Here is a 56,199-nt window from a genome sequence, read left to right on the forward strand (position 1 = left end):
TCGGCAGGACATGGCGTACGACGGTGAGCCCCGCGGTCTCCGGGAGCAGTTCCCTGAAGCGCGCGACGGTCAGCTCGTGCGCCAGCCACCGCCAGGCCGCGTCGTCGCGCACCCATACGCCGACGTTGGCGTCACCGCCCTTGTCGCCGCTGCGGGCACCGGCGACGCGGCCGAGCGGGGCGTCGCGGACGGGCCCGGCGGGCAGCGGCTCGGGGAGCGGGGGTTCCGCGACGGCCTCCAGTTCCCGGTACCGGCCGGCCGGCGGTACGTGCTCGCGCCGCCCGTCCGGCAGGACGGCCACGTGTACGGCCTCCTCCGCCGGGAGGTGCCCGGTCTCGAACACCCCGTACGGGGCGCCCTTCCCCGGGGGCGCGGTCATGTGGAAGCCCGGGTAGCTGCCCAGCGCGAGCTCGACCGCCGCCCCGGACACCGCGCGCCCGACCGCCTCGGGATCCTTGTCCCGCACGACGAGCCGGAGCAGGGCGCCGGCCGTCTCCTCCGTGGCGGCGTCGGGCCGGTCGGTGCGGGCCAGCTCCCACCGCACCTCGGCGGGGATCGTACCGGCACGGTCGAGGGCGTCGGCGAACTGCGCCCGCACGAGGGCGGCCTTGGCCTCGATGTCGAGTCCCGTCAGGACGAGGACGACCTCGTTGCGCCAGCCGCCGAGGCGGCACCGCCCGACCTTCAGCGTGGGGGGCGGGGCCTCGCCCCGCGCTCCGTTGATCCGCACCCGGTCCGGCCCGTCGGGCGTCAGCGTGACGGTGTCGAGCCGGGCGGTGACGTCGGGTCCGGCGTACCGGGCCCCTGCGGTCTCGTAGAGGAGCTGCGCGGTGACGGTGCCGATGTCGACGACGCCGCCCGTCCCGTCGTGCTTGGTGATGACGCTGCTGCCGTCCTCGTGGATCTCCGCGAGCGGGAATCCCGGGCGGCGGACGTCGTGGCCGGTGAAGAACGCGTAGTTGCCGCCGGTGGCCTGCGTCCCGCACTCCAGGACGTGCCCGGCGACGACGGCCCCGGCCAGGGCGTCGAGGTCGTCCGGTCCCCAGCCGAAACGGGCGGCGGCCGGGCCGGTGACGAGGGCCGCGTCGGTGACCCGGCCGGTGACCACGATGTCGGCCCCATCGCGCAGGCAGGCGGCGATCCCCCCGCCGCCGAGGTAGGCGTTGGCGGTGAGGTGGCCCTCGGGTACGGGCAGACCGTCGCCCTCGACGTGCGCGACGCGCACGGGGACACCCACGGTGGCGGCCAGGTCCCGTACGGCGTCGGCGAGCCCGGCGGGGTTGAGCCCGCCGGCGTTGGCGACGATCTTCACGCCCCGCTCGTGGGCGAGTCCGAGGTTGTCTTCCAGCTGCCGCAGGAACGTCGTGGCGTAGCCGCGTCTCGGATCCTTCAGGCGGCTCCTGCCGAGGATCAGCAGGGTGAGTTCGGCGAGGTAGTCGCCGGTGAGGACGTCGAGGGGGCCGCCGGTGAGCATCTCGTGCACGGCGTCGAAGCGGTCGCCGTAGAACCCGGAGGCGTTGCCGATGCGCAGCGGCCCGGTCACCGGTCCCCCTTGCGGGGCCGGCCGGTCCCCGCGGGTCCGGCGAACGCCTGCGCGATGTCCAGCCACCGGTCGGCGTCGGGGCCGGCCGCCTCGACGGCGAGGTCGTCCCGGTGCGCGCGCTGGGTGACGAGCAGGCAGAAGTCGAGGAGCGGACCGGTGATCCGCTGGGCGGCGTCCTCGGGGCCGTACACCGTCAACTCGCCCTGATCCGAGCGCAGTTCCACGCGGAACTCCTCGGCGGGAGGCTGGAGGCCCCGCACGGCGTACGCGTAGTCCCGGGCCCGTAGACCGATCCTGGCGATGTGCCGCAGCCTCGCGGTCGGCTTCCGGGCCACACCGAGCGCGTCGGCGACGTCCTGGCCGTGCGCCCAGGTCTCCATGAGCCGGGCGGTGGCCATGGAGGCCGCGCTCATGGGTGGCCCGTACCAGGGCATCCGGGATCCGGCCGGCATCCGGCGCAGGGCCTCCTGGAGCCGGGCACGTCCCTCCCGCCACTCCACGAGCAGCGCCTCGGGCGTCAGGGCGGCCACGGCCTCCCCGGCCGCCTCGTCGACGAAGGTCCCGGGGGCGGACAACGCCTTCTCCACCTCGGCGGCGAACGCGCCGGGCTCGGTGGCGGCGACCAGGGCCACCTCGTCGGTCCACGTGAGGTGGGCGATCTGGTGGGCGACGCTCCACCCCTCGGCGGGGGTCGGCGCGGCCCACTCGTGCGCGCTCAGCCCCGCTACCAGGAGGTCGAGTTCGGCGCTCTCCTGGGCCAGGTCGTCGAGCACGGCGGCGGTCACGGCCGAAGCATCGGACACGGGGCGCTCCCTCGGGGCGTGGCGGTGTGCCCTGGAGCATGGCAGTGGGACGAAAAACAAGCAAGCATGCTTGCATGATTTGCTCCCGGCCATGACAAAGACGACGGTGTACCTTCCGGAGGATCTGGAAGTGCGGCTCGACGCCGAGTCGTCGGCCACCGGGATAAGCAAGGCCGAGCTCATCAGGCGCGGCATCGCGATGCTGCTCGACGAGGCGGAGCGCCCCAAGCGGAGCCAGGAGCTTCCGGTCTTCGACAGCGGGCGCGCCCTCAGCCCTGAAGCGATGGACGACTCCGTCTACGAACACATCAAAGTGCGAGCGGCGCGCCGTTGATCATCGTCGCCGACACATCCGCCCTGTACGCCGCCTTCGACGCGGCACAGCCGGAGCACGCCGGGGCGGCGGAGATCCTCCGGCACGAACGGCTCGCCCTCTCCCCCCTGGTCATCACCGAACTCGATCACCTGGTCCACCGGGGTCTCGGTTTCCCGGCGGCGATGCAGGTGATGGAGGCGCTCAACTCCCGCATGTCGGACGGTCAGTACCGGCTGGCCGAGCTGAAGCCCGTGGACCTCGGTGCGGCTCATCAGGTGCGTCGGACCTACGAGGGACTGCGGCTCGACCTCGCGGACGCCGTGGGCGTGATCCTCGCGGATCGGTACAAGACCGACCGCATTTTCACGCTCGACCAGCGGAACTTCCGTGCCATCAGACCCCTGACACCCGGTCTCACGGCGTTCCGCATCCTGCCGGTCGACGGCTGAGCCGCATCGCCCCTAATCCGTGCGGTCCCCCTCGGCCTGCGAGGGTTCGGTACGGGGGACGTCGGGGTGTGTCTCGGGCGCCCTGCCGCGCGCGGCGGGCTCGTCGCGTTCGCCCTCGGCCTGCGAGGGGGTGTGCGCGTACAGGCCGTCGTCGTAGGCATCGGTTCCCTTGGTGGAGCCCATGGGCAGGCCTCCTTCCTCCGCTCCCTTCCATCGTGCCCCCCGCACCCGGGCCCGGCGCGGGGACGGCGTGCGGGCCGTCCGGCTGCGTACGGCACCGATGCTCGCGCCGATGACCAGGGCGATGGCCAGGGCGTCGGTCCTGGAGAGCGCCTGGTCGAGGAGGAGGAAGCCCGCCGTGGCCGCGATGGCGGGTTCGAGGCTCATCAGGACGGCGAAGGTGGGCGCGGGCAGCCGGCGCAGGGCCATGAGCTCCAGGGTGTACGGGAGGACGGAGCTCAGCAGCGCCACGGCGAACCCCAGGCCCAGCGTGGAGGGGACGACGAGGGCCGCGCCCGACTCCATGACGCCGAGCGGCAGCGACAGGGCCGCGGCCACGGCCATCGCCAGGGCCAGCCCGTCGGCCTGCGGAAAGCGCCGGCCGGTCCGTGCGCTGAAGACGATGTACGCCGCCCACATGGCACCCGCGCCCAGGGCGTACGCGGCCCCGACCGGGTCCAGGCGGTCGAAGCCTCCGCCGCTGAGCAGGACGACCCCGCAGAGCGCGAGGCCGGCCCAGACGAGGTTGACCAGCCGGCGCGAGGCGACCACGGACAGGACCAGCGGACCGAGGACCTCCAGGGTGACGGCGGCGCCCAACGGGATGCGGTCGACGGCCTGGTAGAAGAGGGTGTTCATGGCGCCCATCGCGACGCCGAACGTGACCACGGTGCCCCAGTCGGCCCGCGAGTGCCCGCGCAGTCTCGGGCGGCAGACGACCAGCAGGACGAGCGCGGCGGCGGCGAGACGCAGGGTGACGACGCCGAGCGCGCCCGCCTTCGGCATCAGCAGGACCGCGACCGCCGCGCCGAACTGGACGGAGAGCCCGCCCGCGACGACCAGGGCGACCGGGCCGAGGGCCGTCCCACGGCCGGTGGGCCGCCCCGGCCCCGCTCCGTCGAGCGCGGCGACCGCCTCGGGAACGGAGACCGCCTCGGATGCGGCGACGACTGCGGCCGGCTGGGCGGCGCTGCGCGGGTCGTTCACCGGAGACCTCTCGAAAAGTTCATCACACTGCACCGACCGTCCACCGTACGACACCGGGCGGCTGCCCGCCGCTCCCTCACCGTAGAGACCTGCGCGCGTCCCGTGAAATGCCGATTGCGCTCCCGTTATGCTCCGCAGGCATGAGCGCTGGAGAGGGTGGGGAACACGGCACGGAACCCGGTGGTGGACGCGGTGTCGAGGTCCGCCACCTCCGGGCCTTCCTGGCGATCGCGGACGAGGGGAGCATCACCCGGGCCGCCGCCCGTCTGCACCTCACCCAGCCCGTGGTCTCCCGTACGCTCGCCGCCCTGGAGCGGCATCTGGGGGCCCGGCTCGTCGACCGGTCCACCCACCACCTCGCCCTCACCGCCGACGGGGTCGCCTTCCGCGACAAGGCGGCGGTGGCGGTCGGCGCGTTCGACGAGGCTCTCGACCCGGGACGGCTGCGCCGCCGGCCGCTGCGGCTCGGGCACGCCTGGTCGGCGTTCGGTCCGTACACCACACCGCTGCTGCGCACGTGGCAGCGGCGGTATCCGCTGACGCCGCTGGACATGCTCCGCATCGACGACCGTACGGCCGGCCTCACCCGCGGCGAGGTCGACGCGGCGGTGCTGCGCGGGCCGGTGGACGCACCGGGGCTCGTCACCGAGGTCCTGTTCACCGAGGAGCGGGTCGCCGCCGTCACCGCGGACGGGCCGCTGGCCGCCCGCTCCTCCCTCGCCCTGGCCGATCTGACGCGGGAGGCCGTGGTCCTGAACACCGTCTCGGGGGCCACCACCCTCGACCTGTGGCCGCCGGACGCCCGGCCCGTCGCCATCCTCACCGTCGCCAACACCGACGACTGGCTCACCGCCATCGCGGCCGGACGCGGCAGCGGGGTCTCGGGCGCCTCCACCGCCGCCGTGCACCCGCACGCCGGGGTCACCTACCTGCCGCTCCGGGACGCGCCGCCGCTCCCCGTACTGCTGGCCCGCCGGGACGGACCCGGCCACCCCGCACTGCCCCACCTGGCCGCGCTCGCCCGGGAGATCGTCGCCGGCGGCGAGCACGCGCCGCCGGCGTGAGGGAGCCCGCACCACCGACGGGCCGGGACGCCGGCAGCGGGGGCGGTGAGCCCGCGTTCCGGGCCCCGGCCCCTCGCAGCGAGCCGGTGGGGCTACTTGGCGCAGACCGCCTTGTCCGCCTCCACGCGCTGGATCCGGTCCGGCGCCTTGCGCGGAGCGGAGAGCGGGGTGCCCGCCTCCTGGAAGTCGGGGCCCAGCGTCAGCACCATCGGGTCCATGGCGCCGGCGTCCGTCGTCGTCGGCTTCAGGGCCGAGGCCGACAGGCCCATCATTCCGGCGAGCGCGCGGGCCTGGTCCGCCTGGTTGGGGGCGTAGACGAGCTGGGTCTTCTTCACGTCCGCCGGCGCGTTGGCCTTGTTGGTGGACTTGAGCACGCCCTTGTCGTTCTGCAGCCAGTCCAGGGCGTCCTGTGCGGAACCGGCCGGTGCGCCGCCGTTGTAGACGTCCACCCGCACGTCCGCCGGGGCGGCGGTGCTGCCCTCGAGCTTCGCGGCGTCCCTGGCCTTGGCCTCGGCCTTCTCCTGCTTCTCCACCGCGGTGAAGGAGATGTCCTCGCGCATCATCGAGAACACCTGCGGGGCCTTGGACTGGTCGAGGACGACGGTGGCCTTGACCTTCTCGGCCGGGTTGTCGACCACCGGCACGGTGGTGAACGTGATGTTCTTCGGCTCGACCGAGGCCAGCTCCATGCCCAGCTTGCGGAGCTGGTTTATGTCGCTGATCTTGTCGTCGACCGTGAGCGCCTCGGTGGCGGCCTCCGCGAGGCTCCACATCCGGGTGGGGCTCGTCAGCGTGTCGTTCGACTTCAGCTTCCTCATCAGGGAGCCCAGGAACTGCTGCTGGATCTCGATCCGGCTCAGGTCGCCGCCGAAACCGACGGAGTGCCTCGTACGCAGGAAGGCCAGGGCCTGCTCACCGTCGAGGGTGTGCTCGCCCTCGGAGAGCTTCAGGTGCGAGTCCGGGTCGTCGATGTCCTTGGCGAGGCAGACGTCCACGCCGTCGACCGCGGCGGTCAGGGTCTTGACGGCGTTGAAGTCGGCCACCATGAAGTGGTCGACCTTCATGCCGGTGAGCTCCGTGACGGTGCGCATGGTGCAGCTGGGGGTGCGGTCGTACTGCCCGAGACTCTCGTTGAAGCGCCTGGCCGGGGTGGCCGGGATGTCCTTCGTCGAGCCGTCGTCCTGGGTGGTGGGGCAGTCCGGGATGTCGGTTATCAGGTCGCGCGGGATGCTCAGGGCGGTCGCGTTCGTACGGTCCTTGGAGACGTGGAAGAGGATCGTGGTGTCGGCGTGGCCGACGCTTCCCTTGTCCCCGTAGCCCTCGTTGCCCTCGCCGGTCCGCTTGTCCGTCCCGATCACCAGGACGTTGATCGGCCGGTCCTTGCTGAAGCCGCCCGTGCCCGCGCCGTCGCTGGAGACGGAGGTGATGTTGCCGTTGAAGTGCTCGTAGACGAGGTACCCGGCCGTACCGACGCCCAGCAGGACGAAGGCGAGCACCCCGCCGGTCCAGACCAGCGCCTTCTTCTTGGCGGACTTCCGGGGCGGCGGCCTGCGCCGGCCCGCGGGCGGGGCGTCCGCCGCAGCCCGGGCGCCCGCCCGGCCGGCCGCCCGGCCGCCCGGCTGACGCGCGCCGTCCCGGCCTCCGCGGCCACCCGTGCCCCTGCGTCCGCCGCGCTGGCCCGGTACGGAGGCCCGGCCGCCGGACGGCTCGCCCGTGGGGGCGGGGTCGCGGCGCCGGCCCGCAGCGGACGCTCTGGAGCCCGACGTGCCGGACGGTGCGGCCGGTCGCCCTGCGGAGGGCGTCAGTCGCAGTTCGTAATCGCCGGTGTCCGGGTTGAGTACCCACTGGTCTGCGGGGTCGATGTTCTCGTCCCGCCCACGGCCTTGCGCGTCCACGGTTGCCTGCGTCCTCCGTCGGGGCCCACGCGGCACCTCCCCCTCAAGGTGCGCGGTGTGTCTTACGGCAGTGCCGCGACCTGGGGGGTCGGCTGCACCCGAGCGCTCACACTAGCCGCCCGCCCGCCCGGGGGCGACGATCACGGTAATTCAGGCCCTCCGCAGGGGACATAGCGGCATATTCCCTGCCGACTTCCCCTCCGTACCGTCCACCAGGACCCCTCGACTCCCCCTCGCAGAACACTCAGAAGTCGCCAGGGGGCGCTTTTCAGCCAGGTTTCAAACAGAAGTGGCCACAAGGAAACCCCAAACAAGTCATCAATTCTCCTATAGTTGCCCTGGCTTGATCAGGAAGAACCAGCTCCCCTGGTGGCTCTTTCCTCGCCGAGGCACCGAAACATCCGGAACGTCCCTTCCCCGCACCGTCCGCCCCGAGGACTCCGATTGCGCCCTTCACTCCGGCCGACCGCACTCGCCCTGCTGATCTCGGCAGCCGTCACCGGTTCCCTGTGCCTGTGGGCGGTCGCCGCCGCTCCCGATGCGGTGCGGACCCCGCTGGCCTGGGGGGCGGGCGCCGCTTCCCTGGCACTGTGCACCGCGGTGGCCGTCACCGTCCACACACTCGGCTCGGCACGTCGTCTGCGGGCCCTGCGGGCCGCCGACGCCGAACGCTTCACCGCCGAGACCTCGCGTCTCGTCTCGGCCTCCGCCGCCGAGGCGCAGCGCTTCACCGCCGAGACGGCCCGCATCCGGTCGGCCGCCGCGGCCGAGACCGGCCGGGTCACGGCCGCGGCCGAGGACCGGGTCGCCCAGGTGACCGCAGAGGCGGCCGAGCAGCACACCCGGCTCACCGCCGAGGTCGCGCGGCTCACCGCCCGGGTCCGGCGCAGCGAGACCGAACGCTCCGCCGCCGTCGCCGCCTGCGCCAACGCCGCCGGCCGCATGCAGGCCCTGGCCACGAGCATGCTGGCCGACCTGCGCGAGATGGAACACCGGCACACCGCCGAGGACGTCCTGGGTGACCTGCTGCACCTGGACCACCGCACCGCCCAGGCGGGCCGCCTCGCCGACTCCATCGCCGTGCTGACGGGCGCCCGCTCCGGTCGGCGCTGGGCGAAGCCGATCGTGATGGAGTCGATCCTGCGCGGCGCGATGGGCCGGATCGGCGGCTACCAGCGCATCCGTCTGCACTCCACCAGTGACGTGGCGATCGCCGGTCACGCCGCCGAGGGCGTCATGCACGCCCTCGCGGAACTCCTCGACAACGCGGCCAACTTCTCGCCGCCCACCGCCGAGGTCCACGTGTACGTGGAGGAGGTCCCGGCGGGCATCGTCGTCACCGTGGAGGACAGCGGCCTCGTGATGAGCGAGGTGCAGCTGCGTCGCGCGGAGCGGGCCGTGTCCACCGAGAACCAGGACCTCACGGGTCTGTCCGGCACCCGGCTCGGTCTCGCCGTCGTCGGCCGGCTGGCCCGTAAGCACGGGCTCACCGTCTCCTTCCGGCCGTCGGCACGCGGCGGTACGGGCGCGCTGATGATGCTGCCGCAGGAGCTCATCTCCCGCGTCCCCGCCTCCGCACCCGTCCCGGCGCAGGCCGCCGTCCGTGCGCCCGCGCCCGCACCGGCCGCCGCCCCCGAGCCGGAGCCGGACCACGCGACGGCCGCGCCCCCGGCGGGCTCCCCCCGCCCCGCGGCGGAGTCCCCGTCCGAATCGACCGGTGCCGTCCCGCAGTTCGGCGAGAGCGGCCTGCCCAAGCGCCGCCGCGGCCGCACCCTGGCCGCCGCCGAGTCCCGTACCGGCAACGCCGTCCACGGCGGAGCCGACGCCCCCCGGCCCCGTACGACCGACCCGAAGGTCCAGGCCGCACGCTTCAGCACCTTCAGCCAGGCCGTACGAGCCAACTCCCCGCACCCGGAAGGCAACACCCGATGACCGCGACCACCGACGAGAAGCTCAACTGGCTGCTGGAGGGCCTGCTGGAGCGCACGCCCGGCACCCGGCACGCCCTGGTCCTGTCCCGGGACGGCCTGAAGCTGTGCCGTACCCCCGAGCTCTCCGTCGACCAGGCCGATCAGCTGGCCGCCATCTCCGCCGGCATCCAGAGCCTTTCGCACGGCGCGTCCGTCGAGTTCGGGGACGGCACCGGTGGCGTACGGTCCGCGATGGCCGAGTTCTACGGCGGTGTGCTGTTCATCGTCGAGGCGGGTGCGGGCGCGCATCTCGCCGTCGTGGCCGCCGAGGACTCCGACGTCGGCCTGGTCGGCCACAACATGAGCGAACTCGTCGAGCAGCTCGGCGAGTACCTCGTCGCCCCGCCGCGCTCCTCGGCGCCCGGGGCCCCGGCGGCGGAAACCGCGGACGTATGACGTCCGTGCCGCGCCCCCGCCCCGGACGCGACGACGATCCGGACCGGCTGTACACCCTCACCGGTGGCCGCAGCCGGTCCGACTCGGCCGCGTTCGACCTGGTGACGCTCGTCGTCGCCGAGTGCGATCCGAACCCCGGGATGCAGTCGGAGCACACCGCGATCCTGCGGATGTGCCAACGCCCCACCGCGGTCGTCGAGATCTCGGCCACCCTGAATCTGCCCGTCAGCATCGTCCGCATCATGCTCTGCGACCTGCTCGACACCGGCCGGATCAGCGCCCGCCACCCCCGTACTGCACGTGTCGCGGACCGGCTCCCCGACACCGACACCCTGGAACAGGTGCTCGTTGGACTCCGCAACCTCTGACCGTGCCGCCCTGCAGGCGACAGCCGACAACGGACTGAAGATCGTCGTCGTCGGCGGCTTCGGGGTCGGCAAGACCACCATGGTCCGTTCCGTGAGCGAGATCCGCCCGCTCAACACGGAAGAGACCATGACCAGCGCGGGCGAGGCCGTCGACGACCTCGCGGGTGTGCAGTCGAAGACGTCCACCACGGTCGCCTTCGACTTCGGCCGGATCACCCTGGACGCGCGCTCGGTGCTCTACCTCTTCGGCGCGCCCGGGCAGGAACGCTTCTGGTTCCTGTGGGACCGCCTGTTCTCCGGGACCCTGGGTGCCGTCGTCCTCGTCGACACCCGGCGGCTCGCCGACTCCTGGTACGCGATCGACCGGCTCGAGCACCACGGCACGCCGTTCATCGTCGCGTGCAACGACTTCGGCGGCCCGCTCCACACCGAGCAGCAGATCCGCGAGGCGCTGGACCTCTCCCCCGACGTGCCGCTCGTCGAGTGCGACGCGCGGGACCGGTCCTCCAGCAAGTACGTCCTGATCACCCTCGTCGAACACCTCTACGCGCTCTCCGCCGCCCGCGCGGCGACCGCGGACCCCGCCCTGGCCGGGAGCACCGCCACCGCGCCGGCCGCACAGACCCCGGAGCCCACACCGTGAGCGGATGCCCCGTGTCCCACGGGTCCGTACCCCTGTCCGGACCACAGTTCCAGGCCGACCCCGCGCGGCTCTACCGGGACATGCGACGCGACCACGGCGCCGTCGCCCCGGTGACGCTCGACGGGAACGTCCCCGCCTGGCTGATCCTCGGCTACCGCGAGCTCCACCAGGTCACCAACGACCCGGTGCTCTTCAGCCGCGACTCGGAGCTGTGGAACCAGTGGGACTCGATCCCGGGCGACTGGCCGCTGATGCCCATGATCGGCCGCAAGCAACCGTCGATCCTCTACACGGTCGGCGAGCGGCACACCGTACGCGCGGCCATGATCAGCAACGCCCTCGAGGCCGTCGACCCGTTCGCGCTCAAGCAGTACGCGGAGGAGTTCGCCGACGCACTCATCGACCGGTTCTGCTCCGTGGGCCGCACCGACATCATCGCCGAGTACGCGATGCTGCTCCCCGCCCTCGTCCTCGCGCGGCTCTACGGCTTCTCCAACGAGGTCGGCGCCCCCCTCGTCGGCGCGCTGAACGACATGATCGACGGCCGCGAGCGGGCCCTGGCCGGGCAGCAGCACCTCGGCTCGTCCATGGCGCAGCTCCTCGCGGACAAGCACGCCGAGCCGGGGGACGACGTCGCCACCCGGATGCTGGAGGACCCGGGCGGCTTCACCGACGAGGAGGTCGCCCAGGACCTCATGGTCATGATGGCCGCGGGCCACCAGCCGACCGCCGACTGGATGGGCAACTCCCTGCGCCTGATGCTGACCGACGACCGTTTCGCCGCCTCGCTCTCCGGCGGCCGGCACAGCGTCGCCGAGGCCATGAACGAGGTGCTCTGGGAGGACACCCCCACCCAGAACGTGGCGGGCCGCTGGGCCTCCCGTGACACCCACCTCGGCGGGCGCCACATCCGCGCCGGCGACCTGCTCCTCCTCGGCATCGCCGCCGCGAACGGCGACCCCCAGGTGCGCACCGACGGGTCCACGCTGACCGGCGGCAACAACGCCTTCCTCTCCTTCGGCCACGGCGAGCACCGCTGCCCCTTCCCGGCCCAGGAGACCGCCGAGGTCATCGCCCGTACGGGGATCGAGGTGCTCCTGGACCGCCTTCCGGACGTCGACCTCGCCGTCCCGGAGGAACAGCTGACCCGGCGCCCGTCCCCCTGGCTGTCCGGTCTGACGGACCTGCCGGTGCACTTCACTCCCACCCCCGCCCTTGGAGGCCCGTCATGACCCGGATCGTCCTCGATCCATTCGTCGCCGACCTGGACGGCGAGAGCGCCGCCCTGCGCGCCGCCGGACCGCTGGCCGAGGTCGAGCTTCCCGGCGGGGTGCACTGCTACGCCGTCACCCGTCACGCCGAGGCGCGCCAACTGCTCACCGACAGCCGGGTGGTCAAGGACATCGACGTCTGGTCCGCGTGGCAGCGGGGCGAGATACCGATGGACTGGCCGCTGATCGGCCTCGCCAACCCGGGCCGCTCGATGCTGACGGTGGACGGTGCCGAGCACCGCAGGCTGCGCACCCTGGTCGCGCAGGCGCTGACCGTGAAGCGGGTCGAGCGGCTGCGGGCCGGTATCGAGGCGCTGACGAACGCGAGCCTGGACCGGCTCGCGGCGCTGCCGACGGGGGAGACGGTCGACCTGAAGGCCGAGTTCGCCTACCCGCTGCCGATGAACGTCATCAGCGAGCTCATGGGGGTGGACGCCTCCGACCACCCCCGGCTCAAGGAGCTGTTCGAGAAGTTCTTCTCGACGCAGACCCCGCCGGCCGAGGTCCCGCAGATGATGGCGGATCTCGGCGCCCTCTTCACGAAGATCGTGGACGGCAAGCGCGCGAACCCGGGCGACGACCTGACCAGCGCGCTGATCGCCGCCTCCGAGGACGGCGACCACCTCACGGACGAGGAGATCGTCAACACCCTCCAGCTGATCATCGCGGCCGGCCACGAGACCACGATCAGCCTGATCGTCAACGCCGTCGAGGCCCTCCAGACCCACCCCGAGCAGCGCGAGCGCGTGCTGAACGGGGAGGTGCCGTGGGAGAACGTGATCGAGGAGACGCTGCGCTGGAACACCCCGACCTCGCACGTCCTGTTCCGCTTCGCGACCGAGGACATCGAGGTCGGCGACAGGGTGCTGCCCAAGGGCGAGGCGCTGATCGTCTCCTTCGGCGCGCTCGGCCGGGACGAGAAGCAGTACGGGCCGACCGCCGGTGACTTCGACGTCACCCGCTCGCCGAACCGCCACATCGCCTTCGGTCACGGCCCGCACGTCTGTCCGGGTGCCGCCCTGTCCCGGCTGGAGGCGGGCGTGGCGCTGCCCGCGCTGTACGAGCGCTTCCCGGACCTCGACCTCGCGGTACCGGCGTCCGAACTGCGCAACAAGCCCATCGTCACCCAGAACGACCTGTACGAACTCCCGGTCGAGCTGGGCTGATCTTCGTACCGCACGGGCCGTCCACCGGCCGGAGCGCGCGTCTCATCCGACGGACACGGTTCCCCCTCCGTGTCCGGGAGGGACTACGCTCCGGCTCGTGGCCGATATCCAGATTCCCGCTGACATCAAGCCCGCCGACGGACGTTTCGGCGCCGGCCCCTCCAAGGTGCGGACGGAGGCGCTCGACGCGCTGGCCGCCACCGGCACCTCTCTTCTCGGCACGTCCCACCGCCAGGCCCCGGTCAAGAACCTGGTCGGCGAGGTACGGGACGGTGTGCGGAGCCTCTTCTCCCTCCCCGAGGGTTACGAGGTCGTCCTGGGCAACGGTGGCTCCACCGCGTTCTGGGACGTCGCGACGCACGGCCTGATCGAGAACAGGTCCCAGCACCTGAACTTCGGCGAGTTCTCGTCGAAGTTCGCGAAAGCCGCCAAACTCGCCCCGTGGCTCGCCGACCCGACCGTCATCTCCTCCGACCCGGGGACCCACCCGGACCCGAAGGCCGAGGCGGGCGTCGACGTCTACGCGCTGACGCACAACGAGACCTCCACCGGTGTCGCGGCCCCCGTCGAACGGGTCGCGGGCGCCGACGAGGGGGCCCTCGTCCTGGTGGACGCCACGTCCGGAGCGGGCGGTCTCCCGGTCGACATCACCGAGACCGACGTCTACTACTTCGCCCCGCAGAAGTCCTTCGCCTCCGACGGCGGGCTGTGGATCGGCGTGTTCTCCCCGGCGGCCCTGGACCGCGCCGCGCGGATCCACGCATCCGGCCGGCACGTCCCGGAGTTCTTCTCGCTGCCCACGGCGATCGACAACTCGCTGAAGAACCAGACGTACAACACCCCGGCGCTGGCCACCCTCTTCCTGCTGAACGAGCAGCTGAAGTGGATGAACACCCAGGGCGGCCTGGACTTCACGACCGGCCGCACGGCCGCGTCCTCGCAGGCCCTGTACGGCTGGGCGGAGAAATCCGCGTACGCCACCCCGTTCGTCACCGACCCGGCGAAGCGCTCGCAGGTCATCGGCACGATCGACTTCGAGGACGGCGTCGACGCGGCGGCGGTCGCGAAGGCGCTCCGCGCCAACGGCATCGTGGACACCGAGCCGTACCGCAAGCTGGGCCGCAACCAGCTGCGCGTGGCGATGTTCCCGGCGATCGACCCGGCGGACGTCGAGGCGTTGACGGCGTGCATCGACTACGTGATCGAGAACCTGTAGCGGTCACCCGCCCGCGAACGGCCCTGCACACGTCGTGAAACGCGTGCAGGGCCGTTTCTGCTTCACTCGGCCGGGTGACGGATTCCGTCCGTGCCCCGTCCGGGCGCGCCGTCCTTCCATGATGGTCTCGACACCAGCCATTCCAGGAGGCCCGCAATGTCTGCAGCAGCAGTCGAGCACCCCTGTGACGATGAGCCGGAACCGATGCTCGTGACGGCGAACCACCTCATGGAGCAGCTTCCGGGTTATCGCGTCGAGATCATCGGAGGCGTCATCACCGTGGCCCCACGCCCGGACGGCCCGCACGCCAACGCGCTGACCACACTCATGATCCCTTTTCTGGCCGCAGGGCTTCACGGCGACGAGGCCAGGGTCCTCCAGGCGATCGGCCTGTGGCTGCCCGGCGGCCCCGAGGACTACGCCATCCCTGATCTGGCCCTCGTGGACGCCGATTTCGACGAGCACCTGGTCGAGAACAACTGCTACGACCCGGCCGTGTTCCGCCTGGTGCTGGAGGTGACCTCCAGCAACTACCGGAACGACCTGCGCAACAAGGTCGCCACGTACGCCGAGGCCAAGATCCCCGTCTACGTGATCGTCGACCGCAGGCACGGCCGCGTCCACGTCCTGACGGTCCCCACCGGCGGGACGTACGACAACCACGAGGTGTACTCACCGGGCCAGACGGTGACGCTCCCCGATTCCATCGGCGCCGAGGTGACCCTCGACGTGGAGGACCTGGTGAAGGCCGGGCGCCCCCGCGCGTAAGGCCCGCACGGCGCCGTTGTCGGTGCCGGTTGCTACGTTCCCCGGATGACGACCACGCCGAAGACCGTGCCGTACACCGGTGGCGAGAAGGAATCCCTGCACGCGAGTCTCGACCGGCACCGTGACGTGGTGCTGTGGAAGCTTCAGGGGCTGGACGACGAACAACTGCGCCGCCCCATGACCCCGAGCGGCACCCATCTCCTGGGCCTGGTCAAGCACCTGGCCACCGTCGAATACGGCTGGTTCTGCAGCACGTTCGGCCGGCGGACGGAGGAGTTCTGGTTCGACCCGGCCCGTGACGACATGACGGTCGCCCCGGACGAGTCGACCGCTGACATCCTCGCCTTCTACGCCCGGGCGCGCGCCGCCGCCGACCGGTCGATCGAGGAGACGGACCTGGACACCACGGGCACCTCCTGGAACGGCACCACGGTGTCCATGCGCTGGGTGCTGGTCCACATGCTGGAGGACGTCCTGCGGCACGCCGGGCACATGGACATCGTCCGGGAGCTGCTCGACGGGGCGACGGGCTCTCACCCGGTCTCCTGATCTCCCCCCGTGCGGCGCCAGCGGACCTCACCCTCCTCGCGCTCGTCCGTGGGCACCAGGCCCGCCGCCTCGGCGACGGCGGCGGAGGCTTTGTGGCCGGGGTGGACATGGGCGACGACGGTACGGACGCCCGCGGTGCCCATGAGGTGCGCGACCAGGCCCCGCGCGGCCTCCTTCGCGTATCCCCGGCCCTGCCGACCGGCCCCCACCACCCAGGCGACTTCGGCGTGTTCTCCACGCACGGTGGCCTGGACGTACCCGGCCAGGCCACCGTCGGCGCGTACCCGGAGCACCCAGTTCCACCACAGCTCGCCCGGTACCGGTGAGCCGGCGGTCCAGCGTTCGTAGCGGGCGCGCAGGGTGTCCGTGTCCTCCGGGGCGCCTCCCGTGTACGTGTACAGGGCGGGGTCGGAGAGGACCCGCGCCATCTCGTCGGCGTGCACGGGGTCGACGGGGACCGCGTCGAGTCGGGCGGTGGAGAAGGGTTCCGGCTGCACGGGCCGATCGTACGGGGCAGGGATCGGCGGCTGCGACGCCGGAGCCCGCGGACGGGCGGCGGGGTGGTGGCACCGGCCGTGGAGCGGGACGGGCAGGAAGGAACGCACCGGGGAGCCGGGCCGCCGGGGGCGCCGGCAGCCGGGGAGGCGACGCCGAGCAAGGTTCCATACGTCACAAAAGACCTGTATCGCCCGATTCGGGCACCATGGAACGTATGGAGACGATCAGCGAACTGGAACCCTTCGTGAAGCAGTACACCGTCCTGCTGAGCAGCCGCCGGCCGAACGGAACACTCGCCCACACCCCGGTCAGCATCGCCGTCGAGGGCGATCACGCCTTCATCCGCACGTTCTCGTCGGCGTGGAAGGTGGACCGCATGCGCAACCATCCCGTCGTGGACATCTCCCCGTGCACCGTGCGCGGCGCGCCCACGGGCCCGCCCATGAAGGCCTGGGCACGGCTCCTGCAGCCGGGCACCAAGGAGGACGTCCACGCGGCCCGGACCCTCTCCCGCAAGTACCCGGCCCTGCACGGTGTGGTGGTCCCCCTCCTGCACCGGCTGAAGCGCGACCGGACCCTGCACTACGAGCTGCGCCCCCATTCCGAGGAGCGCTGAACGGCCTCCGGGCCGCTCCCGCGCCGCGCGCTAACCGCGCCGCCGCCGGAGACCGATCCAGGCCACGGCGACGACCGCGAGGAGTACGGCGCCCCCGGTCACGGTGCCCTTCTGCGAGTCGTCCCCGCCGCTCCCGCCCGCAGCGGAGGAGGCCGCACCGCTCCCGCCGGAGGACGGCGCCCCGCCGCCGGCCTGTCCCTCGACCTCCACGCGCACCACGCGGCTCCGCTCCCCCTCGGAGCCGAACATCATGGCCGAGCCGTCGGCCGTGTACGTGACCGACTCGGCCTGCCCCATGAGCGGCACGGTCACCCGGTAGTCCGCCCCGAGCCGCCCGTCGGCGAAGGCGTAACCGCGGGTGCTGAAGTAGGAGCGGAGCACCAGGTTCTTCCCGTCCGGCGAGAACGCCCCGTCCGTCACCCACGGCACCTCGCCCACGCGGCGGAACACGTTGGTCCCGCCTGTGGAGAGTTCCTCGGGGCCCTCGTAGAGCCCGCCGCCGTCCTCGTTCTTGGAGGCGATGTACACCCGCCCGGTCTTCGGGTGGACCATCATCGCCTCGGCGTTGCGCGGCCCGTCGGCGTACTTCACGTCGTACTGCGTCGCCCGCACCGTGGCGTCGCCGAGCTTCGCGGGCTCGGGGAAGCGGTAGATCCACACGTGGTCCCAGGAGCCGTCGAGGTTGTCGCCGATGTCGCCGACGTACAGGTCGCCGTCCGGTCCGAGGGAGATCGCCTCCACGTCCCGGGGCTCCCCCACACCCCGCATGGTGATCGTCGCGACGGTCTTCCCGGTGCGGGAGTCGACGGCGTAGACGTACGGGCCGTCATCGCTGTCGTTGTGGGTCCAGTAGACGCCCGGGTGGATGCGGCTGGCCGCGAGACCACTGGACTCGGTGATCCTCGGGTCCTCGATCGTGAAGGTGCGGTCGGCCCCGTCCCCGCCGTCCGCCACGGCGGGTGTGACCGCCGGGAGGAGCAGGAGGGCGCCGGCGGTCGCGGTGAGCAGCGGTCTCATGGGACAAGTGTCCACCGTCACGTAGGGGGCGGTAGCAGGGATCGGCCATGATGTCGCCATGCGTTTTCTCCTGGTCGGCGACTCCATGACCATCGGGCGCTCCGGCGACTTCACCTGGCGCTACCGCCTGTGGCAGCACCTGGAGGCGACCCTCGGCGCCGGCGGGTACACGCTCACGGGACCGCGTACCGGGCTGTACGACTCCGAGGCGGACGCCCCGCTCTCCCAGGCGTACGGCGACCCCGCCTTCCCCGCGCCGGCGCGCCGGCACCTGGCCGGCTGGGGCGAGGGCTGGCTGCACATGGCTCCCGTCATCGCGGACGTGGTCGCCGGCACCCGCGCCGACGTGCTGCTCGTCTCGCTCGGTCTGATAGACCTCGGCTTCTACACCGACAGCGGGCAGACGGCCGCGAACGCCCGGGCCTTCGTCGCGGCGGCCCGCACCGCGAACCCGGACGTCAGGATGGTGCTCCTGCCCGTCATCCCGAACATACGGGCCGAGTCCGACGCCCCCTTCGCCGCCGAGTGCGAGCGCTTCAACCTGCTCCTGGCCGAGGCGGTGGCCGACCTGGACACCCCCCGCTCCCCTCTCGTACTGGCCCCGCGTCCGGCGGGTTACGACATCCACACGGACACCTACGACGGCACCCACCCGAATCCGAGCGGCGAACACCGGCTGGCGGGAGCCTTCGCGGACGCGATGTACCGGGCGTGGTCCGTGGGCGGCCCGTACGCGGGAGCCCTGGCGGCCGCCTGAGGGCACGGCCCGGAACCGGGCGGGTGGCCAGGAGCGTCGTCGTGACGGACGGCGCCGTTCCGCACGGACACGGCACGAGGAGCGACCGAGCGGACCTGGCAGGCGATGACGAAACCGGGGAAAGGCCCTGCGCGGCGCGGCTGGAGACAGGGGCGCGTCCTGGCGCTGCTCGCCGTCCTGGTCGCCTGCCTCCTCGTCTTCCACGGCGCCGTGCCCCAGACGCCCGGCCGGATGGGCAGCCTGCTGGAAACGTTTCTTCCCTGGCTCGGACTGGCCGTCCCGGTCCTGCTGGTCCTCGCGCTGGTGCGCCGCTCGTATCTCGCGACGGCCGCCCTCGCGTTGCCCGTCGCGGCGTGGACCGCTCTCTTCGGCGGTCTCGTGTTCTCCCACGAGGGCATCCCCCGCGACGGCTCCTCCCCCGGCGACGGGCCGGCGCCCCGACTCACGGTGGTGCAGCACAACGTCAGCGACGTGAACCCCGATCCGGCGGCCACCGCACGGGCGCTGGCGGCGGTGGGGGCCGACCTCGTCGCGCTGGAGGAGCTGACACCCTCCGCCCTGCCGGCGTTCGAGGCGGCTCTGGCCGCGGACCATCCGCACCACGCGACCCGGGGCACGGTCGGGCTCTGGTCGGCGTACCCCCTGACGGACGTACGCCTCGTGGACATCCGGCCGCGGGGGGTCGGCGAGGGCTGGAACCGCGGGCTGCGGGCCACCGCCCGGACACCGTGGGGAGAGGTCGCCGTCCACGTGGCCCACCTGCCCTCGGTCCGGCTCGGGCCGGCCGACGGCTTCAGCTCCGCTCTGCGGGACGAGAGCGCCGTCCTCCTCGGCGAGGCCGTCGCGGCGGAGCGCCTGGACCGGGTGGTCCTGCTCGGCGACCTCAACAGCACGGTGGACGACCGGGGGCTGGCCCCGGTCGTCTCCCGGATGAGCGTCCCGGCCTCGGGGTTCGCGTTCAGCTGGCCGGCCTCCCTGCCCGTCGCCCGTATCGATCAGGTCCTGACCCGTTCCGCGACGGTCACCGGCATCCGGTCGCTGCCCGCGACGGGAAGCGACCACCTGCCCGTCACCGCGCGCATCAGGTGGTGAGACAGGTGGCCCGGGCGACCGCCGCGACGGGGTCGTGAGGCGGCCGCGTGCCGGGGCGGGGCCGCAAGGTCCGGTGGACGGCCGCACGCCTACCCGGACCCGCAGGCCGCCTGCGGGAGGAGGATGAAGCGTGGGCCGGGGCCCCTCACTCCACCGTCTCGGTACCCAGCATGGCGAGCCCGAGCTGGGTCAGTTCGGCCGACACCTCGTCAGGGCGGGCCCTCCGGGGGCGGCGGGCGTGATGCGCCATGAGCTCGTGGACGGTCCCGACCATCACCATCACCACGACCCGGTGGTCCCGCTCCTCCGCCTCGCCGCGCACCGCGGCCCGTTCGGCCTCACCGGTCAGGAAGTCGGCCCACAGGTCCCGCCAGCGCTTGCAGTGCTCGTCGACCGCCGGGCTCACTCCCAGCACCTCGACGAACGTGACCCGGGCCTCACGCAGGTCCCGGGTCACGGCGGACACGTACGCGTCGAACAGGCGCCGGAAGCGCTCGGCCACCGGACAGTCGTCCATCCCCTCGGAGAGCAGGGCCCGTTCGGCGGCCCGCAGCCCGTTCGTCGTGACCTGGTTGTGCAGGGCGGTCAGCACTCCCTCCCGGGAGCCGAACTCCTCCCGCAGCACCTCCTCCGGCACTCCGGCCGTCGCGCACAGCGCCCACTCCGACGTCTGCGCGTAGCCGTAGACACCGAACAGTTCCAGCCCCGCGTCGAGGAGCTGCTCGCGGGCCCCCGCGCGCGTCCTGTCGACCGTGCCGGTCACCTGATCCACCGAGACATCCACCACGGGTCCTCCTTCGTCTGCCGCGTCCCCCACCGTTCGCGGCAGCGGCTGACCGGGGCCGCGAGCGCGGAAGAGGGCTTCGTCACCTCTGCGTGGCGCGTGCGCCATTGTCCCGGGCCCGCCTCCGTGCCCCTTCTCCGCCGCGCCGCCCGGCGGGGGGTGAACCCCAGTTCGGGATCGGCCCGGCGCGCCCCGGGCGCACGCCGGGCGGCGCACGCCCGAGGCAGGGAGACCCGGGTCACGGCAGGCCGTGTCACAGGGAGCGGGGCTACCTCGTCCCAGAGGTGCGGCAACTCACCACGACGTAGGAGCACACCATGGAAAAGCGACTCGACTACTTCGCCGACCCGACCGCCGGCAAGGCCCTCAAGCACCTCATGGCGGCGGGTACGGCCATCAAGGACTCGGCGCTGCCGGCCACGACGCAGGAGCTGGTGGCGTTGCGCGTGAGCCAGATCAACGGCTGCGCCGTCTGCGTCGACATGCACACCAAGGACGCCGCCGCCGCCGGTGAGACCCCGGTGCGGCTGCACCTGGTGGCGGCGTGGCGTGAGGCCACCGTCTTCACCGACGCCGAACGTGCCGCGCTGGAACTCGCGGAGCAGGGGACCCGGGTGGCCGACGCGGCCGGCGGGGTCGGTGACGGGGTGTGGGCCTCCGCCGCCGAGCACTACGGCCAGGAGGCGCTCACCGCCCTGGTGCTGCTGATCTCGTTCATGAACACGGCGAACCGGCTGAACATCATCGCCCGGCAGCCGGCCGGAGACTACGTGCCCGGACAGTTCCGCTGATGCGCCGGGCACGGAACGCCGCTCCGGACGAGGAGTCGACGTGAGCAAGGTCGAGGACTTCGAGGAACTGCGGCCCCTGCTGTTCTCGATCGCCTACCGGATCCTGGGCAGCGTGAGCGAGGCCGAGGACGCGGTACAGGAGACGTGGCTGCGCTTCGACGGCTCGGCGACGGTGCCCGCATCGCCCAAGGCCTTTCTGTCGACCGCCGTGACACGGGTCTCGATCGACGTACTGCGTTCGGCTCGGGTGCGGCGGGAAAAGTACGTCGGGCCCTGGTTCCCCGAGCCGCTCCTGAACGACCCGTACGAGGATCCGGCACGGTCGGTGGAGCTGGCGGACTCCGTGTCGATGGCGGCCTTGCTGCTGCTGGAGCGGCTCAGCCCGCTGGAGCGGGCGGTCTTCCTGCTACGGGAGGTGTTCGCCTTCGGGTTCGACGACGTCGCCGTTGCGGTGGGTCGTTCGGAGGCGGCGTGCCGGCAGCTGCTCGTACGGGCCCGGCGGCACATGGAGGCCGGGCGGCCTCGGTTCGAGGCAGACCGGCAGGAGCGGCAGGAGCTGGCGGAACGCTTCTTCGAGGCGCTGAAGGACGGCGAGGTGGGCGAGCTGCGGAGTCTGCTGGCCGCAGACGCGCAGATGGTCGGGGACGGCGGCGGCAAGGCTCCACAGCTGGCCAAGCCGGTCGTCGGCGCGGAGCGGGTGGCCCGGATGCTGGGGACGTTCATCCCCTGGCTGTTCGAGATCGACGTGACGTTCGAACCCCGGGAGGTCAACAGCCGGCCGGGCGCGATCTTCCGCGACCGGGACGGCAGGGTCCTGTACGCGATGGTCCTCGAGGTGCTCGACGGCCGGATCCGGACCATCCGCACGGTGACCAACCCCGACAAGCTCGGCCACCTCGGGCCGGTCGCCGACGCCTGGGCCGTCGACCGGGAGGTGAAGCGAACCCGCCGCCGGACGCATCCCTGACCCGGCCCGCGGCGCGGCCGCCGGTCCGGGATGCCGCCGAGGGAGCGCGGGGTCCCGGACGGGCAGCGGCCGCCGGCCCGCCGAGGTGCCCGAGCGAGACCCACGGGTCGGACACGGCCCGCTGAACCCTCACAACCCCGGACACGTCCGCCACCGGCACCTCCGACCAGGGACACACCGGCCTCGACTGCGGGCCGGACCGTGGGCGGATCCGGCGGCGGCCGCCGGCCCGCCGAGGTGCCCGAGCGAGACCCACGGGCCGGACACGGCCCGCTGAACCCTCACAGCCCCGCACACGTCCGCCACCGGCACCTCCGACCAGGAACGCACCGTCTCGGCTGCGGACCCCGGGCCGCCTGGGCCCCCTCCGAGGGCCCGGGCGGCCCCCGTCGGCCCCCGTCCTCCTGTCGCGCGAGACGCGGAGGAGCCGCACGCTGAACGAGAGACCGCGGCGAGGGCCGGGCGCGGCATCGGCTCGAACGACGCGTCCGCCGTCGCGCCATCGCCCTACCCAGGAGGCGGCCGTGAGCACAGCACCCACCCCTGTCACCCCCGTCGAGGTGACCCGTGACGCCTTCCTCTCCATCGCCACGGGAGACCTGGACCGGTTCGCCGAACTGCTCCACGAGAACGTCGTCTACGACATCGTTCCGGTCGGCATGCGCCACGGCCGGCCGGCCGTGCGGAGGTACTTCGAAGAAGTCCGCCGGGCCATGCCGGACGTCACGATGACGCTCGAGCACGTGGTCGGCGACGACCGTCACGCTGCGGTGAAGTGGCATCTGGCGGGTACCTTCACGGGGACGCCGTATCAGGGCGTCGCCCCCAACGGGCGCCGGATCGAACTGGCGGGCATCGACTTCACCGAGGTGGACGAGGGCCGCATACGGCACGCGCGCACCGTGTTCGACGGTGCGGGGGTGGCGCGCCAGATCGGTGTGCTGCCCACGCGCGGTTCGATCGCCGACCGCGCCGTCACCCGCGCGTTCAACGCGAAGACCCACGCGGCGGACCGCTGGGAGGAGCGCCGCAGGGCCCGGCGCCCGGGCGCGTCGCGGAAGTAGCGCCGTCCGGCCGAAGGGCAGGCTCGGCGGCGCCCGGTGCGTGCGATCCCGGGGCGGGAGGGCCCCCGGTACCGGGTACCGGGAGGATCCCGACCGCGCACCCCCGTGCGCTCCGCTAGCGCTCCGGGAAGCGCTCCCCGCACGCGCTGCAGAACACGGGGGCCCGGTCGGCCGACAGACGGCCGCACGCCGGGCAGACCAGGTCCAGCATGCACGGGGCCTCACCGCCCTCGGCCCCCGCCGGCGGACCGGCGGCCGGGCTGATGGCGAGCCCCGGGCGGCGGCGGTGCACGGTGAGGTACGTCAGCCCCTCGGGTCCCGCTTCCAGGGCACGTCGGGCGGTGCGGGGCAGCCAGGTCACCGTCGTCGGGACGAGTTGCAGCGTGTCGCCGCCGGTGCGCAGCGAGCCGCTGCCTCCGAGGACGACCAGGAGCACGTCCAGCACGTCCTCCTGGTGCTCCCCCACCCCGGCGCCCGGTGGCAGGCGGACGACGTTGGCGTCCAGCTCCCGTCCTTCTTCGGCGAGACGCCACAGGGCGCCGCGCCGTTCCGGGGCTGCGGCTGCGAGGAGTTCGTCCAGGACGGCAAGGACCTGAGGAGTCGCGTTCACGGGCGCCACGGTACGCCCGGCGGCACGGCACGCGCCGGGCTGCCGTGCGCGGCGACGGGGCGCCGCCCGGTCACCTGCCCGCCGGAGCCCCGGCCGGATCCGCTCCGGATCCCCGGTGCCCCGGCCCCCTCCCCCACGCCGGGTCCCGTCGCACGCCACCGAGCCGTGGGAGCCGCCTCCACGAACCATGGACCGGGCGGGACGTACCCGCCGACCGAACCGTGCGGCCACGGGACGCCGGACGCGTGCGACGGCAACCGCGTGTCCGGGAGGTTCGGTCAGGCGGCGCGGCCGAGGTAGGCACGACCCGGCCCGCCGGGGAACCCTCTTGCTTCGAGCGCGCTCGAAGGCGTTGGGTGGGGAGACATGAAGTACACGCAGCTCGGACGCACCGGACTCAAAGTCAGCCGCCTCGTCCTGGGGACGATGAACTTCGGCCCCCAGACCAACGAGAGCGACAGCCACGCACTCATGGACGCCGCCCTGGACGCGGGCGTCAACTTCTTCGACACCGCCAACGTCTACGGCTGGGGCGAGAACAAGGGCCGCACCGAGGAGATCATCGGCACCTGGTTCGCGCAGGGCGGCGACCGCCGCGACAAGGTCGTCCTCGCCACCAAGGTCTACGGCAACATGGCCGCCGACGGGGAGCCGTGGCCCAACCACGACAAGCTCTCCGCCCTCAACATCCGCCGGGCCGTCGACGCCAGCCTCAAGCGGCTGCAGACGGACCACATCGACCTGTACCAGTTCCACCACGTCGACCGGTCCACCCCGATCGACGAGATCTGGCAGGCCATCGACGTACTGATCCAGCAGGGCAAGATCCTGTACGCGGGCTCCTCCAACTTCTCCGGCTACAAGATCGCCCAGGCCAACGAGCGAGCCAGGCAGCGGGGCAGCTACGGCCTGGTCAGCGAGCAGTGCATCTACAACCTGATGGAGCGCGGCGCCGAGATGGAGGTCATCCCGGCCGCCCAGGAGTACGGCCTCGGCGTGATCCCGTGGTCGCCGCTGCACGGCGGGCTGCTCGGCGGCGCGATCCGCAAGGAGCGTGAGGGGGGCGGCACCCGGTCCACGTCCGGCCGCGCTGGCGAGGCGCTCGCCGACCCGAAGCAGCGGGCGCAGGTCCAGGCCTACGAGGACCTGCTGGAGAAGCACGGCCTGGAGCCGGGCGAGGCCGGCCTGGCCTGGCTGCTGACCCGGCCCGGCGTCACGGGCCCCATCTCCGGTCCGCGTACGCGGGAGCAGCTCGACTCCGCACTGCGTGCGGTGGAGCTGGAGCTCCCGGACGAGGTGCTGACCGGGCTGGACGAGATCTTCCCCGGCCCGGGCCCGTCGCCGGAGAACTTCGCCTGGTAGCGGCATCGTCGGCGGACGGCCGTTCCCGGGGGTCAGCCCCCGAGGGCGGCCGCCGCCGCGACGACGAGGAACATCAGCACGAGCACGGCCGCCATGATGCGGTTTCTGGTCTTCGGGTCCACCCGACGAGCGTAACCGCCCCGCTCACCTCCCCAGCGGCCAGGCCCGTACCACCTCGTACCGGGGCTGCTCACCCGGCACCCCGTCCACGGGGAGGTGGCTGCGTACGAGACTGAGCTCGCCGGCCTCCCAGTGCGTGCCGTCGAATCCGCCGAGCGCCTCGGCGAACGGGCCCAGATCGGCCGGGATCCGGCTGCGGGCCAGGGTGAGGTGCGGGGTGAAGCGGTGGCGTTCCTCCATCGGCACCCCGGCCTTGCGGGCGGCGGCGTGGGAGCGCTGGGCCAGCAGTCGCAGGGCGTCCAGGCCGCCCGCCGCCCCGGCCCACAGCGCCCGCCCGTCGAATCTTCCGCCACCGTGGATGCGGCAGGGGAAGGGCTCGGTGCGGTGCGCGGCCCGCCCCAGCCGTATGTACAGCTCAGGCAGCAGCTCCTCGTCAACGTGGCCGAGGAAGGCCAGGGTGTAGTGCCAGCCCGCGGGAGCGGTCCAGCGGAGTTCCCCGGCGCCCGGCAGCTCGTGCAGCGCGGCCACGGCTCCGGACAGCTCCTCGGCTGCTGCGGAGGGTGGCAGGACGGCGGCGAAGAGTCTCTGGCTGCTCATGGGGCGAGTGTCGCAGCGTCCCGACGTGTCCTGGGTGCCGGGCCTATCGTTGTACTACGCGGCTGCCCGCGCCGTGCGGCAGCGGGGAGGAGCGGCACGATGACCGTCGTAGACACCGACAGGATCGACATGGCCGACACCAGCGACGAGCGCACCTTGGACATGATGTTCGAGTGGCTTGAGCCCACCCCCGAGGGATTCAAGGTCGAGATCGTCGAGGGGAACGTCTACATGTCGCCGCAGCGGGACACGCACTGGGAGATCATTTTCGACATCCTGGAGCAACTGCGTGCCGCTTACCCGCGCAAGCGCCTCAAGACGGATGTGCGCATCGACTTCCCGGGCCGCCTCAACGGCTTCGCCTCCGACGTGGTCGCTCTCGCGGAGGAGGCCGCCAAGGACGCCAAGGGCCGCTGGCGCTACCAGGACATCGAGTTCGTCGCCGAAGTCATCTCCAAGGACACCGCCGCCAACGACTACGGCTCCAAGAAGGCCACCTACGCCACCGCGGGGGTACCGGTGTACCTCATCGCCGACCCGTACACGGGCACGTGGCACCTCCACACGCTCCCCAAGGACGACGAGTACCGCAGCACACTGAGCCTCGACTTCGGCGCCGCGATCGACCTCACCGGGACGGTCGTGGGCCTCACGCTGGAGACCGGCGACTTCCCCCGCGACTGAAAGGCGAAACGCCGCCCTCTCCGAGGAGGAGCAGGGCGGCGTCCGTGGGCCGGTTCAGGCCGCCGTGGCCAGCTGCTCGCGCGGAACTATTCGCACGTGCGGACGGCCCGACCGCAGGTCGAGCTTGAGGCGGAGGCCGCCGACCCGGGTCAGCATGAACCCGACCCCGACCGCTGCCAGCACCGAGACCGCCCCACCGGCCGCCATGCCGATCCGGGCACCGTAGGCGTCGCTGATCCAGCCGACGATCGGGGCGCCCACCGGAGTGCCTCCGGCGAAGACCATCATGTACAGGCTCATCACCCGGCCCCGCATCTCCGGGTCGGCGGCCATCTGGACGCTCGTGTTGGCGCTGATGTTGGTCGTCAGGCCGATCATGCCGATCGGGACCAGCAGCAGCGAGAACATCCAGACGGACGGGGACAGCGAGGCGGCGATCTCCAGCAGTCCGAACAGCGTTCCCGCGGCCACCAGCATGCGCAGCCGCGAGGAGCGGCGGCGGGCGGCGAGCAGGGCCCCGGCGAGGGAGCCGGCCGCCATCAGGATGTTGAAGAACGAGTACATCCCGGCGTCGCCGTGGAAGACGTCGTCCGCGAAGGCCGTCAGGAAGATCGGGAAGTTGAAACCGAAGGTGCCGACGAAGCCGACCAGGACGATCGGCCAGACCAGCTCGGGCCTGCCGGACACGTAACGCAGACCCTCGCGCAGCTGTCCCTTGGCCCGCTTGACGGTCACGGACGCGTGGAGCTCGCTCGTACGCATCATCATCAGGCCGACGAGCGGGGCGATGAAGGACAGCCCGTTGAACATGAACGCCCAGCCGCTGCCGACCGTGGTGATCAGGACACCCGCGACGGCGGGGCCGATGAGCCGGGCGGACTGGAAGTTCGCCGAGTTCAGGCTGACGGCGTTGCGCAGCTGCGCGGGGCCGACCATCTCGGAGACGAACGACTGGCGCGCCGGGTTGTCGACGACGGTGACCATGCCGAGCAGGAAGGCGATCAGGTAGACGTGCCAGACCTCGACGACACCGGAGAGGGTCAGGACGGCGAGTGCGATCCCGCACAGGCCGAGCGCCGCCTGGCTGATGAGCAGCAGGCGCCTCTTCGGGAGCCGGTCGGCGATGACGCCGCCGTACAGGCCGAAGAGCAGCATCGGGAGGAACTGGAGTGCCGTGGTGATACCGACGGCGGCGGCGGACCCGGTGAGGCTCAGGACGAGCCAGTCCTGCGTGATGCGGGACATCCAGGTACCGGTGTTGGAGATCACGGCGCCCGTGGCGAACAGGCGGTAGTTACGGATCTTCAGCGACGAGAAGGTCCCGCCGGTCTTGCTCTCGTGGGTGGAAGTCGGTGCGGGGGCGGAGTCTGCTCCGGATCCCGTACTCAAAAGAGTTCGCCTCCTCGGGCGTGGACGACGTACGTACGGACGGGGACGTGCCAGGGGGCGCGGGCCGCGGGCCTGCGCCCCGCCGGGTCAGAGGTGGGCGAGCTTCTCCAGCACGGGCGCGGCGGCCCGCAGCTTCTCCCACTCGTCCTCGTCCAGGCCCCCGGCGAGCTCGGCCAGCCAGGCGTTCCGCTTGGAGCGGCTCTCGGCGAGCATGGCTTCCGCCTGCTCGGTCCGGCTGACCATCTTCTGCCGGCGGTCATCGGGGTGCGGTTCGAGTCTGACCAGACCCTTGGCCTCGAGCAGCGCCACGATGCGCGTCATCGACGGCGGCTGCACGTGCTCCTTGCGGGCCAGCTCACCGGGGGTGGCGGAGCCGCAACGGGCAAGTGTACCGAGCACCGACATCTCGGTGGGGCTCAGCGACTCGTCGACGCGCTGGTGCTTCAGGCGCCGGCCCAGCAGCATCACGGCCGAGCGGAGGGAGCTCACGGCGGCGGCTGCGTCGCCGTCGTGGATCAGGTCAGGCATGTTTATTAGCCTAACTCATTAGCTACACTAAAGACCAGCCGGTGGTACACGCGCGAGAAACTGACCACCCGAACGAGTGAGTATGGGCCGGAAAGACTCCCGGAACGGCCATGTGTGCCGCGACGCTGCATGGCATGGGATCGACAGTGCTCAGCCTGCGCATGGACGGTGAGCTGCTCGACCGGCTCCGCCGGCACGCCGCCAGACGCGGCATGAGCGTCCAGGACTACGTGGTCCGCACGCTCGTCCGCGACGATTTCGACGAACGCTTCAACGCCGCCGTCGACGAGACGGAGAAGTTCTACGGGGCGGACCCCCGTCAGGCCGGCCGGGCGGACCGGGTGACATGACGGGGATCCGCCCCGTAGGACGTGGTGCCGGGAGCCTTACGTGAGGCCGAGCGCGGGCATCGCGTAGTAGAAGACGAAGACTGCGGAGACCACGTACATCGCCGCCGGCACCTCCCGGCCGCGGCCCGCCACCAGGCGCATCAGGCTGAAGGAGACGAAGCCGATGCCGATGCCGTTGGTGATCGAGTAGGTGAGCGGCATCATCAGCATCGCGAGGAAGGCCGGGATCGCGAGCGTGAGGTCGCTCCAGTCGATGTCCCGCACGGAGCCCGCGAGGATCAGGAACCCGACCGCGATCAGGGCCGGAGTGGCGGCCTGCGAGGGGACCATCGTCGCCAGCGGCGTCAGGAACAGCGACACCGTGAAGAGCAGGCCGGTCACCACGCTGGCGATGCCGGTACGGGCGCCCTCGCCGACGCCCGCCGTGGACTCGACGAAGCAGGTCGTGGCGGAGGAGGAGCTCGCGCCGCCCGCGGCGACGGCGACACCGTCGATGAACAGGACCTTGTTGATCCCGGGGAACCTGCCGTCCTGGTCCATGAGCTTCGCCTCGTCGCCGACGCCGAGGATGGTGCCCATCGCGTCGAAGAAGCAGGACAGCAGCACGGTGAACACGAAGAGGACGCCCGTGAGGATGCCCACCTTGCCGAAGCCGCCGAACAGGCTGACCTGGCCGAGCAGCCCGAAGTCCGGGGAGGCGACCGGATTGCCCGGCCACTCGGGGACGGTCAGTCCCCAGGCGCCCGTGGGCAGGCCGGCGACCGCGTCGATGACCAGCGCGACGACCGTCATGGCGACGATGGAGATGAGGATCGCGCCCGGGACCTTGCGGACGATCAGCGCCAGGGTCAGCAGCGTGCCGAGGACGAAGACGAGCACCGGCCATCCGTTGAGGTGACCGTCGCTGCCGAGCTGGAGCGGCACCGTGGTGTGCGCGGCGTCCGGCATCCGGGAGACGAAGCCCGAGTCGACGAGACCGATCAGCAGGATGAACAGGCCGATCCCGATGGCGATGCCCTTGCGGAGCGATCTCGGTACGGCGTTCATCACGCGTTCGCGCAGACCGGTGGCGACCAGCAGCATCACCACGATGCCCGCGAGGACGACCATGCCCATGGCGTCGGCCCAGCTCATCCGGGGGGCGAGCTGGAGGGCGACGACGGTGTTGACGCCGAGACCGGCGGCGAGCGCGATCGGCACATTGCCGATGACGCCCATCAGGAGCGTGGAGAACGCCGCCGACAGCACGGTGGCCGTGACGAGCTGGCCGCCGTCGAGCTGGTGCCCGTACAGGTCCTTCGCGCTCCCGAGGATGATCGGGTTGAGCACGATGATGTACGCCATCGCGAAGAACGTGGCGAATCCGCCGCGGATCTCGCGGGCGACCGACGACCCCCGCTCGGAGATCTTGAAGTAACGGTCCAGGCCGTTGCGCGGCTGCGGGGCCGACGGCGGCACGGAGTCGACCGGAGCGGTGGCCGAGGGGGGCATGTAAGGACCTCAGTCATGACTTAGGGGGGAGAAAAATGGTCAGCCTTGGACTTTCGCACGAATAAAACGAGACATCCATAAGCGGATTCAGTATGAATACATAAGGCGAAGATCGCTATCTCCGCGCGTAGACCGCCGCGCCGCCTGGCCGGGCCCCGTGAGGACGCACGACCGAGGGGTGGGCGTCGTGCGCCGTTCGGGCGTCCCGTTCCTCCCTCCGCCCGGCGCGGGGCGGAGGGAGGAATGTCCGGCCCGTGAGCGCGGGAGGAGGAGCGGCCCCGGTAGCGGCGCTCGCGGGGCACCGGAGCGCCCTCGCGGTGGAGCCACCTGCCTGCGACGCGGTGGGCGTACGTGCCGGACGCCGCCACGCCGCAGGCAGGTGCCAGGCACCCGCCGGCCATGGACCGCCCCGCGCTCCCCGGTGGGCCGGCGCGCGGGGCCGGATGCGGGGCGTCGCCCGGCGGAGGGGCGTTCCGCCCACGGGAGGGACCTGGACGTTCCGACCGGGCGGCGAGGTGCCGTGGCTGTCCTCGCGCGCCCGCCGTGAACCGCAGGACTGCCCGTAGACTGGGCGCATGGAGAAGTGGACACCTCGGCACGAGGCACCCGAGCCCCTGGAGGGTCCCGTCGTCGCCACCGTGACCGGGGGCACGATCCTCTGGTTCGTCCTCTTCCTCGCGCAGCTCCCCTTCTACGGCTGGTTCGACGACCACGGCCACACGTGGTGGATCTGGACCTGCCTCGCCGGGGCCGGGCTCGGCCTGATCGGCATCTGGTACGTACGGGGACGGGATGCCGCGATCAAGCGGGCCGCCGCCGGAGGAACCGCCCCGGACGGATCCGTCCCGGACGCCGGCGTCCGGCACTGAAAGCTCCCAGCGGCGGCGTCCGCCCGCATACGTCCACGGGACCATCCGGGTCCCCCCGCGGTCGGATCTTCCGGCTCCCCGGCGGGTGAACCGCCTCTCGCGCCCGTACCGTCGGATCCATGACGCAGCGGGCACTCGACTCCTCCGGTGACCGGCCGGACTCCGGACGGACTTCCCCTCCGCCCGCACCACCCTCGGGACTGACCACCTCCGAGGTCGCCGAGCGGGTCGCCCGGGGCGAGGTCAACGACGTACCGGTCCGGTCGTCCCGCTCGGTCACCGAGATCGTCCGGGCCAACGTCCTCACCCGCTTCAACCTGATCATCGGTGTGCTCTGGGTGATCATGCTGAGCGTCGCACCGATCCAGGACAGCCTCTTCGGCTTCGTCATCCTCGCCAACACCGGCATCGGCATCGTCCAGGAGTGGCGCGCCAAGAAGACCCTGGACAACCTCGCGGTCATCGGCGAGGCGAAACCGACCGTCCGCCGCGACGGGACGTCCGCCGAGGTCTCCGTCTCCGAGATCGTCCTCGGCGACCTCATCGAGCTCGGCCCCGGCGACAAGGTCGTCGTGGACGGTACGGTCGCCGAGGCCGACGGCCTGGAGATCGACGAGTCGCTCCTGACCGGTGAGGCCGACCCGGTGATCAAGCAGCGCGGGGACGCCGTGATGTCGGGCAGCTTCGTCGTCGCGGGCGGCGGCTCCTTCACCGCCGTGAAGGTCGGCCGTGAGGCCTACGCCGCGCAGCTCGCCGAGGAGGCCTCCCGCTTCACCCTCGTCCGGTCCGAGCTGCGCAGCGGCATCAGCACGATCCTCAAGTACGTGACGTGGATGATGGTGCCGACCGCGCTCGGGCTGATCATCAGCCAGCTCGTCGTCAAGAACGACAACTTCAAGGGGGCGGTGGCCCGCACCGTCGGGGGCATCGTCCCGATGATCCCCGAGGGACTCGTCCTGCTCACCTCGGTCGCCTTCGCCATCGGGGTCGTCCGGCTCGGCCGCAGGCAGTGCCTGGTGCAGGAGCTCCCCGCCATCGAGGGCCTGGCCCGGGTCGACACCGTCTGCCTGGACAAGACCGGCACACTGACCGAGGGCGGCATGGACGTCACCGAGGTCCGCCCGCTGAACGGCGCCGACCGGGCCTACGTCGGCCGTGTCCTGGGCGCGCTCGGCGCCTCGGACCCGCGGCCCAACGCCAGCCTCCAGGCCGTCATCGACGCCTGCCCGGACGGGCAGGACTGGGCCGTCACGGCGGCCATGCCGTTCTCCTCCGCCCGCAAGTACAGCGGCGCCGCCTTCACCGAGGGCGGCGGCGAGGCGTCGGCCTGGCTCCTCGGCGCGCCCGACGTGCTGCTCCCGGACGACGACCCCGCCCTGGCCGAGACCGGACATCTCAACGAACAGGGGCTACGGGTCCTGCTCCTCGCCCGGGTACGGGGCGAGCTGCACGCGCCCGACGCGGCCGCCGGTGCCGTACCCACCGCGCTGATCGTCCTGGAACAGCGGCTGAGGTCGGACGCCGGAGCCACCCTGGCCTACTTCGCCGACCAGAACGTCGCCGCCAAGGTCATCTCCGGGGACAACGCCGTCTCGGTCGGCGCGGTCGCCCAGAAACTGGACATGCCGGGGTCCGAACATCCGGTGGACGCCCGCCGGCTGCCCGCGGACCCCGACGACATGGCGAGCGTCATCGAGCGCAACGCCGTCTTCGGCCGCGTCACCCCGCAGCAGAAGCGGGAGATGGTCGGGGCCCTCCAGACGCGCGGGCACACGGTCGCGATGACGGGCGACGGCGTCAACGACGTCCTGGCGCTGAAGGACGCCGACATCGGCGTCTCCATGGGATCGGGCTCGGAGGCGACCCGCGCCGTGGCCCAGATCGTGCTCCTCGACAACAGCTTCGCCACGCTCCCGTCGGTCGTCGCGGAGGGCCGCCGGGTCATCGGCAACATCACCCGGGTGGCCACCCTGTTCCTGACGAAGACCGTCTACTCGGTGCTCCTGGCGATCCTGGTGGTCTGCTTCCGGGTGGAGTACCCGTTCCTGCCGCGCCACCTCACCCTGCTCTCCACGCTGACGATCGGGGTCCCCGCCTTCTTCCTGGCGCTCGCGCCGAACAAGGAGCGGGCCCGGCCGCACTTCGTCCACCGGGTGATGCGCTACGCGATCCCGTCCGGGGTCATCGCGGGGGCCGCCACCTTCGTCGCGTACGTGATGGCCCGGCACCACTACTCCGGCCCGGGCGCGCTGGAGGCCGAGACGAGCGCGGCGACGCTCACGCTCTTCCTCGTCTCGATGTGGGTCCTGGCGATCATCGCCCGCCCGTACACCTGGTGGCGTCTCGCCCTGGTGGCGGCGATGGGCCTGTGCTTCGTGGCCGTGCTGGCCGTGCCGTCGCTCCAGCACTTCTTCGCGCTGAAGCTGGTGGGCGCGGTCATGCCGTGGGCGGCCGTGGGGATCGCCGTGGTCGCGTCGGCCCTCCTGGAGCTGGCCTGGCGGCTGGTGGGCCGACGCTTCCCCGGCTGAGGACCCGCGCGGCGCGCCCCTCTCAGTCGAACCAGCGGTCCCGGGCCAGCTCCTCCGTACGGGACGGGTCCTCCAGCAGGGCGGCCACCTCGAAGCGGCGCGGCCACTGACCGGCGGCCCACGCCAGGCCCGCCGCCACGCCCTCCAGCGTGGCGGCGTGGACCGTGCCGTCCGGGGTGCGCCGCCAGTCGAGCTCCACGCCGCCGGCCCGCAGTTCGCCGTGCTCGACGTAGGTGTCCGGGGTCCCGGCGCCGAGCAGGACCCGCACGGAGTCCGGCACCCGGCGCTCCTCGCCCTCCGTGGTCACCTCGGCCTCGACGGACTCGCCGAGCCGCCGCACCTGGAGCAGGTCCGCCAGCTCCGCCGCCCTGGCCGGGGCGACCGGCAGCAGAGGGAGTCCGCCGGTCAGCGGCAGCAGGTCCGGGGCGTCGGCGATCAGGGCGTCCGCCGCGTCGACCACCCGCACCTCGTCGTCGACGACGGCCCGCAGTTCGTCGGGCAGCGTGACCTGGTCCGGGTCCAGCTCGGCGAGCGCGGTGTAGAGCGAGTGCAGCTGTACGGGGCCGACGGGGCGGTCCTCGTCGGCGAGCCGTCCCAGCAGCTCGGCTGCGCCGCCGGGCTCGTCCAGCAGCGCGGCCACCGACGTCCGTACGCCGAGGGCGCGCAGCACCTGTGCGTCGTCGAAGCCCGTCGCGTCGGCGGGGTCGTAGAGGCCGGCCAGGCGCGGGTCGCCGCCCGCGGCGCGCAGGCCCGCCGGATGCCGGCCGCCGAGGACGGGGTGGTCGCGCAGCCACCACGCCGTGTACGGGCGCACGGACTGCGTCGTGCCGTCGGGCAGGAGCACCCGTACCGGCTGGATCAGCGCGTCGCGCAGCGGCGGGCGGGCGAGCAGGGCGAGCGCCTGGGGCCAGGCGTCGTCGTCGACGAGGTCGAGGTCGCGTACGGCGACCAGCTCGGTGGCGACCGGCGGCACCGGGGTGTCCGGCAGCTGGTCGAGCACGTCCTCGCACCACACGTCGACGGCGTCGAGCAGTCCGGCGTCGTCCGGCTCGGCGAAGTCGCCGTCCCGGGGCTCGAGTTCGTCGGGGTCCAGCACGACGTCGGTGGCCCGTACGAGTGCGAAGGTGGCCAGCACCCCGCAGGCGGTGAGGGGCTGTTCGCCCCATCGCTCGGCCAGTTCCCCGTCGCACAGGGCGAGTTCGCCCGCGCGCATCACCTGGGCGAAGGGGCTGCCGGGCAGCACCAGCTCACCTGCGGGCGCGGGTTCGCCGTCCTCGTCGGGCAGGGCCAGGGCGCCCAGCCAGGGCTCGTCGCCCGGTCCGAGGTCCGCGTCCCGTACGAGGGTGAGGACCGTGTCGGCGAGCTCGTCGCCGTCCAGGGCGTCCTCGTCCCAGATCTCCCCCGCGTCCAGCGACCCGGCCACGGCGGCCCGGACCTGCGGGGTCGTCAGGACGGCCCGGGGCGTGGCGGGCAGGGCGCCCAGCTTCTCCAGCAGCGGGTGGACGGCGTCCGGGTGGGCGACCTTGAGGCCGAGCCGGGACAGCCGGGCGAGGACGGGTGCGGTCAGCGCGTCGGGCAGCGGGAGCAGGACCTGACGGGGCCCTACGGTCGTGCGGGGCGGGTGTCCGTCCGTGGCTCCGGCCAGCGGCACGGGGAGGCCGGAGAGACGGTCCGGGTCGACCCCGGCCAGGCTGTCGTACAGCCGCCGCCACCAGCCGGGCTCGCGCTCCAGACCGGCCAGCCGGTCGATGGCCTCGGTCAGCGGGACGCGGGCCACCCCGAGCGTACGGAGCTCCGCGCGGCGCTCCAGTCCGGCGGGCAGCAGGCAGGGCAGGACCTCGGCGAGGACCCGTACGGTCCCGGCGCCCACGCCCTCGACCACCTCTGCCTCGACGGGCCGCAGCCCGGCCGCCCGGCCCGGGGTGCCGCCGTCGGTCTCCCAGTCACCCGGCCGGCCGTCGGCGGCGTCCGGGTCGCGGGGCGCGGCGGGCTCCAGGAAGGCGATCCGGGGCAGCCGCTCCAGGATCGCGGCCCGCAGCGCACCGTCCAGCACTCCCTTGCCGAGCGGCCCGGGGACGAGCGCGATCGTGGCGACGGACAGGGGCTCCCAGCCGGCGAGCAGCTCGGCGTACGCGTCGGCCGCGCGCTGCACCAGGAAGTCGGTCAGCGGTCCGGGCGCGGGGTGCCGGCGGGAGGTGTCCAGCGGCAGGGAGGCGATGAGCAGCGCGGGAACACCGAGGGGTTCGTCGGTGGGCGTCGGCGCGTGCACGACCGGGGCCGTACGGGGGTGCTCGGGCCCTCCGTCGTCGCCGACGGGCACGGCCCAGGTCACCGACCAGTGCGGCCGCAGCCGTTCCTCGACGGGCCGGCCGGCCAGCAGCGCGGGCTCGACGGGACCGTGGTGGGCGACCGTCCGCCAGCGGCGCGTCCCGTGCGCGGAGTCGTCGACGTGTGTGTACGGACCGTGCTGCGACCGGGTCAACGTCCGCACGGTGTCCGGGGTTTCGAGGACGATCTCGTCGAGGCCGGGAAGCGTGAGCAGGAGTGCGTCGTCCACCCCGGCGAGCAGCCGGCCGACGAGGTCCTCGGCGACGCCGTCGCGGAGTGGAAGGACGACGACGGTGTCGTACCCCTCGGGTGCGGAGCCCTCGGCGGGCAGCGGGAGCCGGAGCAGCGGCACATGGCCGTCGCGGCGGCGGAGCTCGTCACCGAGACCGGGACTGCCGACGGCGGCCTGCCGGGCGAGGTCGCGTGCCTCGGCGAGGGACCAGCGGACGCCGCCGTGGCGCCCGATGACGGCGGGCTCGTCGCTGACGGCGAGCACCGCGGCGAAACCGACGCCGAAGCGGCCCACGGACGCCTCGTGGCCCTCGCGCTTGGCGGAGGCCCGCAGGGTGCTCAGGGACTCGACGCCGGTGGCGTCCAGCGGGGCGCCCGTGTTGGCGGCGGCCAGGACGGCCCTGCCGTCGCCCGCCTCGTGCAGGGTGAGCCGGAGCCTGCCGGGGACGCCCGCGCGGGCGGCGGCGTCGGCGGCGTTCTGGGCGAGCTCGACGACCAGGCGGTCGCGGTAGCCGCCGAGGGCCAGGTCCTCCTCGGCGTTGGCGTCCTCCCGGAAGCGGGCCGGACCGGCGCCCCAGGCGTCGAGCACGCCGCGCCGCAGCCGCGCCGTCCCGAACGGATCGGCCCCCTCGGTCGCATTCACGCCCACGCTCGTAACTCCGCTCTTCCGGTGACCCACCACGCCCAGTGTGCGCCCGAAGGTACCGCGCGCGAAGCCCGTCCCGTACCGCCCCCGTGACCGCACCGTACGGCGGCCGTGCCGCGCGGGGGACCCGGGGCGGGCGCGGGATTCCGTGCATCGTGGGGGCCGGGTGCGCACCGGCCCGCGGGAACGGCCGCGCGTCGGCCCGCCCCGCACGTCACGGGAGGGCGCGGGGCCCGGCTCGGCGGCGGCAGCGGCCCCGGTGGGTCAGGAGTGCCCGAGGTCCTCGGTCCGGCCGTCCGGGTGGGACGGGACCGAGCCGGAGTCGTCCGCCGGCCGCAGCGAGTACGTGTCCACCCGCATCGTGTCCATCGCGTGCGGCGCCCGCTGCGGCGGCTTCGGCATCACCGCGGCCTCGGAGTGCCCGCCGCAGCCGTAGGACAGCGAGACCACACGGCCGTCCGCCGGGGCGAACTCGTTCGCGCACACCCCGAAGGCCTGCTTCAGCGAACCGGCCATCGGCACCAGGAAGGCGCACGTCACACAGGAGGCGGGTGCCGCCTGCGCCATCGGCGTCTGCGCGCCGAACGCCTCGTCCCACCGCTCCGCCGCCAGCCGCAGGCCGTACCGGGACAGCACCCGCGCTCGGCGCGTACCGAGTTCCTCCGCGACCGAGGCGATCGAGCCGCGGCTCGTCCCCGGCCGGGTCGTCAGCTCCGCGTCCTCGACGTCCACGAGGGCCGCCAGCTCCTGGGACACGTCGGAGACCGCGGAGTTCGGCGGCGGCTCGTCCTCGCCGGTCCAGCCGGGCTCCAGGCGGGGGTCCTCCGCCTCCGTGGGAAGCAGGTCGCCGGGGCCCATGTCGCCGGGCCTCAGCCGCTCGCTCCACGGCACCCACTCGGGCGCCAGGAGCGCGTCGGTCCCGGGCAGCAGCACCGTTTCGTCAAGGGTGACCCTCTTGGCGCGGGAGGCCCTGGCGACCGTCACCGCCCAGCGCCAGCCCCGGTAACCGGGCATCTCGCTCTCGAAGTAGTGCGTGACGACCCGGTCCCCTTCGGAGACGAGGCCCACGTGTTCACCGACCACTCCGGGAGCGGCGGCCTCCTCGGCCGCCGCGCGTGCGAGGTCTACCGCCTCGGCGCACAGGCGGTCGGGGGCGGGGGTACGGGCCGTACGGCTTCGCGTCGTCGCAGCACTCACAGGTCTCGCTTCTCTCCATACGCCGTCTCACGAGCGCGCCAGCAGCTCCATCGATGTCCGATTTCGGCCATGACGGTCGTGGGCGGAGCGGACCTGGGGGCCGCGTCGACGTCCACACCCGTTGTGCCTGCCTCGGGCGCGCCTTCTGTCACCCATTCTGCGGGATCAGAGAGGCGCGCGGCCAAGAACAACCGCCGGTGGCGCGTGAGTGCACGCTACCCTCTCCGCCGCCCGGCGCCCACCTGCCCGTCCCGATCGGCACCGGATCCGCAGCCGGACCCGGGCCGCAGCGGGCCTGCCGGGGCGGATCCGGCCCGGCCGCGGGCGGCCCGCGCGTCGCTTCCCGGCCATGTCGAGGGGCCGGACGACTCACCCGACAGAGCGCCCCGCGGCCGCGCCCCGGCTCTATCCCGGTTCGGGACGGCGGGGGGTGGGGCACTATGACCACGTGGCCGCCACCAGGTCGTCCGAGGAGACCGGTCCGCTCCGCAGGGCGGGCCGGGCGACGGGCCGTGTCCTGCGCGCCCCGTTCACGGCCACCGCGCGGGGCGTCCGCAGGGCGACCCACGCCCACGGGGCCGGCGAGTCCGGTCTGGGCAAGCTGATCGAACTGCACGCGGTCAACGGCGCGGGCGACGTGATGATCACCGTGGCACTCGCCTCCACGGTGTTCTTCTCCGTGCCGACGGACGAGGCCCGCGGGCGCGTCGCCCTCTACCTCGCCGTGACGATGGCCCCCTTCACCCTGCTGGCCCCGGTGATCGGTCCGCTCCTGGACCGCCTGCCGCACGGCCGCCGCGCCGCGATGGCCGGCGCGATGTTCGCCCGGGCGGTGCTGGCGCTCACGATGTCGGGCGCCGTTGCCACGGGCGGACTGGAGCTCTATCCGGCGGCGCTGGGCGTCCTGGTCTCCTCCAAGGCGTACGGGGTCGTGCGCAGCGCCGTCGTGCCCCGGCTGCTGCCACCCCGCTTCTCCCTCGTGAAGGCCAACTCACGGGTCACCCTGGCCGGACTGCTGGCCACGGGGGTGGCGGCACCGATCGGGGCGGGGCTGCAGAGCGTCGGATCGTCCTGGCCGCTCTACGGCGCCTGCGTGATCTTCCTCGGCGGGACCGTCCTCGCCTTCACCCTGCCGCCCAAGGTGGACTCGGCCAAGGGCGAGCGCAAGGCCCGCCTCGTCCCGCCGCACGGCGAGGCCGCCCCGCCCGCCCCGGCCCGCCGGGGGGACGGCCGGAAGAGCGGTGGGAAGGGCAGGAGGAACGGGCGGAGCAAGCCGCCGGGGCTGCGGTCGGTCGGCCCGGCCGTCCTGCACGGTCTCCAGGCCAACGCCACGCACCGCGCGCTCTCCGGCTTCCTGATCTTCTTCCTGGCCTTCCTGCTGCGTGAGAATCCGCTCGCCGGGCAGAGCGCCGCCGTCTCCCTGGGGATCGTCGGCGTCGCGGCCGGGGCGGGGAACGCCTGCGGTACGGCGGTGGGGTCCTGGCTCAGGGCCCGCGGCCCCGAGGTGATCATCGCGACGGTGCTGGGGCTCGCCCTGGGTGTGGCCGTCCTCGCGGCGGTGTTCTTCAGCACCGTGATGGTCGCCGCGCTCGGCGCGGTCGCCGGGTTCACCCAGGCCCTGTCGAAACTGTCCCTGGACGCGATGATCCAGCGGGACGTCCCGGAGGAGGTGCGCACGTCGGCGTTCGCCCGGTCCGAGACCCTGCTCCAGATGGCCTGGGTGGTGGGCGGGGCCATCGGCATCGCCCTGCCCCTCAACGAAGTCCTCGGCATGTCGGTGGCGGCGGGGATCCTCGCGCTCGGCGCCACCGCCTCCGTACGGGGCCTCCTGGGGGCCGCCCGGCGCGGCTCACCGCACCCCCGCGTGGCATGAGCGGTGGCGACCGATAGCCTTCGGCGCATGACCGTTGCGTTCTTCTCCGGTAAGGGCCGTCGAATCGGCGTCGCTCTTGGTGCCGTGTCCGCGGGACTCCTTGTCCTGTCCGCCTGCGACAAGCCGACGCCGCTCGCCACCGTGACGGTCGGCGACACCTCGGTGAGTACCGAGGCCGCCTGCTACAACGACGGCAAGGCGCTCAAGGAGTCCGAGATCCAGGGCTGCCTCAACAAGAAAGCGGAGAAGTCCGTCGAGGTCGCGATGGACGACAAGGTCCGCTTCGGCGTCGACCCGGAGATCGCCGACCACGGATGGACCCTGTTCATCAACGGCCAGCAGGCCGAGCAGGAGCCGTACAAGAAGACCTACCGGTCCATCCCGGGCAGCGCCTTCTTCGCCAGCCAGACCGGTGAGACCACGGCGGACAAGACGCAGATCAGCATCGTCGAGGCCCAGGGCCAGAAGCTCACGGGCGTCTGGCACTTCGAGCTCAGGAAGACCTCCTGACCGCCCGGCTCCGATGACCACCGCCGTGCGCGTCCTCGTGGTGACCGCCGTTCCGGTCGAGCGGAACGCGGTCACACGCGCGTTCGGTGAACCGCGCCGGGTACGCGTACCGGGCGGTGAGGTGCACCGGGCCGGGCCGTTCGACGTCCTCGCCGGTGGCGCGGGTCCGGCGGCCGCGGCCGCCGCGGCCGCCTTCGCCCTGGCCGCCGCCCCGCCCTCGGAGCCGTACGGCCTCGTCGTCTCGGCGGGCATCGGGGGCGGCTTCGCCTCCGTCGCACCCGTGGGCTCGCTCGTCGTGTCGACCCGGATCGTCGCCGCCGACCTGGGCGCCGAGACCCCGGACGGCTTCGTACCCGTCACCGGCCTCGGTTTCGGCCGGGACACCCTCCTGCCGCCCGCGTCCCTCGTACGCGACGTGGCGGCGGCCACCGGCGCCGTCCCGGGCGCCGTCCTCACCGTGTCCACCGTGACCGGCAGCGCGGCCCGCACGGCCGCCCTGCTGGCCGCCCATCCCGGGGCCGCCGCCGAGGCCATGGAGGGCTTCGGGGTCGCGGAGGCCGCCGCGCGGGCCGGCGTACCGGTCCTCGAACTGCGGGCGGTCTCTAACACGGTGGGACCGCGCGACCGTGCTGCCTGGCATATCGGGGAGGCCCTGGCCGCGCTCACCGAGGCGTTCGGGAAGCTCGCACCTGTAGTGGAAGGCTGGACCCACCATGACCGACACGACCACGACCGTGACTGACACCGCGACCGGCGCCGCAGCCCGTCCGGAGCTGCGGATCGCCTTCTCGCCCTGCCCGAACGACACGTTCGTCTTCGACGCCTGGGCGCACGGAAGGGTCCCGGGCGCGCCCGCCCTCGACGTCACCTTCGCCGACATCGACCTCACCAACGGCATGGCCGAGCGCGGCGAGTTCGACGTGCTGAAGGTGTCCTACGCCGTTCTGCCGTGGGTCCTGGACGAGTACGCGCTGCTCCCCTGCGGCGGCGCTCTGGGACGCGGCTGCGGGCCGCTCGTCCTCACCAGGGAGCCGGGCACCGACCTGACGGGCAGGACCGTCGCGGTGCCGAGCGAGCGCTCCACCGCGTATCTGCTGTTCCGGCTCTGGGCTGCCGAGGTGGTTCCGGGCGGTGTGGGCGAGATCGTCGTCCTGCCGTTCGACGAGATCATGCCCGCGGTGCGCGACGGGCGGGTGGACGCCGGGCTCGTGATCCACGAGGCCCGCTTCACCTACCGCGACTACGGGCTGCACAGCCTCGCCGACATGGGCGAGCACTGGGAGTCGACCACCGGCCTGCCGATCCCCCTCGGCGCGATCATCGCCAAGCGGTCGCTGGGCGAGGAGACGCTGCGCCAGCTGGCCCAGGCCATCCGCACCTCCGTACGGATGGCCTGGGACGACCCGGAGCGGTCGCGCGGTTACGTCCTGGAGCACGCGCAGGAGATGGACCCGGCCGTGGCCGACCAGCACATCGGGCTGTACGTCAACGAGTTCACCGCGGACCTCGGCGAGAGCGGTTACGCGGCGGTCCGCGGGCTGCTGACCCGGGCGGCGGCGGAAGGTCTCGTGCCGCCCCTGCGCCCGGACGCGCTGGCGTTCACCGCGGCCCGCTGACGTCCCGGCCCACCTTGCACCACCGCCCCCGGCCGGGCCGGGGGCGGTGCGCGCCGTCAGACGTCGAGCTGGTCGGCGACCGCCCTCAGCAGGCCGGCGATCTTCGCGCCCGCCGCCTTGTCCGGGTACCGGCCCCGCTCCAGCAGCGGCGTGATGTTCTCCAGCACGGTCGTCAGGTCCTGCACGATCGAGGCCAGCTCGTCGGGCTTGCGCCGCTGGGCGGCGGCGACGGACGGCGTGGGATCCAGGACCACCACGGACAGGGCCTGATCACCGCGCTGGCCCGCGACGACCCCGAACTCGACGCGCTGACCGGGCTTGAGGGCGTCGACACCGTCCGGGAGCACCGAGGAGTGGACGAAGACGTCGGCGCCGTCGTCGCGCGAAAGAAAGCCGAAGCCCTTCTCCGAATTGAACCATTTGACCTTACCCGTGGGCACGTCTGTCCTCGTCCTCGTACTCGTCGGTGAGCGGCGGAGCCGGAAACGGCTCCGGATAGCAGTACAGCGGGTCCTGACGACCCGCCGGGTCCAAGGCTAGTGGCCCGGAGGCCGGAGACAAGACGTCGCCGAACGGTTCCGCCGAGCGGGGAACTACCCTGGCCGGGTGAGTACTACTCCTTCCGGCCCCGGCGACCGGCTCGTACGGGTCGGCGCGATCGTCTTCTTCATCGGCGCGCTCGCCACCCTGATCACGGTCGCACCGCTGTTCCTGGGCACCGATCCGTTCCCATCCGTCGCATATGCGGTGTGCATGCTGATGGGAGTGGGGTTCCTGATCGCCGGGGCGGGGGTGGTGCGCTCGGTGTGGAAGAACTCACCGAAGCGCGCCGCGACCCGCTAGTACCCTCCCTCAGCGCCCCGCCGCGTGGGCGCGCAGCCAGGCCGGGAACTCCGTCAGATTTGGCAGGATCACGTCGGCGCCCGCCGCCCGCAGCTCCACCGCGTCGCAGGGGCCCGTCGGGACGCCGACCGACACGGCGTTCGCGGCGCGCGCCCCGCGTACGTCCCCGATGTGGTCCCCGACGTATATCCGCGCGCCGTGCTCCAGCAGCGCCTGCGCCTTGCCCTCGGCCCAGAGCCCGCCGATCAGCACGTCCGGCGTGATGCCGAGGTGGGCGAGGTGGAGCTTGGCGTTGGGTTCGTACTTCGCCGTGACGACGAGTGCCCGGCCGCCCAGCGCCCGCACCGCCTCGACGGCCTCCCGGGCGCCGGGCATGGCGGTCGTCGGCGCGATCGCGGTGTCCGGGTAGAGCGCGCGGTACCGGTCGGCGACCCCGGCGACCGCTTCGGCGGGGAACCAGTGGGCCAGCTCGTCCTCGAGCGGCGGGCCGAGCCGGCTCACCACGAGGTCGGTGTCGATGAGCGCCCCGGTCTCGGCCGCCAGGGCGAGGTAGGCGGCCTTGATGCCGGGCCGGGAGTCGATGAGCGTCATGTCCAGGTCGAAACCGACCGTCGGGGCGGGTGCGTGCATGCCGCCATTGTGCCGAGCCGGGCGGGCGGGGGCTCCCCGCCCGCCCGGAAGGCCGGGCGGGCGGCGGCTTAGGCTTAGCCAAGCCTTACCTCTCTCGCTCTGTCCACCCCGCCCGCTCACCCGATTGGTTCCGATGGCCGTCGCACCCCGCCTGTCCGGACGCGCCCTCGCGACGGCCGCGGCCGTCGTCGCGCTGCTCGTGGCCGTCCTGCTCAGTCTCGCCGTGGGGGCCCGGTCCGTCGCCCCGGCCGCCGTGGCCGACGCCCTGCTGCACGGCGGGCACTCGGACGCCGCCGAGGTGATCCGGCAGATGCGTGTGCCGCGCACCCTGATCGGCCTGATGGTCGGCGCGGCGCTGGCCGTCGCGGGCACGGCACTGCAGGGCATCACCCGCAACCCCATCGCGGACCCGGGGATCCTCGGGATCAGCCAGGGCGCCTCGGTGGCCGTCGTACTGGCCATCGCCTACGCCGGGGTCCACACGCTCACGGGGTACGTGTGGTTCGCGTTCGCGGGCGCCGCGGTGGCGTCCGTCGCCGTGTACGCCGTCGCCGCCCGGGGGCGCGGCGGCGCCACGCCGGTCAAACTCGCGCTGGGCGGCGCGGCGATCAACGCGCTGCTGGTGTCGGTGACCATGGCCGTACTCACCACGAAGGCGTCGGCGCTCGACGAGTTCCGCTTCTGGCAGGTGGGCTCGATCGCCGGCCGGGAGGCCCAGGTCGCCCAGCAGATCTGGCCGTTCCTGCTGGTCGGCGTGGTGCTCGTCCTGTCGGTGGCGCGCGGGCTGGACGCGCTGGCCCTGGGCGAGGACGTGGCGAAGGGCCTGGGGCAGAACGTGGCGACCGTACGCGTCGTGGGCGGCGTCGGGGCCACGGTGCTCACCGGCGCCGGAGTGGCGGCGGCCGGGCCGATCGCGTTCGTCGGCCTCGCGGTCCCCCACATCGCCCGCGCGATCGTGGGCGGCGACCACCGCTGGGTGCTGCCGATGGCGGCCCTGGTGGGCCCCACCATGCTCCTCGTCGCCGATGTCGTCGGCCGGATCGTCCTGCCGCCGGGCGAGGTCCCGGCCGGTGTGACGACGGCACTGATCGGTGTCCCGTTCCTGGTCACCCTCGTACGCCGGAAGGCGGTGCCCGCATGAGCGCGGACACGGCAGTGCCCGCCCGGAAGGCCCCGGCGCCGGTGCGCCCGTCCGGCTACAGCGTCGTACGGGCCGGGAGGCGGACGGGTTTCCTGCTCCACCGGCGGGCCGCATGTGTCGCCGCCGTCCTCGCCGCCCTGCTGGCCGCCGTCTGTGTGGTCTCCCTCTGCGTCGGTGAGAGCTTCGTGGCACCGGCGGAGGTGGTGAAGGTGGTGTTCGGCCGGCCGTCGCCGGACGAACTGGTCGTGGGCACGCTGCGGCTTCCCCGTCTCGTCGTCGGCCTGCTCGTCGGCGCCGCGTTCGGGGTGGCCGGGGCGCTGATCCAGACCGTCGCCCGCAACCCGCTCGCCAGCCCCGACATCATCGGCATCAGCCAGGGCGCGAGCGCGCTCACGGTCGGGGCGATGACCTTCGGGGTCACCTCGTACACCGTTCTGCCGTACCTCTCCGTCCTCGGCGGGATCGCCGCGGCGGCGCTCGTCTACGTGTTCGCGTGGCGGGGTGGACTGCACGCCACCCGGTTCGTCCTCATCGGTATCGGCTTCGCGATCGCCCTGCGGTCGGTGACGACGCTGTTCCTGACGAAGGGCGACTACCTGGTCGCCCAGCAGGCACAGATCTGGATGACGGGTTCGCTCAACGGCCGGGGCTGGGACGAGGCCGCCCCGATCGGCTGGGCGCTGCTGGTCCTGCTGCCCGCGGTGCTGTGGGCGGCCCGGGCGCAGCGCACCGTCTCGATGGACGACGACACGGCGACGGCGCTCGGCGTGCGGCTCGGCCGCGTACGGCTGGGGCTGGTGGCCGTCGGGGTGGTCCTCGCGTCGGTGGCGACCGGGACCGCCGGGCCGGTCGACTTCGTGGCGCTCCTCGCCCCGCAGATCGCCCGCCGCGCGACCCGTACGGCGCAGATCCCGCTGCTGTCCTCCGCCCTGCTCGGGGCCGTCGTCGTGGTCCTCGGCGACCTCCTCGCCCGCAGGCTCTTCTCACCCACCGAACTGCCGGTGGGCGTCCTGACGGCGGCGGTCGGCGCCCCCTACCTCATCTGGCTGATCATCCGCGGTCACCGCGGCCGCACTGGAGGCAACGCATGAGCACGACCGGCCCCGGTTCCGTCTCCGACGCCGTACCCGTTCCGGTGCCCGGCGCCGTGACCAGCCGGCTCACGGCGCGCGGGCTGACCCTCGCCTACGAGGACCGCACCGTCGTGCACGAGCTGGACCTGGCCGTGCCGGACGGGCGGGTGACGGTCATCGTCGGCCCGAACGCCTGCGGCAAGTCGACCACCCTGCGCGCGCTCGGCCGGCTGCTGAAGCCCGCGGGCGGGTCGGTGCTCCTGGACGGTACGGAGCTCTCCCGCATACCCACCCGGAAGATCGCCCAATCGGTCGGGCTGCTCCCGCAGACGCCTGTGGCACCCGAGGCGATCACCGTCTCCGACCTCGTCGCCCGGGGCCGTCAGCCGCACCAGCACTGGTGGCAGCAGTGGTCGGAGGCGGACGAGCGCGCGGTGACGGACGCCATGGAGCGCACCGACGTCACCGCGCTCGGCGACCGGCCGGTGGACGAGCTGTCCGGCGGTCAGCGTCAGCGGGTGTGGATCGCGATGGCGCTCGCCCAGGAGACGGATCTCCTGCTGCTCGACGAACCGACGACGTACCTCGACATCGCGCACCAGGTGGAGGTCCTGGACCTGGTGCGCCGGCTGGCCGCCCCGGCGGCGGACGGTACCCGCGGGCGGACCGTCGTCACGGTGCTGCACGACCTCAACCAGGCCGCCCGGTACGCCGACCATCTCGTCGCCATGAAGGCGGGACGGATCGTCGCCGAGGGCCGCCCCGGGGACGTCGTCACCGCGGATCTCGTACACGAGGTCTTCGGCCTGGAGGCGGTCGTCGTCCCGGACCCGGTCACCGGTTCGCCGCTCGTCGTGCCGGGCGCGCCCTGGTCCCCGCCCCCGGCCACCCCCGGAGAGGCCCGCTGACCCGCCCGCGTCACGCTCGCTCCTCCCACGCCCCGCTGACACGCCCGCGTCACCCGCTCGCTCCTCGCAGGCCGCGCACACCCCGCCCGCGGTGACGGCCGCGCCGGACCTCCCCGCCGGGGGCACGTCGGACATCGGCTCCGACGGGGTCGGCGGCGAGAGCACCATCCGCGGCCGGGTCGTCGTCCCGGAGACCGCCGCGCCGGACTCCGCGCTCGACCCGGATGCGTCCTGCCGGCCCCGGCCCCGGAGTCGTCCGCCGGGGCCCTGCCCGGTCCCGGCCGGCACCGACCGGCACGGTGACGCCTTCGACGAGCCGGCGGAGCGGAGGATCCGCAGGGCCGGCCCACCGGATCAGCGTCCGAGCCGCCGCGAGCGCCACACCAGGTACAGCGCGGACGCCACCGCCGCCGTACGGACCACCACCGGCCACGTGCCGGCGATCGCGTCCCCCAGGGCGTCCTTTGCGATCGGGTCGCCCCAGCGGCCGTCCATGCGGCCCCAGAGCCAGACGAGGGCCCCGGCCACCACGACACCCGGCAGCCCCATCGCCACCCACTTCGCCTCCGCCCGCGAGAACCGGCGCGAGCTGTACGCGAGCAGCCAGCCGCCCGCAAGGGCCAGCCATGATCCCAGGACGGCGCCCGCCACCAGCAGCGCGGCGGAGAGCAGCAGCAGCGGGTGTGCGACCCGGGGCCCCGCGGCCCCCTCGGTCACGGCCCCGGCGGGTGTCCGGCGGCGCAACCGCAGGCGCGGCCGGCGGCGCCGTGGCGGCGGGGCGCTCTCCTCGGCGGGACCGGCCTCCTCCGCGGGCTCCGCAGCGTCCTCCTCCACCGGCCGAGGCGGCCCGGGAGGCCGCAGCAGCTCCGGGCTGAGCCCGCCCACGAAGCCCGGCACGGCCGTGTCCAGCGCCCCCGGACCGCCGAAGGGCTCCGGCTCGGCCTGCCACCACTCGGTCTCGTCGCCGCTCAGTCCCGCCATGTGCGGAGCCGACGCGGACGGCCAGCCGGGCAGCGGTTCCGTGTCCGGTGCCGCCGGATCCGCGTCCGGCTCCTCGGGATGCGTCTCCCGCGCCCCCGGCCGGGCTGCGTCGGGCGCTTCGGGCGCTTCGGGCACTTCAGGCCGGGTGGCGTCGGGTGCTTCGGCGTCCGGCGACGGTCCGGCCCCCGGCGACGCGCCCTTGCGGGACACGTTTTTGCGGAGCGCCGCGAGCCGCGCCCGCGGCACCGTGCGCGGCTCGGCCGCATCCGCCCCGGTGCCCGTACGCGGCCGGGGCAGCGGAGCCGTGCCCTCGCCCGATCCGGCCGCCGCGGCGACCAGTTGGTCCGGCGTGCCGAGCCGTCCGAGGATGCGCCGGACCACCGCGGGGGAGTCCGAACCGTCCGCCCCCCGCTGCCGGTCGATCTCGCCCCGGAGCGTCGAGACGAGTCTCATCCGGGCGCCGGACGACAGCTGTTGCTGCTGCGCCAGGTCACCGACCCGGCTCAGATAGTCGTAGACAAGCTGGTCGCTCTCGATCCCCACGCGAACGTTCTCCCTCTACCCGCCCTTGCCCCGACGGTAGCGTTCCAGGGGCTACCGTGGGACGGATGGGGACGACGACACCACCGCGCACGCTCGCCGAAGCCCTGCGCGCCCGGGGCGACGAGGCGCTGGCGGGGCTGCTGCGCGCCCGCCCCGACCTGCTGAGTCCCGTGCCGAGCGACATCACCCAGCTCGCCACCCGGGCCGGTACGCGGGCCTCCGTGGTGCGTGCGCTGGAGCACCTGGACCGGTTCGCTCTGCAGACCGCGGAGGCGTTGGCGGTGGCACCGGACCCGGCTCCGTACGCGACGCTGCTCGGGCTCCTCACGGGCGACGGCGCCGACGACGGCGAGGGGCGGGACGACGCCGGTGCGGCGATCACCGCGGCGCTGCCCCGGGCCCTCGGCACCCTGCGCGAACAGGCTCTCGTCTGGGGCGAGGACGAGCGCCTGCACCTGGTGCGCACCGCGCGTGAACTGCTCGCCCCCTCCCCCCAGCACCCCTCCCCCACGGGTCTGGGCCCGACCGTCGCGGAGGCGACGGCCGGCATGTCGCCCGGCCGGATCCAGGAGATCCTGGCCGCCGCCGGGCTTCCGGCCACCCACGATCCGGTCTCCGCCGTCGCCTCGCTGAGCGGTCTCTTCACGGACCGCTCCCGGATGGGCGCGCTGCTGGACACCGCCCCGGCCGAGGCCCTCTCCGTGCTCGACCGGCTGGTGTGGGGCCCGCCGTACGGCGAGGTCACCCCGCATCCGGCGCCGCCCGTGCAGTGGCTGCGCGACCGCGGGCTGTTGCTGCCCGTGTCGACGCGGACCGTCGTCCTGCCGCGCGAGGCGGCGCTGCACCTGCGGGCCGGCCGCGCCCACCGCGTACCGGAGCCCGTGCCGCCGGCCCTGGCGGCGGCGGCCGGGCGCGATCCCCAGGCTGTGGACAGGGCCGCGGCCGGACAGGCCTTCACCGCACTCTCCACCGTCGAGGAACTGCTCAAGCTCTGGGACAACGGGGGCCCGCCCATCCTGCGGGCCGGCGGGCTGAGCGTGCGCGAGCTGAAGCGGGTCGCGCACGCCCTCGACGTCACCGAGCCCGTCGCCGCCTTCTGGGTCGAACTCGCGTACGCGGCCGGTCTGGTGGCCCCGGACGGAGAGGCCGACGAACGGTACTGCGCGACGCCCGCGTACGACGACTGGCTCGACCTGCCCGCCCAGGACCGCTGGACCCGCCTCGCCACCGCCTGGCTCGCCGCCACCCGCACCGCGGGTCTGGTCGGCGGTCAGGACGCCAAGGGCCGGGCCCTGTCCGCACTCGGCCCCGAGCTGGACCGCTCGGCCGCGCCCGAGGTACGCCGCCGGGTCCTGGACCTGTTCGCCTCGCTCCCCCCGGGTACCGCCCCCGATCCGCAGACGCTGCTGGCCAGGCTCCGCTGGGAACGCCCGCTGCGGGCCTCCGCCTCCGGCAGCGGCCCGTCCTCCGGTGACACCCCCTCCGACCTGCGTTCCCGGATCGCCCTGTGGACGGTCAACGAGTCGGAGCTCCTCGGCGTCACCGGGCGCGGGGCCCTCTCCTCCCAGGCCCGCGCCCTGCTCGACGGCGGCCCGGCCCAGGCCGCCGCCCGGCTCGCCCCGCTCCTGCCCGAGCCGCTGGACCACGTACTGCTCCAGGCCGACCTGACGGCGGTCGCCCCCGGCCCGCTGGAACGCCCGCTCGCCGAGACCCTGTCGGTCCTCGCCGACATCGAGTCCAAGGGCGGCGCCACGGTCTACCGCTTCACCCCCGGTTCCGTCCGCCGGGCGCTGGACGCCGGCCTGGCCGCGGCCGACCTGCACGCCTTCCTGGCGACCCACAGCCGGACGCCCGTCCCGCAACCGCTGAGCTACCTCGTCGACGACGTGGCCCGCCGCCACGGCCATCTGCGGATCGGCGCCGCCTCCGCGTACGTGCGCTGCGACGACGAGGCCGTACTGAACGAGATCCTGGCCGACAAGCGGTCCGCCGCCCTGCGGCTGCGCCGCCTCGCGCCGACGGTCCTGGCCGCGCAGAGCGAACCGGGCGCCCTGCTGGAGGGGCTGCGCGAGATGGGGTACGCCCCGGCCGCCGAGTCCGCCGAGGGCGATGTCCTGATCGCCCGGGCGGGCGCCCGCAGGACCCCGCCCCGCAGGCCTCCCGTACCGGTCCCGGAGGGCCCGCCGGTCCCGGACGCCACCTTGCTGACCGCCGCGGTACGTGCCGTCAGGGCCGGCGACACCGCCGCCCGGGCGGTGCACCGGGACTCCCCGGACGCGGAGGCGCCCGGCGCCCTGCCCCGTACGTCCCCGGCCGAGACCCTGGCCACGGTGCAGGCGGCCGCGATGACGGGATCGGCGGTCTGGATCGGCTACGTCAGCGCGGACGGCGCGGCAAGCCAGCGGGTGATCGCCCCGGTCAAGGTCGAAGGCGGTTTCGTCACCGGCTACGACCACACGGCGGACGAGGTCCGCACCTATCCCCTGCACCGCATCACGGGCGTCGCGGAACTGGCCGACGACCAGACGGGCTGAGCAGGACGGACGCCCCCGGCCCGAACCGGACGAGGGCGGGTGCGGGGCCGGCGTCCCGCGGCCTCACCCGGTGACTCCGCCGAGGCGGGCGGCCTCGCGGAGCACGTCCACGAGCATCGGCGTGGTGAGCCGTCCGGTGAAGGTGTTGCGCTGGCTCGGGTGGTAGCTGCCGAGCAGGTGCAGCTCCTGCCGGTGGCCCGTGGCGGGCAGCACGACGTGGGTCCCGTGGCCGAAGAGGGGGCGTGGGCGCGGCACCGTCCACCCCGCGTCGGCGAGTACGGGCAGAAGCGCCTGCCAGCCGAAGCCGCCGAGGACGACCACCGCCCGCAGCCCGGGGCTGAGCAGGTCCAGTTCGGCCGCCAGCCAGGGCCGGCAGGTGTCACGTTCCTCAGGGGTGGGCTTGTTGGCGGGCGGGGCGCAGTGCACGGGAGAGGTGAGCCGCACGCCGTACAGGCGGAGCCCGTCCCCGGGGTGGAGGGAGCGCGGGGCGGAGGCGAGGCCCGCCTCGTGGAGGGCCGCGAAGAGGAAGTCGCCGGCCGCGTCCCCGGTGAACATCCGCCCGGTCCTGTTGCCGCCGTGCGCGGCGGGTGCGAGACCGACCACCGCGACCTTCGCGTCCCCGGGGCCGAAGCCGGGGACCGGCCGGGCCCAGTAGTCCTGCTCCCGGAAGGCGGCCCGCTTCACCACGGCGACCTCCTCCCGCCAGGCCACCAGCCGCGGGCAGGCCCGGCACTGCGCGACGAGCCCGTCCAGATCCCCCAGCCCGGTACTCCGGGCCGCGTGATGCGCCGGGAACCCCCGCTCCTCGGGGCCCGGCCCCCGGCCCACCTCGTCCGCTCCGTCCATCCGTCCACGCTACGTGCTGGGCGTGCCGGGGGAAGCCCAGCCCGCCCCGTGGCCGCCGACGGACCGGCTCGCCGTGGTCCGGTACCTGCCCGTCCGGGCGGGCGGTGACGGACGCTCGGCGCCTTCCCGGCGGGCGGTGACGGGCCCTCGGCGCCTTCCCGGGTCGTGTCCGCGCCTTCCCGGAACATCCCCGGAGGTGTCCGCGCCCCCCGGGATCACGCGCAAGGGACCGGCGCGGTCCGGTCCGCGCGGGAGGCCCCGGGTCCGCCCGGGAGCGCCGTCGCGGCTCCGGCGATCCGGTCCGGGGGAATAGCCGGACCCGTCGACGCCTTCTTCCACTGCCACGGTGTGACGGTCCCCGGCCTGGCACAACACCTCGCGCACAGCTCGCCGGTACTCCGGCGAGGTAGAATCTTCCGTTTCCCGCGAATGACACGGCCGGCCGCGCGCGTCCCCGGCGCACCGGCCGGAACAGCCTTCGAGCGCCGGGCACGGGGCGGAGCCCGAGCCGTCACGGGTGTGCTGTCCGTCACGGGACGACCTACTTCCGGAGGTATATGTGTCCTGCCTGATCGTCCAGAGCGACAAGACGCTGCTCCTCGAAGTCGACCACGACATGGCCGACGCCTGCCGTCGTGCGATCGCCCCCTTCGCGGAGCTGGAGCGTGCGCCCGAGCACATCCACACCTACCGGGTCACCCCGCTCGGCCTGTGGAACGCCCGAGCCGCGGGGCACGACGCCGAGCAGGTCGTCGACGCCCTCGTGGAGTACTCGCGCTACCCCGTGCCGCACGCGCTGCTCGTCGACATCGCCGAGACGATGGCGCGGTACGGCCGGCTCACCCTGTCCAAGCATCCGGTCCACGGCCTGGTGCTGACCACCACCGACCGGCCCGTACTCGAGGAGATCCTCCGCTCGAAGAAGGTCCAGCCGCTCGTCGGCGCGCGCATCGACCCCGACACCGTGGCCGTGCACCCCTCCGAGCGCGGGCAGATCAAGCAGACCCTGCTGAAGCTCGGCTGGCCGGCCGAGGACCTGGCCGGTTACGTCGACGGCGAGGCCCACCCGATCGAGCTGGACCAGAACGGCTGGGCGCTGCGGCCGTACCAGAAGCAGGCCGTCGAGGGGTTCTGGCACGGCGGCTCCGGTGTCGTCGTACTCCCCTGTGGTGCGGGGAAGACGCTGGTCGGGGCGGGAGCGATGGCCGAGGCCAAGGCGACGACACTGATCCTGGTCACCAACACCGTCTCGGCCCGGCAGTGGAAGCACGAGCTGGTGAAGCGGACCTCGCTGACCGAGGACGAGATCGGCGAGTACAGCGGTACGCGCAAGGAGATCCGGCCGGTCACCATCGCCACGTACCAGGTGCTGACGACCCGGCGCAAAGGCGTCTACCCGCACCTGGAGCTGTTCGACTCCCGCGACTGGGGCCTGGTCGTCTACGACGAGGTGCATCTGCTGCCCGCCCCCGTCTTCAAGTTCACCGCCGACCTCCAGGCGCGTCGACGCCTCGGGCTCACCGCGACGCTGGTGCGCGAGGACGGGCGCGAGTCGGACGTGTTCTCGCTCATCGGGCCCAAGCGTTTCGACGCTCCGTGGAAGGAGATCGAAGCGCAGGGATACATCGCGCCCGCCGACTGCGTCGAGGTCCGCGTCAATCTGACGGACTCGGAGCGGCTGGCGTACGCGACGGCCGAGCCCGAGGAGAAGTACCGGTTCTGCGCGACGACCGCGACGAAGCGGAAGGTCACCGAGGCGCTCGTACGCAAGCACCAGGGCGAACAGACCCTCGTCATCGGGCAGTACATCGACCAGCTCGACGAGCTCGGTGAGCACCTGGACGCCCCGGTGATCAAGGGCGAGACCACCAACGCGCAGCGCGAGAAGCTGTTCGGCGCGTTCCGGGAGGGTGAGATCAGCGTGCTGGTGGTGTCGAAGGTCGCGAACTTCTCGATCGACCTGCCGGAGGCGACGGTCGCCATCCAGGTGTCGGGGACGTTCGGGTCGCGCCAGGAGGAGGCGCAGCGGCTCGGCCGGGTGCTGCGGCCGAAGGCGGACGGGCACGAGGCCCGGTTCTACTCGGTGGTCGCGCGGGACACGATCGACCAGGACTTCGCGGCGCACCGCCAGCGGTTCCTGGCGGAACAGGGGTACGCGTACCGGATCGTCGACGCGGACGAGCTGCTCGCGGAGAGCTGAGCGGACCCCCTCGGCGAGCTGCGAGCCGACGCGCGGGGCTCCCGGCGGGCGTGAGCCCGGCTCACGCGGGGTCGGCGCGGTCCGGAACGGGGCGGGCGGAGACGGACCGGTTCGGAGCACGACGCTGTGCCGCCGGTGCCCGGCTCGTCCGCGGCCGACGCGGCACGGCTCGCACGACGCAGAGCGGCGCGGCTCGCGACGGCCCCGGCGCGGGGCGCGCGGTTCAGCGGTGACGGCGGACGACGCCCGCCTCCTCGGCGTACTCGCCGAGGACGGTCACTCCGATCGCGGTACGGACGAAGACGGCGACCGCGCGTACCGCCTCGCCGAACCGATGGCGGTCGGCGGGGGAGTGCCCGGTGGCCGCCGCCGCGCCGTGCGCGGGGCCGGTCGTGCGCGGGTTCAGGTAAAGGGTGCTCATGTCTTCCATGGTGCGCCGCCGACGCCCGGAGCGGCATCGCCCTGCGGACGGAAGCCCGCGGGGGCCCGGGTAGCCCGCAGGTCGCACGCGGTCCCCTACGGGGTGGACGGCCGGTCCCGGCCGGGAGACGGTCGCGGACAAGGCCGCTCCACCAGCCTGCCGCCCCGCCGCCCCACCGGACCGCCGCTCCACCGGCCCACCGCTCCACCGGCCCACCGCCCCGGCGCTCCACCGTCCCGCCGGTCCGCCGCTCCACCGGCCCGCCGCCCCGGCGCTCCACCGGCCTGCCGTCGTCCACGGACCGGCCCGCCCCGGCGCACGTGGCGAACCGCCCCGCCGGTTCATCGGTTCGCACCGGCGGAACCCTGTCGATAGACTCTCCGGTCTGCCCGCCTCCCGCACCGTGGTACCGGACCGCCGCACCTGAGCGTCCGGCAGCCGGGGGAGCGCCGCCGACCGGACGGAAACCGGCCTGCGACAGCCGTACGCGCCCCGGGCGCGTGCGCACCTGTGTGAACGTCCCGAGCGGACCGCGCGGTGAGCGCGGTCCGCCGTCCTGCGTTGAAAAGCCGGAGGCAACACCGTGCCCGCGCACGAAGAGACACGTAATCCCCTGGTCGGAGAGCGCGCCCATCTCGCCGAGTCCCGCGCCGCGCTGCGCGCCATGCGCGAGGACGTGCAGGCGCTCGACATCCGCGACGTCACGGCGAACTGGGTCAACGCCGCCGTCCTGCAGGCCCAGATCGACGACCGCATCAAGGCGCTCGCCGACCTCACCCACACCCCGCTGTTCTTCGGCCGCCTCGACTACCTGCACACGGTCGGCGCGCAGGACGCGGAGGGCAGCGAGGGGGAGCAGTTCTACATCGGCCGCCGCCACGTCCACGACGCCCACGGCGACCCCATGGTCATCGACTGGCGCGCCCCGGTCTCCCAGCCCTTCTACCAGGCCTCCAGGAACAACCCGCTGGACGTCGACCGCCGCCGCCGCTTCGGCTACACCGGCGGGGAACTGACCGCGTACGAGGACGAGCGCCTCAGCGACCCGTCGGAGACCGAGCGGACCAGCAAGCTCCTCCAGGCGGAGATCGAGCGGCCCCGTGTCGGCCCGATGCGGGACATCGTGGCGACGATCCAGCCCGAGCAGGACGAGATCGTACGCAGCGGACTCGGCGGGACGGTCTGCGTCCAGGGCGGTCCCGGCACCGGGAAGACGGCCGTGGGCCTGCACCGGGTCGCCTACCTGCTGTACGCGCACCGCGAGCGCCTCGCCCGTACCGGCACCCTCGTCATCGGCCCCAACCGGTCCTTCCTCCACTACATCGAGCAGGTCCTGCCCACCCTCGGTGAGCTGGAGGTGAAGCAGGCGACGGTCGAGGACCTGGTGGCGGCGCGGGTCGAGGTCCGGGGGACGGACGAGGCGGCAGCCGCCGTCGTCAAGGGCGACGCCCGGATGGCCGAGGCCCTGCGGCGCGCGATCCGCTCGCACGTCACGCCTCCGACGGAACCGGTCGTCGTGGTGCGCGGCTCGCGCCGCTGGCGGGTGCCCGCGTACGAAGTCGAGGAGATGGTCGGTGAGTTGCTGGCCCGTGACATGCGCTACGGCGCGGCGCACGAGGCCCTTCCGCAACGCATCGCGCACGCCGTGCTCGTCCGGATGGAAGAGGCGGGCGAGGCCCCCGACGACCGCGTGCAGAACGCGGTGGCGCGCAATCCCGCGGTGAAGGCGGCCGTGAAGGCGATCTGGCCGGCGGTGGAACCGGCCAAACTGGTGCTGCGGCTCCTGACGGACGCGGAGTTCCTGGCCGCGCACGCGGAGGGGCTGCTGACCGAGGACGAGCAGAAGCGGATCCTGATGGCCAAGCCCGCCCGTAGCGTGAAGTCGGCCATGTGGACGGCGGCCGACGCGGTCCTGATCGACGAGGCGGCCGACCTGGTGGC

At 73.3% G+C, this 56,199-nt stretch carries 52 protein-coding genes and 1 pseudogene (2 of these 53 running past the window's edge); 34 read left to right on the plus strand and 19 right to left on the minus strand.

All coding sequences use genetic code 11. The features are described 5' to 3' along the window. A protein-coding gene (locus tag BA175_RS12070) for an acyclic terpene utilization AtuA family protein (RefSeq protein WP_069171293.1) crosses the window boundary here: on the minus strand, positions 1–1,543 show its 5' portion. 161 nt of this gene lie to the left of the window's left edge; only the first 1,543 of its 1,704 coding nucleotides appear in the window; its start codon is at positions 1,541–1,543; the stop codon falls past the left edge of the window. Beyond that, positions 1,540–2,346, minus strand: coding sequence for a TIGR03084 family metal-binding protein (locus BA175_RS12075; RefSeq protein ID WP_069171294.1), 807 nt, complete (start codon positions 2,344–2,346; stop codon positions 1,540–1,542). The genes BA175_RS12070 and BA175_RS12075 overlap by 4 nt, the downstream gene beginning before the upstream one ends. A 91-nt stretch (positions 2,347–2,437) precedes the next feature. Here BA175_RS12075 and BA175_RS12080 point away from each other — a divergent pair, with 91 nt between their 5' ends. Together BA175_RS12080 and BA175_RS12085 are read left to right on the plus strand one after the other, a co-directional pair. Next, positions 2,438–2,680 carry a ribbon-helix-helix domain-containing protein gene (locus tag BA175_RS12080; protein WP_079159507.1) on the plus strand — a complete coding sequence of 81 codons (243 nt, stop codon included), beginning with the start codon at positions 2,438–2,440 and terminating at the stop codon, positions 2,678–2,680. Continuing rightward, positions 2,677–3,111, plus strand: a complete 435-nt coding sequence (locus tag BA175_RS12085; RefSeq protein ID WP_069171295.1) for a PIN domain-containing protein — start codon at positions 2,677–2,679, stop codon at positions 3,109–3,111. Before BA175_RS12080 ends, BA175_RS12085 begins: the two co-directional genes overlap by 4 nt. A 237-nt stretch (positions 3,112–3,348) precedes the next feature. On the opposite strand, the pseudogene BA175_RS12090 reads toward BA175_RS12085, so the two are convergent. Then, positions 3,349–4,317, minus strand: a pseudogene (locus BA175_RS12090) (EamA family transporter); the annotation flags it as partial. Between the two features lie 140 nt (positions 4,318–4,457). Here BA175_RS12090 and BA175_RS12095 point away from each other — a divergent pair. Continuing rightward, entirely contained in the window at positions 4,458–5,381 is a 924-nt protein-coding gene (locus BA175_RS12095; RefSeq protein ID WP_069171296.1) for a LysR family transcriptional regulator, read from the plus strand. A gap of 92 nt (positions 5,382–5,473) precedes the next feature. On the opposite strand, the gene BA175_RS12100 is transcribed toward BA175_RS12095, so the two are convergent. Next, positions 5,474–7,276, minus strand: a complete 1,803-nt coding sequence (locus tag BA175_RS12100; protein WP_069171297.1) for an LCP family protein — start codon at positions 7,274–7,276, stop codon at positions 5,474–5,476. Positions 7,277–7,720: 444 nt separating this feature from the next. On the opposite strand from BA175_RS12100, the gene BA175_RS12105 reads away from it, so the two are divergent. The 9 genes from BA175_RS12105 to BA175_RS12145 all read left to right on the plus strand — a co-directional run bounded on the left by BA175_RS12105 (position 7,721) and on the right by BA175_RS12145 (position 15,623). Then, on the plus strand, positions 7,721–9,208 hold the full coding sequence (locus tag BA175_RS12105; RefSeq protein WP_069171298.1) for a sensor histidine kinase: 1,488 nt from the start codon (positions 7,721–7,723) through the stop codon (positions 9,206–9,208). Next, positions 9,205–9,642, plus strand: a complete 438-nt coding sequence (locus tag BA175_RS12110; protein ID WP_069171299.1) for a roadblock/LC7 domain-containing protein — start codon at positions 9,205–9,207, stop codon at positions 9,640–9,642. Before BA175_RS12105 ends, BA175_RS12110 begins: the two co-directional genes overlap by 4 nt. After that, positions 9,639–10,010 (plus strand): DUF742 domain-containing protein, encoded by a 372-nt coding sequence (locus BA175_RS12115; RefSeq protein WP_069171300.1) that lies wholly within the window; start codon positions 9,639–9,641, stop codon positions 10,008–10,010. Before BA175_RS12110 ends, BA175_RS12115 begins: the two co-directional genes overlap by 4 nt. Further along, positions 9,991–10,653, plus strand: coding sequence for a GTP-binding protein (locus tag BA175_RS12120; RefSeq protein WP_069171301.1), 663 nt, complete (start codon positions 9,991–9,993; stop codon positions 10,651–10,653). The genes BA175_RS12115 and BA175_RS12120 overlap by 20 nt, the downstream gene beginning before the upstream one ends. Then, the gene (locus BA175_RS12125) at positions 10,650–11,885 is read left to right on the plus strand and encodes a cytochrome P450 (protein ID WP_069171302.1); all 1,236 of its coding nucleotides are present in this window, start codon (positions 10,650–10,652) and stop codon (positions 11,883–11,885) included. Before BA175_RS12120 ends, BA175_RS12125 begins: the two co-directional genes overlap by 4 nt. Then, on the plus strand, positions 11,882–13,090 hold the full coding sequence (locus BA175_RS12130) for a cytochrome P450 family protein (RefSeq protein ID WP_069171303.1): 1,209 nt from the start codon (positions 11,882–11,884) through the stop codon (positions 13,088–13,090). The genes BA175_RS12125 and BA175_RS12130 overlap by 4 nt, the downstream gene beginning before the upstream one ends. A 97-nt stretch (positions 13,091–13,187) precedes the next feature. After that, the gene (gene serC / locus BA175_RS12135) at positions 13,188–14,306 is read left to right on the plus strand and encodes a phosphoserine transaminase (protein ID WP_069171304.1); all 1,119 of its coding nucleotides are present in this window, start codon (positions 13,188–13,190) and stop codon (positions 14,304–14,306) included. Positions 14,307–14,462: 156 nt separating this feature from the next. After that, positions 14,463–15,074 carry a Uma2 family endonuclease gene (locus tag BA175_RS12140; protein WP_069171305.1) on the plus strand — a complete coding sequence of 204 codons (612 nt, stop codon included), beginning with the start codon at positions 14,463–14,465 and terminating at the stop codon, positions 15,072–15,074. A gap of 45 nt (positions 15,075–15,119) precedes the next feature. Further along, a complete protein-coding gene (locus tag BA175_RS12145; protein ID WP_069171306.1) occupies positions 15,120–15,623 on the plus strand; it encodes a DinB family protein in 504 nt (167 codons plus the stop codon). On the opposite strand, the gene BA175_RS12150 is transcribed toward BA175_RS12145, so the two are convergent. Continuing rightward, positions 15,608–16,120, minus strand: a complete 513-nt coding sequence (locus BA175_RS12150; protein ID WP_254667856.1) for a GNAT family N-acetyltransferase — start codon at positions 16,118–16,120, stop codon at positions 15,608–15,610. The two genes, BA175_RS12145 and BA175_RS12150, sit on opposite strands and share 16 nt — an antisense overlap. A 215-nt stretch (positions 16,121–16,335) precedes the next feature. Between BA175_RS12150 and BA175_RS12155 the strand changes: the two genes are divergently transcribed. Beyond that, the gene (locus tag BA175_RS12155) at positions 16,336–16,737 is read left to right on the plus strand and encodes a PPOX class F420-dependent oxidoreductase (protein ID WP_069171307.1); all 402 of its coding nucleotides are present in this window, start codon (positions 16,336–16,338) and stop codon (positions 16,735–16,737) included. A gap of 30 nt (positions 16,738–16,767) precedes the next feature. On the opposite strand, the gene BA175_RS12160 is transcribed toward BA175_RS12155, so the two are convergent. Next, positions 16,768–17,754: a hypothetical protein gene (locus BA175_RS12160; protein ID WP_069171308.1), complete on the minus strand. Its 987-nt coding sequence runs from the start codon at positions 17,752–17,754 to the stop codon at positions 16,768–16,770. A gap of 58 nt (positions 17,755–17,812) precedes the next feature. On the opposite strand from BA175_RS12160, the gene BA175_RS12165 reads away from it, so the two are divergent. After that, positions 17,813–18,511 (plus strand): GDSL-type esterase/lipase family protein, encoded by a 699-nt coding sequence (locus BA175_RS12165; protein ID WP_069171309.1) that lies wholly within the window; start codon positions 17,813–17,815, stop codon positions 18,509–18,511. A 105-nt stretch (positions 18,512–18,616) separates the two neighbouring features. Continuing rightward, on the plus strand, positions 18,617–19,603 hold the full coding sequence (locus BA175_RS12170; RefSeq protein WP_069171310.1) for an endonuclease/exonuclease/phosphatase family protein: 987 nt from the start codon (positions 18,617–18,619) through the stop codon (positions 19,601–19,603). 145 nt (positions 19,604–19,748) lie between these two features. On the opposite strand, the gene BA175_RS12175 is transcribed toward BA175_RS12170, so the two are convergent. Continuing rightward, positions 19,749–20,390, minus strand: a complete 642-nt coding sequence (locus BA175_RS12175) for a TetR/AcrR family transcriptional regulator (protein ID WP_069171311.1) — start codon at positions 20,388–20,390, stop codon at positions 19,749–19,751. A gap of 314 nt (positions 20,391–20,704) precedes the next feature. On the opposite strand from BA175_RS12175, the gene BA175_RS12180 reads away from it, so the two are divergent. From BA175_RS12180 to BA175_RS12190, 3 genes are all read left to right on the plus strand, one after another. After that, positions 20,705–21,178 (plus strand): carboxymuconolactone decarboxylase family protein, encoded by a 474-nt coding sequence (locus BA175_RS12180; RefSeq protein WP_069171312.1) that lies wholly within the window; start codon positions 20,705–20,707, stop codon positions 21,176–21,178. A gap of 40 nt (positions 21,179–21,218) precedes the next feature. After that, positions 21,219–22,145 (plus strand): RNA polymerase sigma-70 factor, encoded by a 927-nt coding sequence (locus BA175_RS12185; RefSeq protein ID WP_069171313.1) that lies wholly within the window; start codon positions 21,219–21,221, stop codon positions 22,143–22,145. A 524-nt stretch (positions 22,146–22,669) separates the two neighbouring features. Further along, a complete protein-coding gene (locus BA175_RS12190; RefSeq protein WP_069171314.1) occupies positions 22,670–23,209 on the plus strand; it encodes an ester cyclase in 540 nt (179 codons plus the stop codon). 115 nt (positions 23,210–23,324) lie between these two features. On the opposite strand, the gene BA175_RS12195 is transcribed toward BA175_RS12190, so the two are convergent. After that, positions 23,325–23,819 carry a hypothetical protein gene (locus BA175_RS12195; RefSeq protein ID WP_069171315.1) on the minus strand — a complete coding sequence of 165 codons (495 nt, stop codon included), beginning with the start codon at positions 23,817–23,819 and terminating at the stop codon, positions 23,325–23,327. A 366-nt stretch (positions 23,820–24,185) separates the two neighbouring features. Here BA175_RS12195 and BA175_RS12200 point away from each other — a divergent pair, with 366 nt between their 5' ends. Further along, positions 24,186–25,181: an aldo/keto reductase gene (locus tag BA175_RS12200; RefSeq protein WP_069171316.1), complete on the plus strand. Its 996-nt coding sequence runs from the start codon at positions 24,186–24,188 to the stop codon at positions 25,179–25,181. Positions 25,182–25,325: 144 nt separating this feature from the next. Here BA175_RS12200 and thpR read toward each other — a convergent pair whose 3' ends face one another. Further along, a complete protein-coding gene (gene thpR / locus BA175_RS12205; RefSeq protein WP_069171317.1) occupies positions 25,326–25,898 on the minus strand; it encodes an RNA 2',3'-cyclic phosphodiesterase in 573 nt (190 codons plus the stop codon). A gap of 99 nt (positions 25,899–25,997) precedes the next feature. Between thpR and BA175_RS12210 the strand changes: the two genes are divergently transcribed. Then, entirely contained in the window at positions 25,998–26,582 is a 585-nt protein-coding gene (locus BA175_RS12210) for a Uma2 family endonuclease (RefSeq protein WP_069171318.1), read from the plus strand. Between the two features lie 54 nt (positions 26,583–26,636). On the opposite strand, the gene BA175_RS12215 is transcribed toward BA175_RS12210, so the two are convergent. Further along, complete coding sequence (locus tag BA175_RS12215) at positions 26,637–27,971, minus strand: MFS transporter (RefSeq protein ID WP_069171319.1); 1,335 nt, start codon at positions 27,969–27,971, stop codon at positions 26,637–26,639. Positions 27,972–28,058: 87 nt separating this feature from the next. Beyond that, complete coding sequence (locus tag BA175_RS12220) at positions 28,059–28,499, minus strand: MarR family winged helix-turn-helix transcriptional regulator (protein WP_069171320.1); 441 nt, start codon at positions 28,497–28,499, stop codon at positions 28,059–28,061. Between the two features lie 134 nt (positions 28,500–28,633). Here BA175_RS12220 and BA175_RS12225 point away from each other — a divergent pair, with 134 nt between their 5' ends. Further along, a complete protein-coding gene (locus tag BA175_RS12225; RefSeq protein WP_107407553.1) occupies positions 28,634–28,849 on the plus strand; it encodes a hypothetical protein in 216 nt (71 codons plus the stop codon). Positions 28,850–28,885: 36 nt separating this feature from the next. On the opposite strand, the gene BA175_RS12230 is transcribed toward BA175_RS12225, so the two are convergent. Beyond that, the gene (locus BA175_RS12230; RefSeq protein ID WP_069171321.1) at positions 28,886–30,340 is read right to left on the minus strand and encodes an NCS2 family permease; all 1,455 of its coding nucleotides are present in this window, start codon (positions 30,338–30,340) and stop codon (positions 28,886–28,888) included. A gap of 575 nt (positions 30,341–30,915) precedes the next feature. Here BA175_RS12230 and BA175_RS12235 point away from each other — a divergent pair. Beyond that, the gene (locus BA175_RS12235; RefSeq protein WP_069171322.1) at positions 30,916–31,209 is read left to right on the plus strand and encodes a DUF2530 domain-containing protein; all 294 of its coding nucleotides are present in this window, start codon (positions 30,916–30,918) and stop codon (positions 31,207–31,209) included. Positions 31,210–31,328: 119 nt separating this feature from the next. Then, entirely contained in the window at positions 31,329–33,737 is a 2,409-nt protein-coding gene (locus BA175_RS12240; RefSeq protein ID WP_069171323.1) for an HAD-IC family P-type ATPase, read from the plus strand. A gap of 22 nt (positions 33,738–33,759) precedes the next feature. On the opposite strand, the gene BA175_RS12245 is transcribed toward BA175_RS12240, so the two are convergent. Together BA175_RS12245 and BA175_RS12250 are read right to left on the minus strand one after the other, a co-directional pair. After that, positions 33,760–36,939: a sacsin N-terminal ATP-binding-like domain-containing protein gene (locus BA175_RS12245; protein ID WP_069172068.1), complete on the minus strand. Its 3,180-nt coding sequence runs from the start codon at positions 36,937–36,939 to the stop codon at positions 33,760–33,762. A 267-nt stretch (positions 36,940–37,206) separates the two neighbouring features. Continuing rightward, complete coding sequence (locus tag BA175_RS12250; protein WP_175420809.1) at positions 37,207–38,139, minus strand: DUF3027 domain-containing protein; 933 nt, start codon at positions 38,137–38,139, stop codon at positions 37,207–37,209. A gap of 430 nt (positions 38,140–38,569) precedes the next feature. Here BA175_RS12250 and BA175_RS12255 point away from each other — a divergent pair, with 430 nt between their 5' ends. Genes BA175_RS12255 through BA175_RS12270 form a run of 4 tightly spaced genes read left to right on the plus strand, consistent with a single transcriptional unit; the run spans position 38,570 to position 42,138 of the window. After that, positions 38,570–40,012, plus strand: a complete 1,443-nt coding sequence (locus BA175_RS12255) for an MFS transporter (RefSeq protein ID WP_438947327.1) — start codon at positions 38,570–38,572, stop codon at positions 40,010–40,012. 27 nt (positions 40,013–40,039) lie between these two features. After that, positions 40,040–40,522 (plus strand): DUF2771 domain-containing protein, encoded by a 483-nt coding sequence (locus BA175_RS12260; RefSeq protein ID WP_069171325.1) that lies wholly within the window; start codon positions 40,040–40,042, stop codon positions 40,520–40,522. A 25-nt stretch (positions 40,523–40,547) separates the two neighbouring features. Continuing rightward, entirely contained in the window at positions 40,548–41,264 is a 717-nt protein-coding gene (locus tag BA175_RS12265; protein ID WP_069172070.1) for a futalosine hydrolase, read from the plus strand. Next, the gene (locus BA175_RS12270) at positions 41,236–42,138 is read left to right on the plus strand and encodes a 1,4-dihydroxy-6-naphthoate synthase (protein ID WP_069171326.1); all 903 of its coding nucleotides are present in this window, start codon (positions 41,236–41,238) and stop codon (positions 42,136–42,138) included. The genes BA175_RS12265 and BA175_RS12270 overlap by 29 nt, the downstream gene beginning before the upstream one ends. Before the next feature lie 56 nt (positions 42,139–42,194). Here the strand turns inward: BA175_RS12270 and BA175_RS32120 are convergent, their stop codons facing one another. Then, a complete protein-coding gene (locus tag BA175_RS32120; protein ID WP_069171327.1) occupies positions 42,195–42,578 on the minus strand; it encodes a cold-shock protein in 384 nt (127 codons plus the stop codon). A 166-nt stretch (positions 42,579–42,744) separates the two neighbouring features. On the opposite strand from BA175_RS32120, the gene BA175_RS12280 reads away from it, so the two are divergent. Then, on the plus strand, positions 42,745–42,981 hold the full coding sequence (locus BA175_RS12280) for a hypothetical protein (protein WP_069171328.1): 237 nt from the start codon (positions 42,745–42,747) through the stop codon (positions 42,979–42,981). A gap of 9 nt (positions 42,982–42,990) precedes the next feature. Here BA175_RS12280 and BA175_RS12285 read toward each other — a convergent pair whose 3' ends face one another. Continuing rightward, positions 42,991–43,611 carry an HAD family hydrolase gene (locus BA175_RS12285; protein ID WP_069171329.1) on the minus strand — a complete coding sequence of 207 codons (621 nt, stop codon included), beginning with the start codon at positions 43,609–43,611 and terminating at the stop codon, positions 42,991–42,993. A gap of 133 nt (positions 43,612–43,744) precedes the next feature. On the opposite strand from BA175_RS12285, the gene BA175_RS12290 reads away from it, so the two are divergent. From BA175_RS12290 to BA175_RS12300, 3 genes are read left to right on the plus strand one after another with little or no spacing between them, the layout of a single operon-like run. Continuing rightward, on the plus strand, positions 43,745–44,752 hold the full coding sequence (locus BA175_RS12290) for a FecCD family ABC transporter permease (RefSeq protein ID WP_069171330.1): 1,008 nt from the start codon (positions 43,745–43,747) through the stop codon (positions 44,750–44,752). Next, on the plus strand, positions 44,749–45,843 hold the full coding sequence (locus tag BA175_RS12295; RefSeq protein WP_069171331.1) for a FecCD family ABC transporter permease: 1,095 nt from the start codon (positions 44,749–44,751) through the stop codon (positions 45,841–45,843). Before BA175_RS12290 ends, BA175_RS12295 begins: the two co-directional genes overlap by 4 nt. Further along, entirely contained in the window at positions 45,840–46,733 is an 894-nt protein-coding gene (locus tag BA175_RS12300) for an ABC transporter ATP-binding protein (protein ID WP_069171332.1), read from the plus strand. Before BA175_RS12295 ends, BA175_RS12300 begins: the two co-directional genes overlap by 4 nt. A 354-nt stretch (positions 46,734–47,087) precedes the next feature. On the opposite strand, the gene BA175_RS12305 is transcribed toward BA175_RS12300, so the two are convergent. After that, complete coding sequence (locus BA175_RS12305; protein ID WP_069171333.1) at positions 47,088–48,257, minus strand: hypothetical protein; 1,170 nt, start codon at positions 48,255–48,257, stop codon at positions 47,088–47,090. A 65-nt stretch (positions 48,258–48,322) separates the two neighbouring features. Between BA175_RS12305 and BA175_RS12310 the strand changes: the two genes are divergently transcribed. Beyond that, positions 48,323–50,791, plus strand: coding sequence for a helicase C-terminal domain-containing protein (locus BA175_RS12310; protein ID WP_069171334.1), 2,469 nt, complete (start codon positions 48,323–48,325; stop codon positions 50,789–50,791). Between the two features lie 63 nt (positions 50,792–50,854). Here BA175_RS12310 and BA175_RS12315 read toward each other — a convergent pair whose 3' ends face one another. Beyond that, positions 50,855–51,637, minus strand: coding sequence for a uracil-DNA glycosylase (locus tag BA175_RS12315; protein WP_069171335.1), 783 nt, complete (start codon positions 51,635–51,637; stop codon positions 50,855–50,857). A gap of 559 nt (positions 51,638–52,196) precedes the next feature. Here BA175_RS12315 and BA175_RS12320 point away from each other — a divergent pair. Beyond that, positions 52,197–53,837, plus strand: coding sequence for a DNA repair helicase XPB (locus BA175_RS12320; RefSeq protein WP_079159508.1), 1,641 nt, complete (start codon positions 52,197–52,199; stop codon positions 53,835–53,837). Positions 53,838–54,060: 223 nt separating this feature from the next. On the opposite strand, the gene BA175_RS12325 is transcribed toward BA175_RS12320, so the two are convergent. Further along, positions 54,061–54,258: a hypothetical protein gene (locus tag BA175_RS12325; RefSeq protein WP_069171336.1), complete on the minus strand. Its 198-nt coding sequence runs from the start codon at positions 54,256–54,258 to the stop codon at positions 54,061–54,063. 583 nt (positions 54,259–54,841) lie between these two features. Between BA175_RS12325 and BA175_RS12330 the strand changes: the two genes are divergently transcribed. Next, a protein-coding gene (locus BA175_RS12330; RefSeq protein WP_069171337.1) for a HelD family protein crosses the window boundary here: on the plus strand, positions 54,842–56,199 show its 5' portion. It continues 709 nt past the right edge of the window; only the first 1,358 of its 2,067 coding nucleotides appear in the window; its start codon is at positions 54,842–54,844; the stop codon falls past the right edge of the window.

This window comes from Streptomyces griseus, assembly GCF_001715295.1.
In the GTDB taxonomy this organism is placed as follows: domain Bacteria; phylum Actinomycetota; class Actinomycetes; order Streptomycetales; family Streptomycetaceae; genus Streptomyces; species Streptomyces griseus_G.

What these genes read in the sequence shown, in the direction of transcription:
- BA175_RS12300 (WP_069171332.1), top strand. Translation starts at nt 45,840, where the DNA reads ATGAGCACGACCGGCCCCGGTTCCGTCTCCGACGCCGTACCCGTTCCG.
- BA175_RS12170 (WP_069171310.1), top strand. Translation starts at nt 18,617, where the DNA reads ATGACGAAACCGGGGAAAGGCCCTGCGCGGCGCGGCTGGAGACAGGGG.
- BA175_RS12225 (WP_107407553.1), top strand. Translation starts at nt 28,634, where the DNA reads ATGGGATCGACAGTGCTCAGCCTGCGCATGGACGGTGAGCTGCTCGAC.
- BA175_RS12110 (WP_069171299.1), top strand. Translation starts at nt 9,205, where the DNA reads ATGACCGCGACCACCGACGAGAAGCTCAACTGGCTGCTGGAGGGCCTG.
- BA175_RS12130 (WP_069171303.1), top strand. Translation starts at nt 11,882, where the DNA reads ATGACCCGGATCGTCCTCGATCCATTCGTCGCCGACCTGGACGGCGAG.
- BA175_RS12310 (WP_069171334.1), top strand. Translation starts at nt 48,323, where the DNA reads ATGGGGACGACGACACCACCGCGCACGCTCGCCGAAGCCCTGCGCGCC.
- BA175_RS12290 (WP_069171330.1), top strand. Translation starts at nt 43,745, where the DNA reads ATGGCCGTCGCACCCCGCCTGTCCGGACGCGCCCTCGCGACGGCCGCG.
- BA175_RS12080 (WP_079159507.1), top strand. Translation starts at nt 2,438, where the DNA reads ATGACAAAGACGACGGTGTACCTTCCGGAGGATCTGGAAGTGCGGCTC.
- BA175_RS12325 (WP_069171336.1), bottom strand. Translation starts at nt 54,258, where the DNA reads ATGAGCACCCTTTACCTGAACCCGCGCACGACCGGCCCCGCGCACGGC.
- BA175_RS12315 (WP_069171335.1), bottom strand. Translation starts at nt 51,637, where the DNA reads ATGGACGGAGCGGACGAGGTGGGCCGGGGGCCGGGCCCCGAGGAGCGG.
- BA175_RS12115 (WP_069171300.1), top strand. Translation starts at nt 9,639, where the DNA reads ATGACGTCCGTGCCGCGCCCCCGCCCCGGACGCGACGACGATCCGGAC.
- BA175_RS12285 (WP_069171329.1), bottom strand. Translation starts at nt 43,611, where the DNA reads ATGCACGCACCCGCCCCGACGGTCGGTTTCGACCTGGACATGACGCTC.
- BA175_RS12295 (WP_069171331.1), top strand. Translation starts at nt 44,749, where the DNA reads ATGAGCGCGGACACGGCAGTGCCCGCCCGGAAGGCCCCGGCGCCGGTG.
- BA175_RS12220 (WP_069171320.1), bottom strand. Translation starts at nt 28,499, where the DNA reads ATGCCTGACCTGATCCACGACGGCGACGCAGCCGCCGCCGTGAGCTCC.
- BA175_RS12145 (WP_069171306.1), top strand. Translation starts at nt 15,120, where the DNA reads ATGACGACCACGCCGAAGACCGTGCCGTACACCGGTGGCGAGAAGGAA.
- BA175_RS12200 (WP_069171316.1), top strand. Translation starts at nt 24,186, where the DNA reads ATGAAGTACACGCAGCTCGGACGCACCGGACTCAAAGTCAGCCGCCTC.
- BA175_RS12160 (WP_069171308.1), bottom strand. Translation starts at nt 17,754, where the DNA reads ATGAGACCGCTGCTCACCGCGACCGCCGGCGCCCTCCTGCTCCTCCCG.
- BA175_RS12270 (WP_069171326.1), top strand. Translation starts at nt 41,236, where the DNA reads ATGACCGACACGACCACGACCGTGACTGACACCGCGACCGGCGCCGCA.
- BA175_RS12260 (WP_069171325.1), top strand. Translation starts at nt 40,040, where the DNA reads ATGACCGTTGCGTTCTTCTCCGGTAAGGGCCGTCGAATCGGCGTCGCT.
- BA175_RS12180 (WP_069171312.1), top strand. Translation starts at nt 20,705, where the DNA reads ATGGAAAAGCGACTCGACTACTTCGCCGACCCGACCGCCGGCAAGGCC.
- BA175_RS12155 (WP_069171307.1), top strand. Translation starts at nt 16,336, where the DNA reads ATGGAGACGATCAGCGAACTGGAACCCTTCGTGAAGCAGTACACCGTC.
- BA175_RS12240 (WP_069171323.1), top strand. Translation starts at nt 31,329, where the DNA reads ATGACGCAGCGGGCACTCGACTCCTCCGGTGACCGGCCGGACTCCGGA.
- BA175_RS12210 (WP_069171318.1), top strand. Translation starts at nt 25,998, where the DNA reads ATGACCGTCGTAGACACCGACAGGATCGACATGGCCGACACCAGCGAC.
- BA175_RS12230 (WP_069171321.1), bottom strand. Translation starts at nt 30,340, where the DNA reads ATGCCCCCCTCGGCCACCGCTCCGGTCGACTCCGTGCCGCCGTCGGCC.
- BA175_RS12140 (WP_069171305.1), top strand. Translation starts at nt 14,463, where the DNA reads ATGTCTGCAGCAGCAGTCGAGCACCCCTGTGACGATGAGCCGGAACCG.
- BA175_RS12235 (WP_069171322.1), top strand. Translation starts at nt 30,916, where the DNA reads ATGGAGAAGTGGACACCTCGGCACGAGGCACCCGAGCCCCTGGAGGGT.
- BA175_RS12095 (WP_069171296.1), top strand. Translation starts at nt 4,458, where the DNA reads ATGAGCGCTGGAGAGGGTGGGGAACACGGCACGGAACCCGGTGGTGGA.
- BA175_RS12165 (WP_069171309.1), top strand. Translation starts at nt 17,813, where the DNA reads ATGCGTTTTCTCCTGGTCGGCGACTCCATGACCATCGGGCGCTCCGGC.
- thpR (WP_069171317.1), bottom strand. Translation starts at nt 25,898, where the DNA reads ATGAGCAGCCAGAGACTCTTCGCCGCCGTCCTGCCACCCTCCGCAGCA.